This is a genomic window from Corynebacterium gottingense, assembly GCF_007559235.1.
Taxonomy (GTDB): Bacteria; Actinomycetota; Actinomycetes; order Mycobacteriales; family Mycobacteriaceae; genus Corynebacterium; species Corynebacterium gottingense.
Genome location: NZ_VMHH01000002.1, coordinates 113691 through 169924 on the forward strand (window position 1 = coordinate 113691; position 56234 = coordinate 169924).

The 56234-nt window shown below is 65.7% G+C and carries 55 protein-coding genes and 1 tRNA gene (2 of these 56 cut by a window edge); 22 read left to right on the plus strand and 34 right to left on the minus strand.

The features are described 5' to 3' along the window. On the plus strand, positions 1-78 hold the final stretch of the coding sequence (glgB, locus tag FPH17_RS03220) for a 1,4-alpha-glucan branching protein GlgB (RefSeq protein WP_154878675.1). 2127 nt of this gene lie to the left of the window's left edge; 78 of the gene's 2205 nt are visible here — the last part of the coding sequence; its start codon lies beyond the left edge, outside the window; its stop codon occupies positions 76-78. Here glgB and FPH17_RS03225 read toward each other — a convergent pair. The 19 genes from FPH17_RS03225 to rho form a co-directional block, all read right to left on the minus strand. Beyond that, a complete protein-coding gene (locus FPH17_RS03225; RefSeq protein ID WP_154878676.1) occupies positions 75-947 on the minus strand; it encodes a tetratricopeptide repeat protein in 873 nt (290 codons plus the stop codon). The genes glgB and FPH17_RS03225 overlap by 4 nt on opposite strands. Next, complete coding sequence (locus FPH17_RS03230) at positions 948-1274, minus strand: thiamine-binding protein (protein WP_154878677.1); 327 nt, start codon at positions 1272-1274, stop codon at positions 948-950. A gap of 39 nt (positions 1275-1313) precedes the next feature. After that, positions 1314-1601 carry an Rv1322 family protein gene (locus tag FPH17_RS03235; protein ID WP_095276028.1) on the minus strand — a complete coding sequence of 96 codons (288 nt, stop codon included), beginning with the start codon at positions 1599-1601 and terminating at the stop codon, positions 1314-1316. A 16-nt stretch (positions 1602-1617) separates the two neighbouring features. After that, the gene (gene nucS / locus FPH17_RS03240; protein ID WP_095276025.1) at positions 1618-2310 is read right to left on the minus strand and encodes an endonuclease NucS; all 693 of its coding nucleotides are present in this window, start codon (positions 2308-2310) and stop codon (positions 1618-1620) included. Between the two features lie 74 nt (positions 2311-2384). Then, positions 2385-2843 (minus strand): DUF2550 domain-containing protein, encoded by a 459-nt coding sequence (locus FPH17_RS03245; protein WP_154878678.1) that lies wholly within the window; start codon positions 2841-2843, stop codon positions 2385-2387. 219 nt (positions 2844-3062) lie between these two features. Next, complete coding sequence (locus tag FPH17_RS03250) at positions 3063-3434, minus strand: F0F1 ATP synthase subunit epsilon (RefSeq protein WP_095535051.1); 372 nt, start codon at positions 3432-3434, stop codon at positions 3063-3065. 9 nt (positions 3435-3443) lie between these two features. Continuing rightward, positions 3444-4952, minus strand: coding sequence for a F0F1 ATP synthase subunit beta (gene atpD, locus FPH17_RS03255; protein WP_238397074.1), 1509 nt, complete (start codon positions 4950-4952; stop codon positions 3444-3446). A gap of 3 nt (positions 4953-4955) precedes the next feature. Further along, positions 4956-5930, minus strand: coding sequence for a F0F1 ATP synthase subunit gamma (locus FPH17_RS03260; RefSeq protein WP_154878679.1), 975 nt, complete (start codon positions 5928-5930; stop codon positions 4956-4958). 56 nt (positions 5931-5986) lie between these two features. Next, positions 5987-7651: a F0F1 ATP synthase subunit alpha gene (atpA, locus tag FPH17_RS03265; protein ID WP_095276014.1), complete on the minus strand. Its 1665-nt coding sequence runs from the start codon at positions 7649-7651 to the stop codon at positions 5987-5989. Positions 7652-7661: 10 nt separating this feature from the next. Further along, positions 7662-8495 (minus strand): F0F1 ATP synthase subunit delta, encoded by an 834-nt coding sequence (locus FPH17_RS03270; protein ID WP_154878680.1) that lies wholly within the window; start codon positions 8493-8495, stop codon positions 7662-7664. Positions 8496-8500: 5 nt separating this feature from the next. After that, positions 8501-9073, minus strand: a complete 573-nt coding sequence (locus FPH17_RS03275; RefSeq protein ID WP_095276009.1) for a F0F1 ATP synthase subunit B — start codon at positions 9071-9073, stop codon at positions 8501-8503. A gap of 54 nt (positions 9074-9127) precedes the next feature. Then, on the minus strand, positions 9128-9373 hold the full coding sequence (locus tag FPH17_RS03280) for an ATP synthase F0 subunit C (RefSeq protein ID WP_095276007.1): 246 nt from the start codon (positions 9371-9373) through the stop codon (positions 9128-9130). A 101-nt stretch (positions 9374-9474) separates the two neighbouring features. Further along, positions 9475-10269, minus strand: a complete 795-nt coding sequence (gene atpB, locus FPH17_RS03285) for a F0F1 ATP synthase subunit A (protein ID WP_095276005.1) — start codon at positions 10267-10269, stop codon at positions 9475-9477. 386 nt (positions 10270-10655) lie between these two features. Next, the gene (locus FPH17_RS03290) at positions 10656-11153 is read right to left on the minus strand and encodes a Cg1360 family ATP-synthase-associated protein (protein ID WP_154878681.1); all 498 of its coding nucleotides are present in this window, start codon (positions 11151-11153) and stop codon (positions 10656-10658) included. 11 nt (positions 11154-11164) lie between these two features. Next, entirely contained in the window at positions 11165-12367 is a 1203-nt protein-coding gene (locus FPH17_RS03295; protein ID WP_154878682.1) for an MraY family glycosyltransferase, read from the minus strand. Further along, positions 12368-13027, minus strand: a complete 660-nt coding sequence (locus FPH17_RS03300; protein ID WP_095275998.1) for an L-threonylcarbamoyladenylate synthase — start codon at positions 13025-13027, stop codon at positions 12368-12370. Positions 13028-13051: 24 nt separating this feature from the next. Further along, positions 13052-13882, minus strand: a complete 831-nt coding sequence (prmC, locus tag FPH17_RS03305; protein ID WP_154878683.1) for a peptide chain release factor N(5)-glutamine methyltransferase — start codon at positions 13880-13882, stop codon at positions 13052-13054. Positions 13883-13892: 10 nt separating this feature from the next. After that, positions 13893-14966: a peptide chain release factor 1 gene (gene prfA, locus FPH17_RS03310; protein ID WP_154878684.1), complete on the minus strand. Its 1074-nt coding sequence runs from the start codon at positions 14964-14966 to the stop codon at positions 13893-13895. Further along, positions 14966-16804 (minus strand): transcription termination factor Rho, encoded by a 1839-nt coding sequence (gene rho / locus FPH17_RS03315; protein WP_154878685.1) that lies wholly within the window; start codon positions 16802-16804, stop codon positions 14966-14968. Before rho ends, prfA begins: the two co-directional genes overlap by 1 nt. 393 nt (positions 16805-17197) lie before the next feature. On the opposite strand from rho, the gene FPH17_RS03320 reads away from it, so the two are divergent. The 5 genes from FPH17_RS03320 to mobA are packed head-to-tail and all read left to right on the plus strand — an operon-like array spanning position 17198 to position 22382. Continuing rightward, on the plus strand, positions 17198-18970 hold the full coding sequence (locus tag FPH17_RS03320; RefSeq protein WP_154878686.1) for a long-chain fatty-acid--CoA ligase: 1773 nt from the start codon (positions 17198-17200) through the stop codon (positions 18968-18970). After that, entirely contained in the window at positions 18967-20007 is a 1041-nt protein-coding gene (moaA, locus tag FPH17_RS03325) for a GTP 3',8-cyclase MoaA (protein WP_154878687.1), read from the plus strand. The genes FPH17_RS03320 and moaA overlap by 4 nt, the downstream gene beginning before the upstream one ends. A gap of 3 nt (positions 20008-20010) precedes the next feature. After that, positions 20011-21273 (plus strand): molybdopterin molybdotransferase MoeA, encoded by a 1263-nt coding sequence (locus tag FPH17_RS03330; RefSeq protein WP_154878688.1) that lies wholly within the window; start codon positions 20011-20013, stop codon positions 21271-21273. Positions 21274-21281: 8 nt separating this feature from the next. Further along, positions 21282-21779: a cyclic pyranopterin monophosphate synthase MoaC gene (gene moaC / locus FPH17_RS03335; RefSeq protein ID WP_154878839.1), complete on the plus strand. Its 498-nt coding sequence runs from the start codon at positions 21282-21284 to the stop codon at positions 21777-21779. Between the two features lie 3 nt (positions 21780-21782). Further along, the gene (gene mobA / locus FPH17_RS03340) at positions 21783-22382 is read left to right on the plus strand and encodes a molybdenum cofactor guanylyltransferase (protein WP_280114035.1); all 600 of its coding nucleotides are present in this window, start codon (positions 21783-21785) and stop codon (positions 22380-22382) included. Here the strand turns inward: mobA and FPH17_RS03345 are convergent. Further along, positions 22346-23632 carry an HNH endonuclease signature motif containing protein gene (locus FPH17_RS03345; RefSeq protein WP_154878689.1) on the minus strand — a complete coding sequence of 429 codons (1287 nt, stop codon included), beginning with the start codon at positions 23630-23632 and terminating at the stop codon, positions 22346-22348. The two genes, mobA and FPH17_RS03345, sit on opposite strands and share 37 nt — an antisense overlap. 295 nt (positions 23633-23927) lie before the next feature. Here FPH17_RS03345 and modA point away from each other — a divergent pair, with 295 nt between their 5' ends. Both modA and FPH17_RS03355 read left to right on the plus strand, forming a co-directional pair. Beyond that, positions 23928-24671 (plus strand): molybdate ABC transporter substrate-binding protein, encoded by a 744-nt coding sequence (modA, locus tag FPH17_RS03350; RefSeq protein WP_244288049.1) that lies wholly within the window; start codon positions 23928-23930, stop codon positions 24669-24671. Beyond that, positions 24638-26461 (plus strand): ATP-binding cassette domain-containing protein, encoded by a 1824-nt coding sequence (locus FPH17_RS03355; RefSeq protein WP_244288050.1) that lies wholly within the window; start codon positions 24638-24640, stop codon positions 26459-26461. Before modA ends, FPH17_RS03355 begins: the two co-directional genes overlap by 34 nt. A 29-nt stretch (positions 26462-26490) precedes the next feature. Here FPH17_RS03355 and FPH17_RS03360 read toward each other — a convergent pair whose 3' ends face one another. Beyond that, positions 26491-26745: a MoaD/ThiS family protein gene (locus FPH17_RS03360; protein ID WP_095535066.1), complete on the minus strand. Its 255-nt coding sequence runs from the start codon at positions 26743-26745 to the stop codon at positions 26491-26493. Between the two features lie 40 nt (positions 26746-26785). Here FPH17_RS03360 and FPH17_RS03365 point away from each other — a divergent pair, with 40 nt between their 5' ends. Genes FPH17_RS03365 through FPH17_RS03380 form a run of 4 tightly spaced genes read left to right on the plus strand, consistent with a single transcriptional unit; the run spans position 26786 to position 29911 of the window. After that, positions 26786-27949: a molybdopterin molybdotransferase MoeA gene (locus FPH17_RS03365; protein WP_154878690.1), complete on the plus strand. Its 1164-nt coding sequence runs from the start codon at positions 26786-26788 to the stop codon at positions 27947-27949. 25 nt (positions 27950-27974) lie between these two features. After that, positions 27975-28448 carry a MogA/MoaB family molybdenum cofactor biosynthesis protein gene (locus FPH17_RS03370; RefSeq protein WP_095535067.1) on the plus strand — a complete coding sequence of 158 codons (474 nt, stop codon included), beginning with the start codon at positions 27975-27977 and terminating at the stop codon, positions 28446-28448. Beyond that, on the plus strand, positions 28438-28908 hold the full coding sequence (locus tag FPH17_RS03375) for a molybdenum cofactor biosynthesis protein MoaE (protein ID WP_154878691.1): 471 nt from the start codon (positions 28438-28440) through the stop codon (positions 28906-28908). Before FPH17_RS03370 ends, FPH17_RS03375 begins: the two co-directional genes overlap by 11 nt. After that, on the plus strand, positions 28901-29911 hold the full coding sequence (locus tag FPH17_RS03380) for a ThiF family adenylyltransferase (protein WP_154878692.1): 1011 nt from the start codon (positions 28901-28903) through the stop codon (positions 29909-29911). Before FPH17_RS03375 ends, FPH17_RS03380 begins: the two co-directional genes overlap by 8 nt. Positions 29912-29921: 10 nt before the next feature. On the opposite strand, the gene thrB is transcribed toward FPH17_RS03380, so the two are convergent. The 4 genes from thrB to argS all read right to left on the minus strand — a co-directional run bounded on the left by thrB (position 29922) and on the right by argS (position 35330). Further along, positions 29922-30851 (minus strand): homoserine kinase, encoded by a 930-nt coding sequence (gene thrB, locus FPH17_RS03385; protein ID WP_095275963.1) that lies wholly within the window; start codon positions 30849-30851, stop codon positions 29922-29924. 17 nt (positions 30852-30868) lie between these two features. Next, positions 30869-32221, minus strand: coding sequence for a homoserine dehydrogenase (locus FPH17_RS03390; RefSeq protein WP_154878693.1), 1353 nt, complete (start codon positions 32219-32221; stop codon positions 30869-30871). A gap of 85 nt (positions 32222-32306) precedes the next feature. Beyond that, on the minus strand, positions 32307-33662 hold the full coding sequence (gene lysA, locus FPH17_RS03395) for a diaminopimelate decarboxylase (protein WP_154878694.1): 1356 nt from the start codon (positions 33660-33662) through the stop codon (positions 32307-32309). A gap of 15 nt (positions 33663-33677) precedes the next feature. After that, on the minus strand, positions 33678-35330 hold the full coding sequence (gene argS, locus FPH17_RS03400) for an arginine--tRNA ligase (RefSeq protein WP_154878695.1): 1653 nt from the start codon (positions 35328-35330) through the stop codon (positions 33678-33680). Positions 35331-35618: 288 nt separating this feature from the next. Between argS and FPH17_RS03405 the strand changes: the two genes are divergently transcribed. From FPH17_RS03405 to FPH17_RS03425, 5 genes are all read left to right on the plus strand, one after another. Then, positions 35619-37295, plus strand: a complete 1677-nt coding sequence (locus FPH17_RS03405) for an L-lactate permease (protein WP_154878696.1) — start codon at positions 35619-35621, stop codon at positions 37293-37295. Between the two features lie 57 nt (positions 37296-37352). Continuing rightward, a complete protein-coding gene (locus tag FPH17_RS03410; RefSeq protein ID WP_095535074.1) occupies positions 37353-38138 on the plus strand; it encodes a (Fe-S)-binding protein in 786 nt (261 codons plus the stop codon). Continuing rightward, positions 38135-39703, plus strand: a complete 1569-nt coding sequence (locus tag FPH17_RS03415; protein WP_203085483.1) for a LutB/LldF family L-lactate oxidation iron-sulfur protein — start codon at positions 38135-38137, stop codon at positions 39701-39703. The genes FPH17_RS03410 and FPH17_RS03415 overlap by 4 nt, the downstream gene beginning before the upstream one ends. A 2-nt stretch (positions 39704-39705) precedes the next feature. Further along, positions 39706-40359 carry a LutC/YkgG family protein gene (locus FPH17_RS03420; RefSeq protein ID WP_154878697.1) on the plus strand — a complete coding sequence of 218 codons (654 nt, stop codon included), beginning with the start codon at positions 39706-39708 and terminating at the stop codon, positions 40357-40359. A gap of 317 nt (positions 40360-40676) precedes the next feature. Then, a tRNA-Arg gene (locus FPH17_RS03425) sits at positions 40677-40750 on the plus strand. Positions 40751-40979: 229 nt separating this feature from the next. On the opposite strand, the gene FPH17_RS03435 is transcribed toward FPH17_RS03425, so the two are convergent. Continuing rightward, a complete protein-coding gene (locus FPH17_RS03435) occupies positions 40980-41180 on the minus strand; it encodes a hypothetical protein (RefSeq protein ID WP_167496764.1) in 201 nt (66 codons plus the stop codon). Between the two features lie 472 nt (positions 41181-41652). Here FPH17_RS03435 and FPH17_RS03445 point away from each other — a divergent pair, with 472 nt between their 5' ends. Next, complete coding sequence (locus tag FPH17_RS03445) at positions 41653-42987, plus strand: hypothetical protein (protein WP_154878699.1); 1335 nt, start codon at positions 41653-41655, stop codon at positions 42985-42987. Positions 42988-43391: 404 nt separating this feature from the next. On the opposite strand, the gene FPH17_RS03450 is transcribed toward FPH17_RS03445, so the two are convergent. Then, on the minus strand, positions 43392-43994 hold the full coding sequence (locus tag FPH17_RS03450) for a cadmium resistance transporter (RefSeq protein ID WP_154878700.1): 603 nt from the start codon (positions 43992-43994) through the stop codon (positions 43392-43394). Continuing rightward, positions 43991-44350, minus strand: a complete 360-nt coding sequence (cmtR, locus tag FPH17_RS03455; RefSeq protein WP_154878701.1) for a Cd(II)/Pb(II)-sensing metalloregulatory transcriptional regulator CmtR — start codon at positions 44348-44350, stop codon at positions 43991-43993. The genes FPH17_RS03450 and cmtR overlap by 4 nt, the downstream gene beginning before the upstream one ends. Positions 44351-45617: 1267 nt before the next feature. Between cmtR and FPH17_RS12005 the strand changes: the two genes are divergently transcribed. The 3 genes from FPH17_RS12005 to FPH17_RS03465 are packed head-to-tail and all read left to right on the plus strand — an operon-like array spanning position 45618 to position 46867. Further along, complete coding sequence (locus tag FPH17_RS12005; RefSeq protein ID WP_203085481.1) at positions 45618-45893, plus strand: hypothetical protein; 276 nt, start codon at positions 45618-45620, stop codon at positions 45891-45893. A gap of 24 nt (positions 45894-45917) precedes the next feature. Then, positions 45918-46277 (plus strand): ABC transporter permease, encoded by a 360-nt coding sequence (locus FPH17_RS12195; RefSeq protein ID WP_414437250.1) that lies wholly within the window; start codon positions 45918-45920, stop codon positions 46275-46277. Next, positions 46274-46867, plus strand: coding sequence for a hypothetical protein (locus FPH17_RS03465; RefSeq protein WP_154878702.1), 594 nt, complete (start codon positions 46274-46276; stop codon positions 46865-46867). Before FPH17_RS12195 ends, FPH17_RS03465 begins: the two co-directional genes overlap by 4 nt. Before the next feature lie 83 nt (positions 46868-46950). Here the strand turns inward: FPH17_RS03465 and FPH17_RS03470 are convergent, their stop codons facing one another. The 6 genes from FPH17_RS03470 to FPH17_RS03495 form a co-directional block, all read right to left on the minus strand. After that, positions 46951-47169, minus strand: coding sequence for a PspC domain-containing protein (locus tag FPH17_RS03470; RefSeq protein WP_095275938.1), 219 nt, complete (start codon positions 47167-47169; stop codon positions 46951-46953). 106 nt (positions 47170-47275) lie between these two features. Continuing rightward, positions 47276-47800, minus strand: coding sequence for a MarR family winged helix-turn-helix transcriptional regulator (locus FPH17_RS03475; RefSeq protein WP_095535079.1), 525 nt, complete (start codon positions 47798-47800; stop codon positions 47276-47278). 79 nt (positions 47801-47879) lie between these two features. Continuing rightward, on the minus strand, positions 47880-50549 hold the full coding sequence (locus tag FPH17_RS03480) for an AAA family ATPase (RefSeq protein ID WP_154878703.1): 2670 nt from the start codon (positions 50547-50549) through the stop codon (positions 47880-47882). A 3-nt stretch (positions 50550-50552) separates the two neighbouring features. Further along, the gene (locus tag FPH17_RS03485) at positions 50553-51731 is read right to left on the minus strand and encodes a metallophosphoesterase family protein (RefSeq protein ID WP_154878704.1); all 1179 of its coding nucleotides are present in this window, start codon (positions 51729-51731) and stop codon (positions 50553-50555) included. An 84-nt stretch (positions 51732-51815) separates the two neighbouring features. Continuing rightward, the gene (locus tag FPH17_RS03490) at positions 51816-52637 is read right to left on the minus strand and encodes a hypothetical protein (RefSeq protein ID WP_154878705.1); all 822 of its coding nucleotides are present in this window, start codon (positions 52635-52637) and stop codon (positions 51816-51818) included. Beyond that, positions 52638-55751 carry a DEAD/DEAH box helicase gene (locus FPH17_RS03495; RefSeq protein ID WP_154878706.1) on the minus strand — a complete coding sequence of 1038 codons (3114 nt, stop codon included), beginning with the start codon at positions 55749-55751 and terminating at the stop codon, positions 52638-52640. It lies immediately after the preceding gene. A 155-nt stretch (positions 55752-55906) separates the two neighbouring features. Here FPH17_RS03495 and putP point away from each other — a divergent pair, with 155 nt between their 5' ends. Further along, positions 55907-56234, plus strand: the start of a protein-coding gene (gene putP, locus FPH17_RS03500) for a sodium/proline symporter PutP (protein WP_203085479.1). It continues 1235 nt past the right edge of the window; the window shows 328 of its 1563 coding nt (coding positions 1-328); the start codon lies at positions 55907-55909; the stop codon falls past the right edge of the window.

Consider the following 56234-nt stretch of genomic DNA (forward strand, 5'->3'; position numbering starts at 1 on the left):
GCCTGGGACCAGTTCGACCAGTCCCTCAACCTGCACATCCCGGCGATGAGCGTGCAGCTGTACACGCTGCGCGGCTAGAACAGGGCGCTGGCCAGGGCGGTCCGCGCGTTGATCACGCGCGGATCGCCCGGCTCGAACAAGGTGAAGAGCTCGAGAAGGCGCTCCTTCGCCTTCGGCTCGGCCTTGACGTAGCGCAGCAGACGCTCGAACGCCTTCTCCGGCGCGCCAGCGACAACCTCAGCGTCCGCGGCGACGAGCTGCTTCTCCACATCCTGCGGGTCCTGCTCCGCCTCCGCGATCGGGTCGGTGGTGCGGCGCTGGGGGTCGAGCCGCTGCAGGACCGCCACCGTCGCCTTCGCCTGCTTGACGGGCTGGTTGTCGGGCTCGTCGGCCAGGATGGCGTTATAAAGCGCTGTGGCCCCCTCGAAATCGCTCCTATTCAGCGCGGCGGTTGCCTGGGCCAATCGCGGGTCCTCCGGCTCGGGGGCATCCGTCTCCGGCTCGTCGTCCAGACCCTGCAGCTGCGGGCCGACGTTGTTCACCAGCGCGTCGACCCACTGCTTGAGCTGGTCGGCAGGCTGGTTGCCCTCAAAGTTGGTCACCGGCTGGCCGGCTGCCAACGCCACCACCGTCGGCAGGGCGCGCAGGCCGAACATCTGCGCCACCTGGGGCGTGGCGTCCGCGTCGACGTACGCGACGAGAAACTTGCGCTGCCCCGCCGCCAGCTGCTGCAGCGTTGCCTTGAGCGCCTCCGAGTCCTCGGACCGGGAGGTGCCGATCATCAGCACCACCGGCACCTGCACGGAGCGCTGGAAGGCGCGGGCCTCAATGTCCTTCTCGGTGACCGTGATAAACGGCTCGAATCCGCCCTCCTTGAGCTGCTGCTGCGCTTCCTTCTGCTCCACCAGCTTGTTCAGGTCAACTGCGCCAGGTCCGAAATCCGGCATTTAGTTCGCTCCTTCGTCATTGGCGTCATTGGAAAAGTGCTTCTCTAGCGACGCGATCTTTTGATGCATCATGTCGGTGTAGCCCGGCCTGATGTCCGCCTTGATCACCAACGATACCCGCGGGGACACCGCCTCCACCGCTTGCGTGGCACGCTTGATCACGTCCATGACCTCGTCCCACTCCCCCTCAATCGTGGTAAACATTGCGGTCGTCTCGTGCGGCAGGCCGGATTCGCGCACGACGCGCACGGCGCGCGACACGGCCTCCGACATCTCTGCAGTAGCGTTATTGGTCACCGTCGGGGCGACAGAAAATGCAGCAATCATGCGGACCAGCCTACCCGCGCCGATGGGCTGGGATGGACGCTACCGCTTCTCCCAGCAGTGCTTGTGCCAGTGGCGGCGATCGTCGCCACGCCCGCCCGTGTCGCGCGGCCAAGCCACCACGTGCGCCACGCCCGGCGGGATGTTTTGGTTGCACCGCGGGCACACGTAGAACTTGTTCGCCGCGGCGGCGCCGATCTGGCGTACAAGGTAGATCTCGCCGTTCGCCCAGCTGGGGCCCTCGACCTCCTGGGTCCCGATGAACGTGGACCCGTCCCGAGGCAGCACGTAGGAGGGGGTGACGTTGTGTCTCCGGTTCCGTCTCGGCATAGCTACCCCCCTGGCCCTAGAAAAGCCGCAGCTCGTCGGACTCGATGCCGCGGAGCTCGTCGTAGTCCAGGGTAAGGCAGCGGAAGCCGCGATCCTCGGCAAGCGTGCGCGCCTGCGGCTTGATCTCTTGCGCCGCGAACACGCCGCGCACCGGCTTAAGCACTTCATCGCGGTTGAGCAGCTCGACGTATCGGGTGAGCTGCTCGACACCGTCGATCCCGCCGCGCCGCTTGATCTCCACGGCCACGGTCTGCCCGTCTGCATCCCTGGCGAGGATGTCCACCGGACCGATCGCCGTGGGGTATTCGCGGCGCACCAGGCTGTAGCCCTCGCCGAGGGTGCCGATGTGCTCCGCCAGCAGCTCCTGCAGGTGCGCCTCGACGCCGTCCTTGACCAATCCCGGGTCCTCGCCCAGCTCGTAGGAGGAGTCCGACAGGATCTCTTCCACCGTGATGCGCAGCTGCTCCCCCTTCGGGTTCTCCACGATCCAGAGTTGCTCGCCGGTATCCTCGCCGTCGATGTCCACCACCGCTTCCTCCTTCAGAGTGCACGGCGGCGTCATCCAGTTCAGGGGCTTGTAGGCACGGTCGTCCGCGTGGACAGACACCGAGCCGTCGGATTTCAGCAAAATGAGGCGCAACGCGGATGGAAGGTGCGCCGCGAGGCGACCAACGTAGTCAACGGAGCAACGAGCTATGACGAGACGCATGCACCACAGGGTACCGGGCGCGCAGCGGGGAACAGAAACGGGTCGGGTGGGTACGCGGTGGCGTCGAGAAGCACTTAGGCGCGGCCCCGCTGCACGCGCTGTGCCAGCGAGCGAACGTCTACGCGCTGCTGGCGACGATCCGGCGCAGACTCCACCCAGGAAATGAGCGCCATCTCCACGTGGCGATCCGCCGCAAACTCGAGTTGCCCGCGCGGGCTGGTCATCTCCAGGACCGTCGACACCCCCGGCATAATCTCCTGCTCATCCGCAGTCAGGTCGCGCACCCCGTTGATGGTCAGGTCGCGGCGGTCCAGCGCGTAATCGTAGTTTGATGACAGCGACCGCAGCTTATAAAACTGCAGCTCTTCCCCCGTGTATCGCAGAATCCCGTGCCGCCAGCCGTGTAGCCCGTGGGCCGGCAGCTTGCGGATCAGCGCGCGCCCACCGGAATTCCGGAACATGGCAAACCGCCAGATAGCAATACCCGTGACCCCGATGACCACAAGCAGCACCACAGAGACGATGATCTCCATCGACACCTCCCTGCGAGATTCCGTTGTTGACAGGCCCCCGCATATCGTGGAAGCACGCTTAGGCGATAATCCTACTTTGCTGCGCAGACAATGCAAGCATCATCGGGGCGGCCGCTTAACGACGTCGCGCCCCCACCTACCTCACGGCAGGTGGGGGCGCGAAACGTGCAAGGAAGGGGCGTGCGTTGCCCTCCTCCTGGGCGCTGACGCAAACTCGGTCTAGCGCGAGCTGTTGCGGCGAACCGCGGCAAGCTCGGCCTCCGAGCGGGCCTTCACGAGCGAGTCGTCGGCGCGCAGGCCGGACTCTGCCTCGGTGGTGTCAACCTCGTCCGCGAGCATCGCGAAGTCAGCAAGGATGGTCACCTTGTCGCCCTGGACGGAGAGGAACCCGCCCTGCACAGCGGCGACGATGCGGTCGCCGCTGGTGGGACGGATGGTCACCACGCCGTTCTCCTTGAGTTGGCCAAGGAACGGCTCGTGACCGGGCAGCACGCCGATCTCACCTTCGATGGTCTGGGCGGTGACGATGCTGGCCTGACCCGACCAAAGCATGCGGTCCACCGACACCAATTGCGCGGTAAGTTCAGCCATGTCTGCCTCCTAGCCCTGCAGCTTCTGGTACGCGGCCTCGACATCGTCGAGACCACCGAGGTTGCTGAAGGCCTGCTCCGGGTAGGCGTCGAACTCGCCCTCGCAGAGCTTGTCGAAGGCCTCGATCGTCTCCTCGAGCGGGACGTAGGAGCCCTCGTCGCCCGTGAACTTCTTCGCCACGAAGAAGTTCTGGCCGAGGAAGCGCTGCAGCTTACGAGCACGCATAACGGTGATCTTGTCCTCTTCGGACAGCTCGTCCATACCGAGGATGGCGATGATGTCCTGCAGCTCCTTGTTCTTCTGCAGAATACCGATCACCTTCTGCGCGACAGCGTAGTGACGCTCGCCGACGATGCCCGGCTCCAGGATGCGGGAGGTCGAGGTCAGCGGGTCCACAGCCGGGTAAATACCCTTGGAGGCAATGGAACGCGACAGCTCGGTCGTCGCATCCAGGTGGGCGAAGGTTGTCGCCGGTGCCGGGTCGGTGTAGTCATCGGCCGGCACGTAGACCGCCTGCAGCGAGGTAATGGAGCGACCCTTGGTGGAGGTAATGCGCTCCTGCAGCACGCCCATCTCATCAGCCAGGGTGGGCTGGTAGCCCACGGCGGAAGGCATACGACCCAGCAGGGTCGAGACCTCGGAACCGGCCTGGGTGAAACGGAAGATGTTGTCGATGAAGAGCAGCACGTCCTGGTTCTGCACATCGCGGAAGTACTCCGCCATGGTCAGGCCGGACAGGGCCACACGCATACGAACCCCTGGCGGCTCATCCATCTGGCCGAAGACAAGGGCCGTATCCGGGAGCACGCCCATCTCTTCCATCTCGAGGAAGAGGTCGGTGCCCTCACGGGTACGCTCGCCGACGCCGGCGAAGACCGACGTACCAGAGAACTCGCGGGCGATACGGGTAATCATCTCCTGGATGAGGACCGTCTTGCCCACGCCTGCGCCGCCGAAGAGGCCGATCTTGCCGCCCTTCACGTACGGGGTAAGCAGGTCGATGACCTTAATACCGGTTTCCAGGATCTCGGTTTTGCCCTCGAGGTCCTTGAAGGCCGGCGGCTGGCGGTGGATGCCCCAGCGCTCGCCGCTCTCGCCGACGCTCGGGTCGTCCAGGCACTGGCCGAGTGCGTTGAACACGTGGCCCTTGACCTGGTCGCCGACCGGGACGGAGATCGGGTTGCCGGTGTCGAGCACCTTCGCGCCACGCACAAGGCCGTCCGTCGGGGCCATGGCGATGGTACGCAGCAGGTTGTCGCCCAGGAACTGGGCAACCTCGAGCACGATGGTGCGGGACATGCCCTCGAGCTCGATGTCGACCTCGAGTGCGTTGTACAGAGCGGGCAGCTCGCCGCGCGGGAACTCCACGTCGACGACTGCGCCGATTACGCGAACGACGCGTCCGTTGTCAGAACCCTGCGGGTTCTGCGCGGACTGTGCCTCGTGGGCTGCAGCCTTGGTCTCGGCCTCGCCCACCGGCTCATCGTTGCGCTCATCAAAAGATTGAGCAGTAGTCATGATTTAGTCACTTTCTCCACTACCGGACAGCGCGCCAGCGCCGCCGATAATCTCGGTGATTTCCTGGGTGATTTTTGCCTGACGGGCTTGGTTAGCCTCACGGGACAGATTGTTCGCCAGGTCAGTGGCGTTATCCGTCGCGTTCTTCATCGCCGTACGGCGAGAAGCGGATTCCGAAGCCGATGCTTCCAAGAAGATCGAGTAGAGCGACCTGGAAACATATGCCGGAAGCAACGAGGTCAGCAGCGTGTCCGGATCTGGCTCGAAGCTCATATCCGGGTTCACGGAGCCGTCCTGCTCCAGCATGCTCTTCTGCTCGTACTCGAATTCCTCGAGGACGGGCTCGATGGGCAGCAGCTGGTGCACGCGCGCTTCCTGCGAGAGCATAGACACGAATTCGGTGTAGACGACGTGCACTTGGTCGAAACCGCGCACGCCCTGACCCTCCGTGCCATTGATGCCTTCGCGCCACTTGGCGGTGTCCTCCGAACCAGCCATGAAACCGTCGATGATGTGGCGACGCACGTTGTGCGTATCCTCCCACGACGGCTTCTGGGACCAGCCGGTCCACGCGCCAGCGACGTCCATGTCACGGAACCGGAAGTGGGTAACTCCCTTGTTACCGGTGACGTAGCGAACCACCTCGTAGCCTGCGTCGCTGAGCATACGCTCTAGCTCAGCGGCCTTCTTCAGCACGTTGTGGTTGTAGCCGCCAGCCATACCGCGGTCAGAGGTGACCACGAGGATCGCCGCGACTCGCCCACCGTCACGCTCACGAAGCATGGGGTGGTCGAGGGAGCTCGCGGCGGCGAGGCGTTCCATGACGTCTTGCATCTCGTCCGCGTACGGCTTCGCCGCAGCGACGCGAGCCTGGGCCTTAGTGATCTGCGACGTAGCGATCAGCTCTTGGGCCTTGGTGATCTTCTTCGTTGAGTTGACGGACCGGATGCGGTCACGCAATTCGCGAAGTGTTGCCATGGTGCTGTTTCCTCCCTTCCTTTATGTAGGTCCTAAAGTCCTGCGCGCTGCAGAACCTAGGAGCGGCTGACGTTGAGCTTGTTCTTGGACACTTCGCCGGCGTCCAGGGCCTGCGCCTCCGGCTCGCGCACGACACGCTCGCCCGAGGAAGCCTGGAAGGTGCGAGCGAACTCTTCGTTGACGCGCTTGATGGCGTCCTTCGAAGCGTCGTCAAGCTGCTTGCCGCCCTCGATTTGGCTAAAGACCTCTGGTGCGGAGGACTGGATTGCCTCCTGCAGCTCGGACTCGTAACGGCGGACATCTTCGACGGGAACGACGTCGAAGAGGCCCTCGTTCGCTGCCCAGATGGACACGATCTGGTACTCCACCGGCTGCGGTGCGTTCTCGGACTGCTTCAGCAGCTCGACCAGACGCTGACCGCGCTCGAGCTGCTTCTTGGAAGCAGCGTCCAGGTCGGAAGCAAAGGCCGCGAACGCCTCAAGGTCGCGGTATGCGGCGAGGTCCAGACGCAGGTTACCTGCGACCTTCTTCATGCCCTTGGTCTGCGCAGCGCCACCGACACGGGAGACAGAAATACCCACGTCGATAGCCGGGCGCACGCCCTGGTTGAACAGGTCGGACTGGAGGAAGACCTGGCCGTCCGTAATGGAAATGACGTTGGTCGGAATGAACGCGCCGACGTCGTTTGCCTTGGTCTCGATGATCGGCAGTGCGGTCAGGGAGCCAGCGCCGAGCTCGTCGTTCAGCTTCGCTGCACGCTCCAGGAGACGGGAGTGTAGGTAGAAGACGTCGCCCGGGTATGCCTCGCGGCCCGGCGGGCGGCGCAGCAGCAGCGAGATCGCACGGTAGGCCTCGGCCTGCTTGGTCAGATCATCGTAGATGACCAGTACGTGCTTGCCCTGGTACATCCAGTGCTGGCCGAGCGCGGCACCAGAGAAAGGTGCCAGCCACTTGAAGCCTGCAGAGTCGGACGCCGGAGCCGCCACGATGGTGGTGTACTCGAGCGCGCCGTGATCCTCCAGGGTCTTGCGCACACCAGCGATGGTGGAACCCTTCTGGCCCACAGCCACGTAGATGCAGCGCACCTGCTTCGACGGGTCACCGGTCTCCCAGAAAGCCTTCTGGTTGAGGATGGTGTCGATGCAGACCGCGGTCTTACCGGTCTTGCGGTCACCAATGATGAGCTGACGCTGGCCGCGGCCGATCGGGGTCATGGCGTCGATCGCCTTCATGCCCGTCTGCAGCGGCTCCTCGACCGGCTGGCGGTCGAGAACGCCTGCGGCCTGGAGCTCCAGGGCACGCTCTTCTTTGGACTCAATCGGGCCAAGGCCGTCAATCGGCTGACCCAGGGGGTTGATTACTCGGCCAAGGAAGTCTTCCCCAACGGGGATAGACAGGACTTCGCCCGTCCGCTTGACTTCGTCGCCTTCGGTCAGGGACTCAAAGTTACCCAGCACCACGACACCGATGGAATCGGTCTCGAGGTTCTGTGCGACGCCAATGACGCCGTTCGGGAACTCGAGCAGCTCGTTCGTCATGCACCCTGGCAGCCCGGAAACCTGGGCAATACCATCTGCAGCCGAAGTCACCACGCCGACCTCCTCACGGGAGGCCTCCGCGGAGTAGCTCGAGGTGTAGTTCGCTATCGCGCTACGGATCTCATCGGAGGAGATCGTCAGCTCCGCCATGTTCTTCCTGCTCTCGGTAGTTTGTTCCAGCATTATCTTCGTTCTAAAGGGCCGCGTTGGCAGCGACGTCGGTGCGCAGGCGCGTGAGCTTGCCACGCGTCGAACCGTCAATCACTTCGTCACCAACGCGGATAACCACACCCCCGAGGAGGCTGGGGTCAACCTCGGAGTGGATGGCCATCTCGCGGCCGTAAATCTTCTCAAGCTTCTGCGCCAGGACGCCGCGCTGAGAGTCGGACAACTCCTCCGCGGTGGCGACACGTGCCACGGTCTTGCCACGCATGCCGGCCAACTCGGAGGACAGCCCCACCAAGTCATCTACCGGGTTGTGGCGCGGGCGACCGATGACCTGCAAAGCCAAAGCCTCGGTGAACATCGTCACCTTGCCGTAAATCACGTTTGCCAGCAGTCCTCGCTTCTTCTCGGAGGCCGCCGTACGGTCGGACAACAGCTGGGTCAGATCCTTTTCGCGCTCCAGCACGTTGGCGAGCTGGTACAGCTCAGTTTCAACCTGCTCGAGCTTGCCGTCTTTCTCGGCACCGCGCGCGATTGCGCGGCGGCCGATGTTGACCAGCCCGGTGCGGAACTCGCGGGGCGTGGACCACTCCTGCTCGGCTGCTGCCAGCAGGACCTCAAGCGTCGGATCTGCGACCTTGGCGCTAAACACGTCGCGCATAATGCCGGTGCGCTGGGAGCTCTCCACCGAGTTATCAGCAACGGCGATGCGCAGTGCGCGCTCGCCGTCGAGCTGGTTCACGATGAGGAAAAGCTCAGCACCGACGTTCATCGCCACGGCGACGGCATTGTCGGAATTCTGGATCAGCTGATCAAGCTTCTCCGAGACCTTTGCTTGTGCTTCGCGACTCGCTGCCTTCATCTCGCCTACTTTCTCGTCGAGACGTTGTCGAGCTCAGAGAGGAAGGAGTCGATCGTGTTCGAGCGGCGGGTGGAGTCCGACAGCTCGGTGCCAAGCAGGCGCTCGGCGAGGTTGATCGAGTTCTGGCCCAAATCGTTGCGCAGCTCTGCGACGACCTGCTCACGGGATGCCAGAAGCTGCTTCTCTCCAGCTTCCACAATGCGCTTGGACTCTGCCTCGGCGCGCTCGCGGGACTCCGCCTCGATCTCCTTACCCTTGGTGCGGGCAGCTTCGCGGATCGCGGCGGCCTCGGCGCGTGCCTCGGCAAGCTCAGCATTGTTCTTTTCCAGGGCAGCCGATGCTTCAGCCTGGGCAGCCTGAGCGCGCTCAATGCCACCCTTGATTTGGTCTTCGCGCTCCGCCAGCACTTCCCGGAACTTCGGAAGCACGTACTTCCAGAAGAGGAGGAAGATGATGATGAAGACGACAAGCGACCAAACCACGTCGTACGGGGCAGGCAGAAGCACGGAGGGCTCCGAAGTCATCGGAAGCTCCTCGGTCCCCTCTGCCGCCACGAGAAATTCGTTGACGTTAGTCATTGGTTGCTCCTGTTCTAGAAATGAAATCTGTTCGCTAGGTGGTGCGAGCTTTTCTTAGAACAGGAAGCCGGCAACGAGGCCGATGAGGGCAAGGGCCTCAACGAAGGCGATACCCAGGAACATGGTGGTACGCAGCTGACCAGCCATCTCGGGCTGGCGAGCCATGCCCTCGACGGTCTTGCCAACCAGCATGCCGATACCGATGCCGGGGCCGATGGTGGCGATGCCGTAGCCGATGGACTGGAGGCCGTCGAACGCGGTGACAGACTCGTTTGCCTGGGCGAGGATGATGTCGTTCATGTGAAAGTCGTTCCCTTTCTAGGTGCTCCCCCGCTCCTAGTGCGGGAGGGCGAGTGACAATGTGGAGGGGTTATTCAGTTTGACCGGTTGGTCGCGCTTTGTTAGTGCGCATCCGCATGCAGCGATAGTTCGATGTACACCGCCGTCAGCAGGGCAAAAATGTATGCCTGCAGGAAAATAACGATGAGCTCGTAGAGCGTGAACAGAATCGCAGCAATGATGGTCAGGCCACTGAATGCGGTCCACCCGTTGAGCTGCCAGAAGAAGAAGTTCGTAGCAGAGTACAGCAGGACCAAAATGATGTGGCCGGCCAGGAAGTTCGCCATCAGACGAATTGCCAGGGTGACCGGACGCAGGATGAAGGTTGAGAAGATCTCAATCGGCACCACGAGGAAGTGGAGGAAGAAAGGCAGTCCAGGAATGACGGTGGAGTGCTTGAAAAACGCCACACCGTAGCGCTGGACGCCCGCGTAGATCATCGCGATGTAGGCAACAACCGCCAGCACGGCCGGCATGCCGATACGTGCATTTGGTGAGATGTTGAGGAACGGAATGATCGTCGCGGCATTCATGAACAGCACGGTGAAGAAGATGGTGGCAATGACCGGCAGGAACCGGTTTCCGTCCTTCTTCCCCAACGTATCTTCTGCAATGTTGACGCGGACGAAGTCCACGCCCATCTCTGCGAAGTTTTGCAGCCCCTTAGGAACCAGCTTCGGCTTCCTAAAGGCAATAACAAAGAGGACCACAAGGATTGCCGCGACAAGAAGTCGGACAAGCATAATGCGGTCGAGCGCGAACCATCCATTGGCAAAATCTTCACCAATGAACTGGTCGTACGTGTGCCCCGGGAAAATTTCTGGACCAAGTTCGGGTGCGTGGAATGAACCCTTCATGGCCAAAGTTGTAACGCTCAGCGTTCTCTCCCGTTCTCGGGCCGCATCCTCAAAGAATGCGGTGCGATGGACGTCTTCATCAAGGCTGTCTCCCGCGGCGGACTCCGTCGCACATCTGCTTCCGCGGGGACAGGGGAGTCTCTTCAGGCAGCGAGACCCAGCGGCGCTGGGCAGTCCCCTGCCTCAAGTAAGCCCAGCGGATACTTTAACAGGTCATCACGAGTTTCCTGGACTTTGGGGGGACTCGAACACTATGCGCTTTCAACCCGGGAAGTTTGCGGCCAACTTTGGCTCAACAGCCTGCACATTTATCCCCCTGTAACGTCAGTCACACGCACGCAAAAAGGGGTGGACTTTTCCCTCTTTTGGCAAAGACGGGGGCCTGACTACCCCCGATTGCGCAACTCCAGGGGGGCAGGCTGGCTCAGGTACGACGTCCTCGTCGTAATAACGCCCCACGCCTCGGCGGCCAGCGCGACAACGAGCGCCGCGAGCGTCGTGACGCCGAACGCCGTCGAATCATAAAAGCTGAAGTTACGCAGCCAGACGAAGAGCAAAATCAAGACCACCATCTTGACCAGCCACCCGCCGAGGACGACCGCCATCGTGGTACTGGGCGAGGATTCGGAGGTCACCAGAACGGTGACAGCGGTGGCCAGGACGAACCCACCGCCAATCGCCACGCCCAAGAGCACGGCCCAGATCCCGGGGAGATCACGCGTGGCGCCCCATGCCATCAGGCTGATCAAGGTGAGCGCGACAAGCGCTCCCCCGGCAACCTTCAGGGCACGGATGATCGGCCGACGCTGGTCCGTGTACTCGGAGGCGTCGCGTACGTTGAGGTCGCGGGGCTGGGATTCCGGATTCGGGCTGGAAGTAGTCACGGTGGGTAAGTTTACCTACGCGCGTGCTCGACCTCCCCGCGCCCTCTCCCCTCGCCGGACCCCTGCGGGGCCACGACCGGTTTCGGCCCAATCTTTCCGGCCATCAACGGGACGAGTGTGAGCAGAAAGGCGCCGAGCAAGAGCACTGCGGTGAATACCACTGCCACCCGCACCGGCACGATGGAGAAGCTCACCGCGCCAAACGCCACAGCGGCGACCCAGAAGTACAGGACGAGCACGGTGCGTCGGTGCGTATGCCCCAAGCGCAGCAGCCTGTGGTGGATGTGTCCAGCGTCCGCAGCAAAGGGGCTTTGCCCCCTCGCGGTGCGTCGAATCACCGCCCAGACGAGATCCAACACCGGAAGCGCGATCGCAGCGGCGACCACGATGATCGGGCTGACCAACGCCACCAGGTCCGCGGTCCCGTACAGCGACATGTTGATTTTGCCCGACGCCGAGATCGACGCCGCAGCCAGCAACAATCCGATCAGCATCGCGCCCGAGTCGCCCATAAAGATGCGCGCCGGCTCAAAGTTGTGCGGAAGGAAACCCGCGCAGATACCCACGAGTGCCGCGCAGATGATCGCAGGCGGGTACGCGGACACGGCGCCGCCCTGCTCGTGCAGGACGGTGAGCGAAAACACCAGGATCGCTGCGCCGGCGATGACTCCGATCCCCGCGGCGAGCCCGTCGATGCCGTCGACGAAGTTCACGGCGTTGACCAGCAGCACCGTAAACACGGCAGCGATCACCATCCCCTGCATCTGGTCCAGAATCAGCGTGGTGCCCTCACCGAAGGGCACGTAGAACACGGTGAACGCGATGCCCATAAGGCACATAATGATGGCGGCCAAGAACTGCCCCAGCAGCTTCGTCATCGCGCCGAGCTCGTAGAGGTCGTCCACGATGCCGACGATGACTATCGCAAACGCGCCCGCCAGCACTGCCGTCATCTCCGGGGTGATCGGCGCAAACCCGCGGGTCAACGCGGGAAGCTGTTGCGCAAGGAACACGGCGCAAACGAAGCCGGTGAACATGGCGAGCCCGCCCACGGAGGGCGTCGGCTGCGTGTGCACGTCTCGTTTGCGGACCTCCGCGACACGCCCGGTGCGCACGAGCAGTGAGCGCACCGGGCCGGTGGCTAGGTACGTGATTGCGGCGGCTACGAGCAGAACGAGGCCGAGCTCGCGCAGCGGGACGCCAGCTCCCGTCATCTACTTCCTCCGCAAGCTCTCCGGGTCAAGGTTCAGGACTTCACCGAGCCGCTCGGCGCTGATCGCTGCCTCGCGCAAGATCTGCGGGTGGCGGCCCGAGATGTCGATGATCGTGGACGGCTCGCCCACCTGCGCGTCGCCGCCGTCGAGGTACACACCGATCGCGTCGCCAAACTGCTGCTTCGCGTTCGCTGCGTTAAGCGCCGGCGGATTGCCAGAGATGTTGGCGGACGACACCGCCATCGGCCCCGTCCGCTGCAGCAGCTCCAACGCAAGCGGCTGGTTGGGCATGCGCAGCAGCACGGTGCCGCGCGTATCGCCCAGGTTCCACGGCAGGCTCGGCGCCTCCGGGACGACGATGGAGAGCCCGCCCGGCCAAAACGCCTCGACCAGCGTCTTCGCCGTGTCGGAGAACTCCCGCACGAGCCCCTGAATGGTGGTCCAGGAACCGACGAGCACCGGCACCGGCATGTCCGGCCCGCGGCGCTTGGTGGCCAGGAGGCTCGCCACGGCGTCGTTATTAAAGGCGTCAGCGCCGATCCCGTAGACCGTGTCCGTGGGCAGCACGACGCAGCGACCCGCCTGCACCTGTTCGACCGCAGCGGTCAGCCCCGCCTCGCGCCCGCTCGGCTCGAGGCAGTTGTAGATCATGCTCCCCATATCGCTCCTTCGGTTCCGTTTCGGCTACAGCTTACTCGCGCACACAAACCGGTTCCGCCCGGCCAGGTCGCGCAGTACCGTCGGCGGACCGAAGCCGCCGCAAGCCTCAATCACGGAGCACGTGCTTGTCGACGTCACGTCGTCATGCTCCACGCCCAACCATCCCCCGGGGCGCAGCAGGCGCTGGGCCACCGGCACGAGCCCGCGGATCGCGTCCATGCCGTCGGCGCCGGAGAAGACGGCCTCGGGCGGGTCGCGATACACTTCCGGCTCGAGGTCCGGGGTCTCCGGGACGTACGGCGGGTTGGCCACCACGAGGTCCACCGCGCCGTCGAGGTCGCGGAGGAGCTGGGGGTCGGTCATGGAGGCGTCGACAAGCGTGATGCGCACCCCGTTCGAGGTGGCGTTGCGCGCCGCGTACTCACGCGCGGTGGTGGAGAGCTCGACGGCGTACACGCGTGCTTCGGGGATATGGCTGGCAACGTAGATGGCCAGCGCCCCCGAGCCGGTGCCCATGTCCACTACGGTGGGCGCCGGCATGCCGGCGAGGGTGCGCGCGGCCCAATCGGCCAGGACTTCCGTCTCCGGGCGCGGGATGAACACGCCCGGGCCGACGGCGAGGTCGAGCGGCCCGAAGGGAGCCGTGCCCGTGATGTGCTGGAGCGGCTCGCGCTGCGCACGACGCTTGACGACGCCATTGAAACGCTCCTCAAACGTCTCGTCCACCTCCGCAAACGTCACCGCCATCGGGCTCACGCCCAGCACGTGGGCGGCGAGCAGGCGGGCGTCGACGTCCGGGGTGGGGACGCCGGCGTCGGCGAGGATCGAGGTGGCGTCGAGAAGCTGCTCCCGCATTGCGGCGCGCCTACTCGGCTTCAAGTCGCTCCTGGCGCTCGTGGGTCTGCAGCGCGGAGATCAGGTCCTCCATGTTGCCGTCGAGGACCGAATCCAGGTTGTTCGCCTTGAAGTTGATGCGGTGATCCGAGATGCGGTTCTCCGGCCAATTGTAGGTGCGGATGCGCTCCGAGCGGTCCATCGTGCGGACCTGGGAGGCGCGGCCTTCGGCCTCGGCGGCCTCGGCCTTCTCACGCTCAAGCTGGTCCAGGCGAGCCTGCAGGACCTGCATCGCGCGGGCGCGGTTCTGAATCTGGGAGCGCTCGTTCTGGCAGGTCACCACGATGTTGGTGGGCAGGTGCGTGATGCGCACCGCGGAGTCCGTGGTGTTCACGCCCTGGCCGCCCTTACCGGAGGAGCGGTAGACGTCGACGCGGATGTCCTTCTCGTCGATGTGGACGGACTCCACCTCGTCGGCCTCCGGGAAGACATAGACGCCTGCCGCGGAGGTCTGGATGCGGCCCTGGGACTCGGTGACGGGCACGCGCTGCACGCGGTGGACGCCGCCCTCGAACTTCAGCTTGGACCAGGCGCCATCACGCGACGGGTTCTTCGCCTTGACGGACACCGTCATGTCCTTGATGCCACCGAGGTCGGTCTCCGCGGCGTCGAGGACGTCCCACTTCAGGCCGTTCTTCTCGCAGTATTTCTGGTACATGCGCGCCAGGTCGCCCGCGAACAGGGCGGCTTCTTCGCCGCCCGCACCGGCCTTGAGCTCCATGATGACGTCGTCGCCATCGTGCTCGTCGCGCGGGGCGAGGAGGTCTGCGAGCTCCTCCTCCAGGCGGACAATCTCGCCCTCGAGGCGCTCCGCCTCCTCCGCGAACTCCTTGTCTTCGTTGGCCATCTCGGCTGCGGCCTCGTGGTCGTCCTTGGCCTGCTGGAGCGCGTCGTTCGCTTTGATGATCGGCTGCAACTCGGCGTAGCGCTTGGACAGCTTGCGGAACAGGTTCTGGTCCGAGGTCACCTCCGGGTCACTCATCTGGGCCTGGATGCCCTGGTACTCGGAGACGTAGTCGTCTACAAGTGAGACTTCATTCGCCATTACTTGTACTCCTCTTCGTCCTTGTCCGCGACCATGGGAGCGGAGTTGGCCACGCCCATGAGGAACTCGCCGTTCGACTTCGTCTTCTTCAGCTGCTTAATCAGCATATCGATGGACTGCTGCGGATCCAGCGCCGAGAGGATGCGGCGCAGCTTGTGCATGATGCGCGTCTCCTCCGGGCTCATGAGCAGATCGTCCTTGCGCGTACCGGACGGGTTGACGTCCACCGCTGGGAACACGCGGCGCTCCGCGATCTTCCGGTCCAGCTTGAGCTCCGCGTTACCGGTGCCCTTGAACTCCTCGAAGATGACGGTGTCGCCGGCGGAACCGGTCTCCACCATGGCGGTCGCGATGATGGTCAGCGAGCCGCCCTCCTCGATGTTTCGGGCTGCACCCAGGAAGCGCTTCGGCGGGTACAGGGCGTTGGAGTCCACACCACCGGAAAGGATGCGGCCCGATGCCGGCGAGGAGTTGTTGTACGCGCGGCCCAGGCGGGTGATGGAGTCGAGCAGCACGACGACGTCCTGCCCCATCTCCACCAGACGCTTCGCGCGCTCGATCGCGAGCTCCGCGACGGCAGTGTGCTCTGACGGCGGGCGATCGAAGGTCGACGCGATGACCTCGCCCTTCACGCTGCGCTGCATGTCCGTGACCTCTTCCGGGCGCTCGTCGACGAGAACGACCATGAGGTAGCACTCCGGGTTGTTGGTGGCGATCGCATTGGCGATGTTCTGCAGGATCGTCGTCTTACCAGCCTTCGGCGGGGAGACGATCAGCGCGCGCTGCCCCTTACCAATCGGCATGACCAGGTCGATCACGCGGGTGGTGAGGATCTTCGGCTCGGTCTCCAGGCGGAGGCGCTTGTTCGGGTACAGCGGGGTGAGCTTGTGAAACTCGGCGCGCTGCTTCGCCTCCTCCGTGGTCATCCCGTTGACGGAGTCGACGCGGACGAGCTGGTTGTAGCGCTGGCGGTTGCGGCCGTTGCCGTGGGAGTGGCTTTGCCCGTTCTGGCGAACCTGGCCGATTACGGCGTCGCCCGCGCGCAGGCCGTTCTGGCGCACCAGCTTCTGGTTCACGTAAACGTCTGCGCTGTTCTTGCGGTAACCGGTGGTGCGGACGAACGCGGCGTTGTTGTCCACGATGTCCACGATGCCGGCAACTTCCTGCAGCTCCTCCGGGTCGAACTGCTGGTTGTTGTCGTTCTGGTTGTGCTGGTTGTCGCGGTTGTCCCGGTTTCGGTTCCGGTTGCGGCGGTTCCGGCGGCCGCGGCGTCCGCCGCCGCCCTGGTTGCCGTCGTCGTTGTTGTTGTTCCGGCCACCGCGATTGTTGTGCTTGCCGCCGCGGCCGTTGTTGTCGTTGTTGTTGTCGCGATTGTCGTGATCGTTGTTGTCACGCTTCTCATCGCGCTTGTCGTCGCGATTGTTGTTGTCGTCCTGGTCCTGGCGTGCGCGGTTGCGGCGCGCCCGACGCGCGGCCGAGCGCGATTCGTACTTCTGCCCCTCGCTCTCAGCCTGCTCGCCCTGCTGCGGCTGTTCCGCTTGCGCGTCCTGCGCTGCGTGCTCACCGTCCGCGGGACCAGCGGAGCGTCGAGAAGCGCGACGGTGATGCTCCTCGTGGGTGTGTTCCTCGTGGGTGTGTTCCTCGGCTGCTGCCTCGGCCGCCGCGGCGCGTGCCTTGCGCGGAACCTCCCCGGTCACAATCGCCTGGATCAGGTCGCCCTTCCGCAAACCGGAGACGCCCTTCAGGCCCTTTTCCGCCGCCATCTTGCGCAGCTCGGGGATCTTGAGTGCGGAAAGATCGGCGTTGCCGCCTGCTGCCGCGTTACCCGTGTCGGTCACGAATGTCCTTTCGTCGCTTGACCAGTTGTGGTGTCCCCCGCCAAGGAGCCGGCGGGCGCTCCGGAAGCGATCGCGTTTCCGTGCGCAATATGTGGGACGTTCATCGCCTAAACCGGCGTGTCAATCTCTATGCGGCACTTGCTCGCCGCGAGTGTTCCCCTCAAAGGCCTCGAGGTCGTGGTGGCCAAGGCATCACTGGCCTCGCACCATTCGTACGCCGCCTGCGTGCGCGACGCGACGAGTGCGGAGGGTTGGTGGGAACTACCTGGAACCCCGACTGCGCGTCAAGCGCCCAGGCACTATGTCGAACCCGCGAACAGTGTAGCGCATGACGCAACACGTGTACTTCCTACCCTTGTTTTCCGGCGAGTCGGACTGGCTAGACTAGACCGCATGCTTTCAACGATGCAGGAAGTGCCGTTCTCAGTCGCGCAGATTTTGCACTACGGGCAGCACACCCACGGGTCCACCAAGTGCACCACCTGGCGCGCGACCGGCGCAGAGGAATGCACATTTGCGGACATTGGCGCGCGCGCCGCGGCGTTCGCCAACGCACTGCACGATGACCTGGGGATCGACGGCGACCAGCGCGTGGCCACCTTCATGTACAACTGCGCCGAGCACCTCGAGGTGATGTTCGCCGTCGCTGCGAAGGGCGCGGTTTTCACGCCGCTGAACATCCAGCTCATGGAGGACCAGATCGCCTACATTGTCAACCACTCCGAGGCGAAGGTCGTGGTCGCCGACCCGCGCCTCGCGCCCAAACTCGGCCGCCTGCTCGCACACTGTCCGCTGGTAGAGACGGTCGTGTTCACCGGCCCCTACCCCATCGCGGAACCCTCGGAGGAGATTCCGGAGGGGGTTCGCACGGCGAGCTATGAGCAGCTTCTCGACGGCCGCAGCACCGTCTTCCCCTGGCCCACCCTCCCTGAAAACACGGCCGCCGCCCTGGTGTACTCCACCGCGACGACCGGGGCGCCGAAGGGCGTGGCGTACTCGCACCGCTCGCTGTGGCTCGAGGCGACGAGCCTGCGCGCCATGGACTCGCTCGCCGTGACCCACGGCGAATCTTTCCTCTGCTGCATCCCCATCTACCACGTGCTGAGCTGGGGTGTGCCCTTCGCCACGTTCCTCGCCGGCGCGCCCCTGGTCCTGCCCGACTCGGATATGTCCGCGCCGACGCTGGCCAAGCTCATCGCCACCACGCACCCGCGCGTCGCCCACGGCGTGCCGACACTCTGGATCCAGCTGATGGTCCACTACCTGCACAATCCCCCGGAGCGCATGAGCCTGCAGGAGCTCTACGTCGGCGGCTCCCCCGCCCCGCCGGCGCTGATCAAGATGTGGGAGGAGCGCTACGGCGTCGACGTCGTCCACGTGTGGGGCATGACCGAGACGTCAACGGTTGGCACGGTTGCGCGCCCGCCGTCGGGCGCGTCCGGCGAGGCCCGCTGGGCGTACCGCATCTCGCAGGGCCGGTTCTCGCCGTCGCTGGAGTACCGGGTGGTCAACGACGGCCAGATCATGGCCTCGACGGACCTGACCCAAGGCGAGATCCAGGTCCGCGGCAACCTCGTGGCCAAGGGCTACTACCACTCCCCGACCCAGGAGCCCGGAAAAATCGCCTCCGAGTTCCGCGGGGAGCAGATTACCGACGCCCGCAAGCACTTCACCGCCGACGGCTGGCTCCGCACCGGTGACGTTGGCACCGTGACCAACGACGGGTTCATGACGCTCTACGACCGCGCCCGCGACGTCATCCGCTCCGGCGGCGAGTGGATTTATTCCGCACAGGTGGAAAATCTCATCATGGAGTCCGACGTCGTCGTCGAGTGCGCCGTCATCGGCATCCCCGACAAGAAGTGGGGCGAGCGCCCGCTCGCGGTGACGAAGCTGCTCAAAGGCATCGAGGCGTCCCCCGCCACCGCCGAGCGACTGCGCGCCGGGCTGGAATCGGTGCTGCCGAAGTGGATGACGCCGGAATACTGGACGTTTGTGGATTCCATCGACAAAACCTCCGTGGGAAAGTTTGACAAGAAGGACCTGCGCAAGCACCTCGCCCGCGATGAGTTCGACATCATCGCGCTGCCCGGCCCCGGCAACCGGTCACACGGCAACCCGTCGACGGCGGAGGTGGAGGCTGCGCACGAAGAGGAGGGAGAGTGACAGGGAAAGTGGCACAGTCGCGCACACTTGATGACCGCTACGGACGCACCGCCCGCGACCTCCGTGTCAGCCTGACTGACCGCTGCAACTTGCGCTGCACGTACTGCATGCCGGCAGACGGTCTCGAGTGGATGCCCACCGAGCAGGCGCTCACGGACGAGGAAACCATCCGCCTCATCCGTCTCGCCGTCGAGTCGCTGGGCATCCGCCAGGTCCGCTTCACCGGTGGCGAGCCACTCCTGCGCAAGTCGCTCGAGGAGATTGTCGCGGCGACGAAGGGCATGTGTATCGACGCTACGTCCACCCCTCCCACCACCGCCCTCACCACCAACGCGCTCGGACTGGCGCGCCGCGCCTCCGCGCTCGCCGATGCCGGGCTGGACCGCATCAACGTGTCCCTGGACACCACGAGCCCGGACCTGTTCACGCGCCTGACGCGCCGCGACCGCATCCACGACGTCTTCGCAGGCATCGACGCCGCCCTCGCCGCCGGCCTCACCCCCGTCAAGGTCAACGCGGTGGTCATGCCGGGGGTGAACGAGGACGGGATCCTCGACCTCGTCGACTTCGCCCTGGACAAGGGGCTTCAGCTGCGCTTCATCGAACAGATGCCGCTGGGGCCGCGCGAAAACTGGCGACGCGGCGACATGGTGACGGCCACCGACATCCTCGCCCGGGTCGAGGAACGCTACGCGCTTACCCCCGCAGCAACGCCGCGCGGCTCGGCACCCGCCGCCCTGTGGAACATCACCGACGGCACCCGCGCGGGCACCCTCGGGGTCATCGCATCGGTGACGCACCCGTTCTGTGGCGCCTGCGACCGCACGCGCCTCACCACAGATGGCGCGGTCCGCTCCTGCCTATTCTCTTCAACCGCGGACGAGGTGTCGCTGCGCGACCTCATGCGCGCAGGAGCCTCGGACGACGAACTCGCCGACGCCTGGGCCCAGGCCATGTGGCTGAAAAAGCCAGGTCACGGCATTGATGACGAAGGTTTCCTCCAGCCCGAACGCCTCATGAGCGAGATCGGCGGCTAACCCATGCGCGCCCACCACCCCGGAGAAGGCCAGGGCCCACGGCCGAGCATTACCGAACACCTCGAGCGCGTGCTCTCGCTCGCCCACCCGCGCGTCGAACGCGACGTCCCGCTCGACGCCGCGGCCGGCCTCGTGCTCGCCTCCGACGTCTACGCAGCGCTCGCCGTTCCCCCGTTCGACAACTCCGCCGTCGACGGGTTCGCCGTCCACGCGTCAGACCTCCCCACCCCCGGCCCGTGGACGCTCCCGGTCGCGGGCGACGTCCCCGCCGGCTCGCCCGCACTCGCTTGCCCCGCGGGCCACGCTGTCCGGGTTATGACGGGCGCCCCCGTCGACGGAGCCGACTCCGACCTGATTGTCGTCCCGGTCGAGCAGAGCAACATCCCCCGCGGCCCGCACCCGCTCCCGCAGCACGTGACCATCAACAAGGCCGATACGTCGCGCCGCCACATCCGGCGCGCCGGCGAGAACGTCCTACCCGGCGCGCGGATAGCCAGCCGCGGCACGCTTTGCGACGCCCCCACCCTCGCCGCGTGCGTCTCCACCGGCATTCGCACCGTCGACGCCTTCGCGGCGCCTCGCATCGCCGTCGTGTCCACGGGGAGCGAACTCGTGCCCTGGCCCGGCGCGGTCAGCGGCCCGCAGATCCCCGACTCGAATCTGCCGATGCTCGCTGAGCTCGCCGCCGCAGCGACCGGGCACCGCGGGACCGTCCAGCGCTTCCATGCCAACGACGCCGCCACCGATGCCGCGGAACTCCTCGCCCGGGCCGCCGCGTCCTCTGACCTGGTCATCACTTCTGGCGGCGTCAGCGCCGGAGCGTTCGATGTGGTCCGCGCGGTGGCGGAGGACGAGGCGAGCGGGTCGATGTGGTTCGGCCACGTTGCGCAACGCCCCGGCAGCCCGCAGGGGGCCGGCACGTTCCGCGGCACCCCAATGGTGTGCTTGCCGGGCAACCCGGTTGCCGCATACGTGTCGTTTGTGCTGTACGCCGCGCCGTTGATTGCAGCCCACACCGGTCGCACCGACCGACTGCGTCTCGCCGAGCGTCCGCGGGTTGTGGCCGAGCGCGCACCCGCGTTCCCGTCAACGTCGAAGCCGGACACGACGTTCGCGGTTCCCGTCCGGCTGCGGTACGACGGCGACCGGGCGGTGGCGGAGCCGTATTCGGCGGCGACGAGCTCGAGTTTCGTCGCATCATTGGCGGGTGTGGACGGGCTCGCTGTCGTCGATAAGCACTCTGGCCCAATACACGTATATCTCTAAGGAGCATGATGGAATTCACCCACTTGAACAGCGCTGGCGAGGCCTACATGGTCGACGTCACGGAGAAGCGGCCGACCGTGCGCACGGCGACGGCGGAGGGCGAGGTCGCGTGCTCGCCCGAGGTGATGGCGGCGCTGGCAAACGGCACCGTGCCGAAGGGCGACGTGCTCGCGGTGGCGCGCGTCGCCGGGATCGCCGCTGCGAAGCGCGTGCCAGAGCTGCTGCCGCTGGCGCACACGATTGGCGTGCACGGCTGCGCGGTCGAGATCGCGCTGTGTGAGGACCACGTGTTCATCCAGGCCACGGTGCGCACTGCGGACCGCACCGGCGTGGAGATGGAGGCGCTCACAGCGGTGAATGTCGCCGCGCTGTCGATCGTGGACATGGTGAAGGGCGTGGACCGGTCCGCGTACATCCGCCGCTGCGGCATTACGGCGAAGTCGGGTGGGCGCTCCGGTGACTGGTCGCGCGAGCTGCCCACGCTGCGCGAGCAGCCGGAGGCGTAGCGCGTGTCGCTCGGCGTCATCGTCCTCGCTGGCGGCAGGTCCACGCGCATGGGCGCGGAGAAGGCGCAGATCAAACTCGACGGCCAGCGGCTCGTCGACCACGTCATTGCGACGCTTCCCCACGGTGCAGAGGTCGTGGTGGTGTCCCCATTCCCGCTGGGACTGCACGGCGTCAGCCAGGTCGCGGAGGATCCGCCCTTCGGCGGCCCCGTCGCGGGGATTGCCGCGGGTCTGGGCGCGCTCGAGACCGACCTCGTCGGAGTGCTCGCCGTGGACGCTCCCCGGTCCGGCGCGCTGCTGCCTCGCTTGGTGCGCACCCTCATCGACGAGGAGACCGACGTCGCTGCGGTCGAAGCCGAAGACGGCTACTTGCAGCCGTTGTGCGCCGTTTGGCACCGCACAGCGCTGCTCCGGGCACTCGAGCGCGCGGGTGCAAGCGGCGTCGCCGCAAAGCGGCTTTTCGACGCCCCCACGCAGGTGACGCGCGTACCCGGCGACGGCCGCGAGCAGGACTACGACACCCCAGAGGAACTGGGCGCCCTTGGGGTGGTCGAATTCGGCCCCACTCATGCGTCCAACCAATCGTCGAAGCATTCGCCGTAATCTGGCAGTTCCGCGATGACGCGGGCATCGTCGTCGCGCAGCGGGGTGCGTCGGTCCCGCGAGACCCAACGCGCGCCGTCGGGACCGACGAAGTGGATGTCGTCGCCCTGCCGCAGAATTCGTAGTTCCCCGTCGGAGACCATAGAATGGCACGAACTGCACAGCGGGAGGAGGTTGTCCAGGTCGGTCAGCCCGCCATTGGCCCAGTCGTCGATGTGGTGCGCCTCGATGAAATGGTCATGCGTGCATCCGGGCATAGCGCATTGGCTTCCCCACATCGCGGAGAGCGCCTGCATCTGGGTTTTGCTCGCCAATCTGCGCTTTCTCCCGTAATTGATTATCAGCCCGTGGGTGTCCGCGAGCACGCCGCGCGCCTCTGCGTTCGCCGCGATGTTTGCCAGCCTGAACGCCGGCACCGAAGTGTTGTTGGGCAAATATCCCCGCCCCTGGGTGTCCATCATGATGGTCACCTGCGCCGCCGGGGCGAGCTTGGTCGACCTGGCCATCCCCGAGCGGACCAGCTGCACCATCCCCATCAGCGACGCGAGCAGCAGCCGCTGCGGAGGCAGCCCCGTCCCCGATTTCAGCAGGTCGGCCTGCGCGGCGTCCGGGAGGTCGGCGACCTTGTCCAGCGCCGCGTCCAGCTTGGCGTGGTCCAGCATGCCGTCCGTGTCCAGGTAGTCGCGCATGTCGCTCATCCCGGCGTGGTACGCCAGCGCCCCTGCTTTCAGCGCCGCTTTGAACTGCGCTCCGTCGACAGCGCTCATCGTGCCCCAGATTCGGGTCTTCTCCCCATCCTCCCTCAGCTGCAGTCCATTGGCGGAGTGCGTGGATCCGCCCGAATCGTTCTCCACACTGCCCGCCAGCGCCTGCTTGAGTCCGTGGTAACCCAGCTCAACCGCCTGCTCAACAAGCACCGCCTCGTTGTCCGGCGTGATGTACTTCAGGACAAGCCTGACCGTCGAATAATCAAGCTCCCCACCAGCAAACGCCTCACGAAGCAGCTCGTACGGGCGCAGCTTGCGGGCAACATCAGCGTATTCGTAGGCGCGGGACTTCTTCATCCTGCAATAACGGATGAGCCACGCCGCGGTGCTGCGGCACCCGGTTTCGCCGGCGTAGTCCGCCTCATCAAACTGCCCTATCGCATCCAGCACCGCAGCGTGGCTCTGGCTCAGCGCGTGGCTCGCTTTCACTATCTCCGCCGAGAGCGCTTTGAGGCTCTTCGGCCGCTCCAAGGTGGTGGTCATTGTCCCGTCTCCAAATCATCGATCTCATGTTTGTGCGAACAGTAACACCCCCACCGAACACGGAGTCCAAGGTATTCGAACATAGCAGGTAAAAGCACATACTCTGACCAAACATTCTCTCCTTAAAACCCGCCACATTTGCGCACACACATGCATTCGTTTTTCCGCCTGTGCGGAAAAACGGCCCTCCAAAATTTCCGCCTGTGCGGAAAATCGGCCTATCGCACCGCGCCGTTGCGCCCACCTCTGCGTGGTAGATTCTCTCCGTACAATTCGCCGCCACAAAGGAGCCGCCGTGCGCGCCGTTCACGCCGCCATTGCCGCGACCGCGCTCGCATCCCTGCTCGCCTCGTGCGCAAGCGACCCCGTTCCCGGCGGCAGCGAGGCGGTGGTCGTCCTCGGCGCGGCGTCGACAAGAGTCCTCAACGACGAGATGCGCACGCTTATCGACGCCCCACTCACCTTCAACAACGCAGGCTCCTCCACCCTCGTGCAGCAGCTGCGCGACGGCGCACCCGGAGACGTGCTCATCACCGCCGACCAGAAAAACATGGACGACGCGGTGCGCGCGGGCGTGGCGCGCGACCCCGAGGTCGTGGCGACGAATTCGATGGTGCTCGTAGTTCCGAAGGGAAACCCGGCGGGCGTGCGCAGCGTCGATGACTTGGAGCGCGGCGACGTGAACTTCGTCATGTGCGACGCCCAAGTCCCCTGTGGCACCGTGTCGCAGCAGCTTCTCAGCGCCAACTCGCTCAACGTTCACCCCGTCTCGCTGGAGCACAACGTGGCAGACACGCTGGGCAAAGTGGTCTCGGGCGAAGCCGACGCCGCGTTCGTGTACCGCACCGACGCGGCCGCGGCGGGCAGCGACGTGGACACCGTCGACATCCCGCACGCCGCCGAGTTCCCGAATTCCCTGGTCGCGGGCGTCGTCACGAGCTCCGAGCACCCGGGCGAGGCCGGCGAACTGGTGCACCGACTCCACAGCCCGCAGGCGCGCGAGATGTGGGAGCAGTCCGGCTTCACACCGGCGGCATGATGCGCGCTCGGCCGAACCCTCCCCCGCCAGCTGTTTCGGCGCTGGCGGCGGTCACGCTCGCGCTCATCGTCCTGCCCGTGTTTGCGCTCGGAGCGCACGTGCCGTGGGCCGACCTCGACGCCGTGCTCCGGACACCGGAAACGCACGAGCTGCTGCGGGTAACGGTTGCGTCGGCCACGCTTGCCACGGTCATCGCGGTCGCGCTCGGCACGCCGCTGGCGCTGTGGCTCCAACGGGTCCGCCGCGGGTCGTGGCTGGCGCGGCTCCTCGTCCTCCTGCCGCTGGCAATGCCGCCGGTGGTCGCGGGCCTTGCACTCTCGGCACTCATCGGTAGGCGGGGCCTCGCCGCCCCGCTCCTCGACGCGCTGCACTGGCAGTTCGCCTTCGCCTTCCCCGGCGTTGTCGCCGCTCACGTGTACGTTGCCCTGCCGTTCGTGGTTATCACGCTCGATTCCGCACTGCGACAGCTGGGTCAGGGGGTGGCCGCGTCCGCGGCGGCGGTCGGGATCCCGCCGGGACGGATCGTTCGCCGGATTATCCTGCCCGCCATCGCCCCGGCTCTCGTCACCGCCGCTGGGCTCGCGTTCGCCCGCTCGCTGGGGGAGTTCGGCACCACCCTCACCTTTGCCGGCTCCATGCCTGGCACCACACGAACCATGCCGCTGGGGATCTACCTGGCACGCGAGGTCGACCAGTCACTCGCATACGGGCTTTCCGCCATCCTGGTGGGGTTCGCGGTCCTCGCGCTTGTGACAACCGCCCTGCCAGCCGCGCTCGCGCAGTGGCGCGGCCGACGCCGGCCCCCGGAACAACCGCGGGAGACCGGCGCGATCGACGCCGCGACTCTCAGCCAGCTGACCCGCCCCGACGCGCGCGGCAGGGAAGTCCTTGCCGGGGCCACCCGCTTCCCCGCCAACGCCACAACGGCGCTCATCGGGCCGAATGGCGCGGGGAAGACGACGCTGGCCAGGGACGCTGCAAAGCAACGGGGCGTCGTGCTGCTCACACAAGACCCCGCACTGCCGCCGACCGCGACGCCGCGCACCGCGCTCGCTATGGTCACCCGCAGCGCCGAGCAGCTGCTGCGCGCGGCCGGGCTCGCATCGCTGGCAGACGTCCCCGTCCCCGCGCTGTCCGGCGGGCAGGCCGCCCAGGTCGCGCTGGTCCGCGCGCTCGCCGCCCGCCCCCGCGTGCTCATCCTCGATGAGCCGCTCGCCGCCATCGACACCGCCACCACCGCCCAGTGGCGCCGCCTGCTGCAGGCCACGGCCCGCGAACGCACCACGCTCGTGGTCACGCACGACGCCATCGACGTCGCAACGCTTGCGGACCACGTCGCCGTCATGCGCAGCGGCCGCGTAGTCAGCCTGCGCCCCGCCGCCGACGAGCTCGCCGCCCCCGCCACCGCATTTTCCGCCCGCCTACTGGGCATGAACCTGCTCGCGGACCTCAGCCTGCTCGAGGGGCCACCGCTTACCGACGCCACCGTGCCCCGCCCCCTCCGCGCCTCCTTCCCCCCGGACGCGCTCTCTTTGATTCGCGCCCCACAGCCTGCGGGCTCCCACCTGCTCCGCGGGCGGGTCAGCGCGATCGACCTCCTGCCGGGAGGCAGCGCCGCCGTTGAGCTGGCCGTGGGCGGGGACGCCGAGCACACCGAGTACACCGAGCACTACGTTTCGCTGCTCGTGGACCGCGACGCGGTGCTGCGCCAGGATCTCGCGCTCGGAACGCAGGTGACCTGCACGTTAGATGCCCGGAAGGTCAGGCTCATCCCGGCGGAACACGGGTGAAGTTTTTCCGCACGTGCGGAAAAACTTCACTACCCACCCGCGAACGGTGGAAGCACGTCGACGCGCGACGCGCCGGCCAGCAGCGTGGAAGGATCCGACCGGGTGCCGTCGACGAGGAACGTGCAGCGCGCCACGATGTCCGCGAGCGTCTGGCCGGAATCGGTGGTGCCGGTGTGGCGCGACGTGGCGTCGATAAGCAACTGCTCGAGCGTTGAGAACTCGCCGACGTCCTCGCACGGCGTGCCGGTGGCCGCGCGGGCGGCGGCGAAGTAGTGGATCTGCATGCTCACACGATACCTGCGGGCTGCGCCGTACGATGGCCCCATGAGCCGAACCCCCGAAGCACACGCCGCCGCGATCGCGGAGGCGCTCGGTGAACGCCGCACCGAGCTGACCACGCCGCTTGACGCTGCCGCGCGCGGGGCGTTGCTTGCCGGCGCCGTGGTGGCGCCGCGCGAGCAACCGCCTTTTACAAACTCGCAGATGGATGGGTACGCGGTGAATGAGGTGGGCGCTCGCGAGGCGGTAGTCGGCCCCACCGTTGCTGCGGGCGCGGACCCGGACGCCGCGTACCCGGTAGGGCTCGGCGCGCTGGCGGCGCCGGTGATGACGGGGGCGAAGCTGCCGCGCGGGACGCGGGCGGTCGTGCCTGTGGAGGCGTGCGCCCCGGGCGAGTTCGTCGGCGAGGGCAAACGCGTGCGCCTGCCGGCCACGGAGGAAGGCGCCTTCGTGCGGCGGGCGGGCTCCGACATCGCGGCGGGCGAGGAGCTCGCTCCGGCGGGCGCGCCGGTTACCCCGGCGCTCGTCGGCGCGCTGGCAAGCCAGGGCATCGGCGAGGTCGAGGTCGTGCGGGCGGCGCGGATTGTCATCGTCACCGGGGGCGCCGAAGTCACCGCAAGTCCTGTCGGCCCCGCGACGATCCCCGACGCAAACGGGCCGATGCTGCGGGCGTTGGCGGCGCGGTACGGCATCGGGGTCGCAGCGCACGTGCGCACCAGCGATGATCCGGACGAGCTGGAGGCGCAGGTGCGGGAGGCAATCGCGGAGCACGCGCCGGACGCGGTGGTCACCTCCGGCGGGATCAGCCACGGCAAATTCGAGGTGGTCCGCCAGGTCTTCCGCCAGGGCTGGTACGGGCACGTGGCACAGCAACCGGGAGGTCCGCAAGGACTCAGTCGCTTCGCCGAGACGCCCGTGATCAGCCTGCCCGGCAACCCGATCTCCACGCTGGTCAGCTTCCGCACCTACGTCGCGCCGCTGCTCGGGCGCGCGCCCGAGCCGATTCTGGCGCCGCTTGCTTGCGACGTCGCGGGGTTGGAGAGCAAGGAGCAGTTCTTGCGTGGCGCGGTCGAGCACGGGGCGCTTCGGCCGATCGGCGGCCCCGCATCGCACCTCCTCGCGCAGGGGGCGCAGGCGACGCACCTCATCCGGATTCCCGCGGGTGCCACCCTGCGGGCCGGCGAGCTCGCCGCCGCGTACCCGCTGTAGTGCCCGGCGGTACGATGGGGACGCTATGAGAAACGCAGAGGTCATCGTCGCATCCACGCGGGCGTCGCAAGGCATCTACCAGGATAAATCCGGGCCGATCGCGGTGGAATTCCTGCGCAGAATAGGCCTGCGCACCCCGGACGCCACCGTGGTCGCGGACGCCGACATCGACGCCGCTGTGCGCGACGCCATCGCCCGCCGGCCCAGCGTCGTCCTCACCTCCGGCGGTACCGGCGTCAGCCCCGACGACCGCACGATCGAGGCCGTCGCCGCGCTTGTGGACCGCGAGCTCCCGGGGATCGCGCACGCCTTCTACCAGCAAGGTCTCGCCTCCACCCCGACCGCGATCCTCTCGCGCACCGTCGCCGGTATCACCCAGCGCGGCACCTTCATCATGGCCCTGCCCGGGTCGCGCGGCGGCGTGCAGGACGGGTGCGCGGTGCTCGCCCCGATCCTGCCCCACCTCCTCGACCAGCTGGAAGGCAACCATGCACACTAGCCGCCCCGACCCCGACTACGTCGCCGCGCAGACCGGCCAGGTCATCGGCGCCGTCATCACGGACCAACCGCTCGAACTGCTCGCGCAGCAGGCCACCACCGACACACTCACCGACGCGATGGGCGCGCTCGTCCGCTTCGACGGGATTGTCCGCGACCACGACGGCGGCCAGCGCGTGCGCACCCTCGCCTACGAGGCCCACCCCAGCGCCATTGATGAGCTGCGGCGCGTCGCCGCGGAGGTCGCGGCCGCCCACCCGATCCGCCTCTTTACCGCACACCGCACGGGCGAGGTGCCCATCGGCCAGCTCGCCTTCCTCGTCCTCGCCGCAAGTGCGCACCGCGGCGCTGCCTTCGACGCGTGCGAGGCAACCGCCGACCGCGTCAAGTCCGAGGTGCCGATCTGGAAACGGCAGGTCATGGCCAGCGGCGAAACTCAGTGGGTGGGCATCGATGGATAGCCGCTACCTGCGCCAAACCGCGCTCATCGGCGAGGCCTCCCAGCAGAAACTCCGCGGCGCGCGCATCGCCGTCGTCGGCGCGGGCGGCCTCGGCTCCCCCGCCCTCCTCTACCTCGCCGGCGCGGGCGTCGGGAGCATCGTGCTTATCGACGACGACGCGGTCGCCCTCTCCAACCTGCACCGCCAAGTCATCCACACCACCGACAGCGTCGGCGACGCCAAAGTGCTCTCCGCCATGGACGCGCTCGAGGCCCTCAACCCCGACACGGAGGTCGACCCAGTCCGCACGCGCCTGACGTGGGACAACGCCGTGGCGCGGCTCGCCGGCGCGGACATGGTCCTCGACGGCTCCGACAACTTTGACACCCGCCACGTCATCTCCCACGCGGCGGCACGTCTGGGCATCCCGCACATCTGGGGCTCCATCCTCGGTGTCGAGGCGCAGCTCTCCGTCTTCTGGGCCGGCCACGGCCCCGTCTACGAGGACCTCTTCCCCGCCCCGCCACCTCCCGGCTCGGTCCCGTCGTGCTCGCAGGCGGGCGTGCTCGGACCGCTCGTCGGCGTCGTCGGCTCAGCGATGGCGATGGAGGCGCTCAAGCTCGCCACCGGTATGGGCACGCCGCTCGTGGGCACGCTCGGCTACTTCGACGGCCTCGCCGGCACCTGGGAATACGTCCCGCTCAACGCGGACCCAGCCGTGACCGAGCGCGTCCGCGAGCTTGACCCACCGCACGGGCCCGCGGAAGTAGGCAGCATACCGCCGGGGGCAGTGCTTATCGACGTCCGCGAGCCCGCCGAATACGCCACCCACCACATCCGGGGCGCGATCAACGTGCCGCTGGGCAAGGTCCTCGACGGCTACACCCCGCCGGAGTTAGAAGGCGGCGGGGTGCTCATCTGTGCCTCGGGCGCCCGCTCCGCGCGGGCGGTCGCCGCGCTCGAGGCTCGCGGCGTGCGCGGGGTGGCGAGCCTACGCGGCGGGATGGACGGCCTGCGGCGCTAGGTGCTCGCCCCTAGTCGCTCGTCAGCTCGGCCTTCACTGGGCCGGCGACCTCGAGATCCAGCACGCGCAGGCCGGCGGCGCGGGCCTCGTCCAGGATCGCCTCGTCGACGGGCTCAGTGCACAGCACCATCGCGGTCGGGCCGGCGCCGGAGAGGTACGCGGCATAGCCGCGGTTGCGCAGGCGGTTGACCCACTCCGCCGTCACCGGGAGTACGTCGGACCGGTAGGGCTGGTGCAGGCGGTCGCGGGTGCCCTCCCAGAGCAGCTCCGGGTGGTTCTGGATGGCCACCGTCATCACCGCGGTGCGCGACACGTTGAAGCGCGCGTCGGTGTGCGTGACGTGGCTGGGCAGCACCTTGCGCACCGCGTTGGTGGAGGCGTGGAAGTCCGGCACCAGCGCGTACGCCCGGATCCGCGGGTCGACGTCTACGCCCACCGCCCGGTACTCGGGCAGGGAACGCCCGTCCACCGGGATTTCCGTCCAGGACACGACTGCCGCGCCGAGTACGGACGCGCCGGCGTTGTCGGGGTGCCCCTCGAATTCGCTGGACAGCTGGACGATCTCGTCGGTGCTCAGCGGACCGCCCGCGAGCGTGTTCGCGGCGACAACGCCCGCCACCGCGGCGGCCGCGGAGGACCCGAGGCCGCGCGACTGCGGGATGTTGTTGTTGCAGGTCACTTTCAGTCCCGGCGCCTCGACGTCAGCCGCCTTGAGCCCGGAGCGGATCGCCTTGACCACCAGGTGGGAGTTGTCGCGCGGCAGCTCGTCGGCGCCCTCGCCAAAGATCTGTACGTCCAGCCCGGACGCGGTGACCTCGACCTCCACCGTGTCGTAGATGCTCACTGCGATGCCCAGGGTGTCAAACCCCGGGCCCAGGTTTGCGGAGGAACCTGGGACGGTCACGGTGGCCTTGAGGCCTACTTGCAGGTCGGTGGGCATTGCGTTCCTTTCCTGCCTTAGGAGTCGAGACGGATGACGGAGTTAACCGCCTGGACGGCGTCGTGCTCAGAGAGCCGCTGCACAATCGCGCGCAGGTCCTTCTCCAGCGCCTTGTGGGTGACCACAATCAGGTGGGCTTCGTTCCCGGACTCTTCCTGGCGCACCGCGGAGAGCGAAACGCCGTCGTCGGCAAAGTGCCGAGCGAGGTCGGCCAGCACGCCGACGCGGTCGGAGACCGTCATGTTGATGTGGTAGCGCGTGGGGACCTCGTCGAAGGCCACGACGTCGTAGTCGGCGTAGGGGTTCTCCGCGGGGGCGCGGCCGCCGTGCACCTTGTTGCGGGCGGCGCCGACCAGGTCGCCGAGCACCGCCGACGCGGTAGGAGCACCGCCGGCGCCGTTGCCGTAGAACATGAGGCGGCCGGCCGCCTCCGCCTCCACGAAGATGGCGTTGTAGGACTTATCCACCGTGGCCAGCGGGTGCTCGTTGGGCACCAGGGTCGGGTGGACGCGGGCGTTGACGGCGGTGGTGTTGCCTGCATCGTCGTACAGCCGCTCGCAGATGGCCAGCAGCTTGATCGTCTGGTTCGACTTCTTCGCCGCCGCGATGTCATCCGCAGTGATCTTGGAGATCCCCTCGCAGTACACATCATCAAAGGTCACGCGGGTGTGGAAGCCCATGGACGCAAGGATCGCGGCTTTCGACGCCGCGTCGTGGCCCTCCACATCCGCGGTCGGGTCGGCCTCGGCGTAGCCCAGGCGGGTCGCCTCCGCCAGCGCGTCCTCGTAGCTCGCGCCAGTCGACGCCATCGCGTCCAGGATGAAGTTGGTGGTGCCGTTGACGATGCCGGAGATCCGCTCCACCTTGTCGCCAGCCAGCGAGCGGCGCAGCATGCCAACCACGGGGATGGCCGCGGCGACGGCCGCCTCGTAGTAGAGGTCCACGCCGGCCTCGTTAGCGGCGTCCGCCAGCTCGGAGCCGTGCGCCGCCACCAGCGCCTTGTTAGCGGTCACGACGGACTTCCCCGCGTGCAGCGCCTTGAGCACCAGCTCGCGCGGGTAATCGATGCCGCCGATCAGCTCCACGACGACGTCGACGTCGTCGCGCGTGACCAGCTCGGAGGCATCGTCGGTGAGGTACACGTCCTGGACTTCCGGCGCGTCCTTGTGCTTGTCCAGGTTGGACACGGCGACGCCACGGACCTCGAGCGGACCGCCGACGCGCTGCTCCAGGCTGTCAGAAAACTCCTTGAGCAGGTGCAGCACCTCGGTGCCCACGGTGCCCTTGCCCAGCACGGCCACGCCCACGGCGTGCCCAATCCCCTTGCCCGGGTAGTTGCCGTTGTGGCCTTCGGCGCTTGCGACGGTCATGCGTGTTCCCTCTCCTCAAGTAACGGGTCTGCGTACCCGGCACAGTGTACCGCTTGGTCTACTTTTTCGGGGCCGGGTACCGGGGTTAATATTCGCGGGCCAAAATGTCCTCGACCGTTTCGCGCCTGACCATGGGTTTTACCTGCCCCGCGCGCACGGCAACCACGGCCGGGCGCCCGAAGGAGTTGTAGTTCGAGCTCATGGAGTAGCAATACGCGCCCGTCGCCGCGATGGCGATGAGGTCGTCGGACGCAATGTCGTCGGGCCACGCGGCGTTTTCCACCAGGATGTCGCCAGACTCGCAATGCGAGCCGACCAGGCGCGTCGGCACCGGGGTGCCTTCGGTGAAGCGGTTGGCCACGCGGGCGTCGTAAAGCGATGCGTAGAGCGCTGGCCTGATGTTATCGCTCATGCCGCCGTCGACCGCGATGTAGCGGCGCGTTGCGGTGTACGAGGTGTGGACGTCCTTGACGATGCCGGCGCGGTACACCGTTACCGTGGACGGGCCCGCGATGGCGCGGCCGGGCTCGACCACCACCGTGGGGGCCTCGATGCCCAGGTCGTCGGCAACGTGCTGGACCTCGCGCAGGAGGTCCTTCGCCACCGCCACGACGTCCAGCGGCTCTTCGCCGTTCATGTACGCAATGCCGTAGCCGCCGCCCAGGTCGAGGAACTTGAGCGCGACGCCCTGTTCCTTCCAGATCTGGGCGTAGAGGCCAAGGACGCGCTGGGCGGCGAGCTTGAAGCCCTCCGCGTCGAAGACCTGGGAGCCTACGTGGCAGTGCAGGCCGGTGAGCTCCAGGTGCGGCGAGCGGATCGCGGCGACCGCGGCCTCATACGCCGAGCCGGAGGCGAGCGACAGGCCGAACTTCTGGTCCTCGTGGCTGGTGGCGATAAACTCGTGCGTGTGCGCGTCCACGCCCGGCTTGGCGCGGACGAAGACGTCCTGCACCTTGCCACACTCTTCCGCCAGCGCCGCGAGTTCGGTGAGCTCCTGTCGGGAGTCGATCACCACGTGGCCCACGCCGGCGTCCAGGCACAGGCGCAGGAAGCTGGCGGACTTGTTGTTGCCGTGGACCGTGATCCGCTCCGGCGGGAAATCGGCGGCCAGCGCGATGCGCAGCTCGTTCTCGCTCGCTACGTCAAGGGCCAGGCCTTCTTCGTCGACCCAGCGGGCGATGTGGCGGGTCAAAAACGCCTTCGACGCGTAGTGCACGTTGCGGGCGGAGCCGAACGCCTCTGCCATGTCGCGGCACCGCGAACGGAAATCGTCCTCGTCCACCACCATGACGGGCGTGCCGTACTCCGCGGCGATCTCGGGCAGTGGCACACCCGCGATGGTGATCACGCCATCCTCCTGGCGCGCCGCGTTGCGGGGCCAGACGTGCGCGGGGAGCTCGTTAAACTGCTGCGCAGACGGGGTTTCTACAGCGTTATCCATGGTGCGCCAGTCCCCCTACATCCGCTCCGGGGCGGACACGCCGACCATGCGCAGCGCGTTTGCCAGCACCTGGCGGGTGGCCAGAGACAGCGCGAAGCGCGCGCCGTGGATCGGGGCGGTGTCCTCGCCGGACTTCGGCAGGACCTGGCAGGAGTCGTAGAACTTGTGGAAGGAGCTCGCCAACTCCTCGGCGTAGCGGGCAATGCGGTGCGGCTCGCGCAGCTCGGCGGCGGCCTTAACCACTGCCGGGAACTCGCCGAGCGTGCGGATCAGGTCGCCCTCCTTCTCGTGCGTGAGCAGCGCGAAGTCCGCGCCCTCGGCGCTCACGCCGGCGTCCTGCGCGTTGCGTGCCAGCGAGCACAGGCGCGCGTGGCCGTACTGCACGTAGTAGACCGGGTTGTCGCTGGACTGCTTCGTCCACAGGTCCAGGTCGATGTCCAAGCTGGAGTCGACGGAAGAGCGGACCAACGAGTAGCGCGCGCCGTCCACACCGATGGCGTCCACAAGGTCATCCAGCGTGATGATCGTGCCCGCGCGCTTGGACATCTTCACCGGTTTGCCGTCGCGCACCAGGTTCACCATCTGGCCGATGAGCACCTCGACGGCCTCCGGGTTGTAGCCCAGCGCCTGCGCTGCGGCCCGCAGTCGCGCGATGTAGCCGTGGTGGTCCGCGCCGAGCATGTAGATGGCCAGGTCGTGGCCGCGATCAAACTTGTCCGCCACGTAGGCAATATCGCCCGCAATGTAGGCGGCGTTGCCGTCGGACTTCAGCACCACGCGGTCTTTGTCGTCGCCGAAGTCGCTCGAGCGCAGCCACCAGGCCCCCTCGGCCTCGTAGAGGTTGCCGTTGTCCTTCAGCGTCTGGATCGCCTTGTCCACCGCGCCCGACTCGAACAGTGAATTCTCGTGGAAGAACACGTCGAAGTCCACTCCGAACTCGTGCAGCGACTCCTTGATCTGTGCAAACATCATCTCCACGCCAGCCGCGCGGAAGTTTTCCTGCACCTGCGCGTCATCGCCGTCGAGCGCATCGGCATGCTTATCGACGACAGCGCCCGCAATCTCCTTGATGTAGTCCCCGCCGTAACCGTCCTCGGGGGTCGGCTCCCCCTTCGCCGCGGCCACGAGTGAGCGGGCAAAACGGTCGATCTGCCCGCCGTGGTCGTTGAAGTAGTACTCGCGGGTCACCTCAGCGCCGGAGGCCTCCAGTACGCGCCCCAGCGAGTCGCCGACGGCAGCCCAGCGGGTGCCGCCCAGGTGGATCGGGCCGGTCGGGTTTGCGGAGACGAACTCGAGGTTGATCTTCTCGCCTGCGTACAGGGTCGAGCCGCCGAAGCCCTCTCCCGCGTCCAGGATCTGGCCAACCAGCTGCCCCTGCGCGGCGGATGCCAGGCGCAGGTTGAGGAAACCGGGGCCCGCGACCTCGGCGGTGTCCACTGCATCGTCCGACGACAGCGCCTCGGCCAGCCAGGTGGCGAGCTCGCGCGGGTTGGTCCCCGCCTTCTTGGCCACCTGCAGCGCGATGTTGGTGGCGTAGTCGCCGTGCTCCGGGTTGCGCGGGCGCTCCACGGTGACGTTGTCCGGCACCACGGATGCGTCGAGGTCGTGCTGCTTGAGCACGGAAACGGTCGTCGTCCTGATGAGCTGAGAAAGGTCTGCTGGCGTCATGGGGTGCAAGTCTAATTCACCCCTACCGCATTCTCTCCATGGCCCGCGTGCGCACCACGTTTCCCGGTTCGCATGGTGGTACCTCCTCCCCCGTCTGGCCGCCTTTTATACCCCCGTCTCCGGCGTCGCCCCAGCTCAAAATAGTTTCGCGTTAAATGTACTTTTCTCAAAATTCTCCTGCGAATACGTTTACTCGCGTGTCATAATTCCGTGAGAATGTCGGCGCACACACAGGGGACCGCCCCGCGTGGCATTTCATACATTTCCTTCCAACCAAGGAGCGCAAACATGGACCAGTTCCAGGTCTTCACCGACGCAGTCGGGGGCAGCGTCGGCCTTTCCGCATTGGTGTCGGCGATCCCGCTGCTCACCTTCTTCATCATGCTGCTGGGTGTGAAAGCCAGCGCGCACCTCTCCGGCCTCGTCGCCCTCGTCGCCGCCCTGCTGGTCGCCATCTTTGGCTTCAACATGCCCGCGGGAATGGCCATCTCCTCCGCCTTCCGCGGCGGCCTGTTCGGCCTGCTCCCCATCGTCTTTGTCATCATGGCGGCGATCTGGTTCTACCAAATCACGGTCGCCTCGGGCCGCTTCGAAGATTTGCGCCTCGTGTTTGACAAGATGGGCCACGGTGACGTGCGCATCCAGGCCATGCTCATCGCGTTCTGCTTCGGCGGACTGCTCGAGGCCCTCGCAGGCTTCGGCGCCCCCGTCGCCATTACCGCGACCATGATTCTCGCCCTGGGCATCAAGCCGCTGCGCGCGGCAACGATCGTGCTGATTGCCAACACCGCACCGGTTGCGTTCGGCGCCGTCGCCATCCCGATTACCACCGCCGGCGAGGTCGGTGGCCGCACCCTCGAGCAGACCGAGAACATCGCCGCCATCGTTGGCCACCAGACCCCGTTCCTGGCGTTCTTCGTCCCCTTCATCATCGCAGGCATTATCGACGGCATGCGCGGCGTCCGCGAGACCGCACCCGCAGCCCTGGTCATCGGCCTCTCCTTCGGTATCGCGCAGTGGTTCACCTCGAACTTCTTCGCCTACCAGCTCACTGACGTCGTCGCCTGCATCGTCGCGCTCGGCGCAGCCTTCCTGCTGCTCCGCTTCTGGCAGCCGAAGGGCATCGCCGAGATGCGCGAACGCCTTGAGCTCCCGCGCTCGGAGAACCCCGACGAGGTCGAGCTGCCCGGCAATCGCATCTGGATGGCACTCATGCCCTACGCCGTCGTCGTGGTCATCTTCGGCCTGGCCAACCTGGGCTCCACCATCCCCGAGCGGCTGAGCTCCTTCAAGGTCACCTTCCCCTGGCCGGGCCTGCCGCAGGGCTCGCTTCTCGACGCCAACGGCGCCGACGTCAAGGCCGACTACTCCTTTGCCTACCTCAACAACCCGGGCACGCTGCTGGTCATCTCCGGCCTCATCGTCGCCCTGGCCTACATCATGTTCAACGAGAACGGCCGCTACTCGCTGACCTGGGGCCAGGTGGGCAAGGAGCTGACGGACACCATGTACCGCATGCGCTGGTCCGCCGCCACCATCGTGCTCGTTCTTGCACTCGCCTACGTGATGAACTACTCCGGCCAGACGGTGACCATCGGCGAGTTCTTTGCCAACCTGGGTGGGTTCTTCGCCTTTGCTGCCCCCATATTGGGTTGGGTGGGTGTCGCCGTCACCGGTTCCGACACTTCCGCCAACGCACTCTTTGCCAAACTGCAAGTCACAGCGGCTGATCAGCTGAATCTCAACCCGGATCTCATGCTCGCCGCCAACACCACCGGTGGTGTTGTGGGTAAAATGGTGTCGCCGCAGTCGCTCGCAATCGCTGCAACAGCGGTAGATATGGAGGGCAAGGAATCGGAGATCTTCAAGAAGGTTGTCGGCTACTCGTTTATCTTCTTGCTCGCGGTCTGCGTGATGGTCTTCCTGCAGACCAATATTCTCAGCTTCCTGGCACCTGCCGTATAATGCACCCGCCCGGCTGTCGGATGAACCGGCAGTAGCAATTTTTCTAAGGAGTCCACTTTGCGAGTAGCACTGTTTTCTACTTGTATCGGCGACGCTCTGTTCCCGGACGCACACAAGGCAACCGCCCTTGTGCTGTCCCGTCTGGGCTACGAGGTCGTCTTCCCAGAAGGTCAAACGTGTTGCGGCCAGATGCACGTCAACACCGGATACCAGAAGGAAGCCGTCCCGATCGTCGAGTCTTACGTCGACGCATTCGCCGACCCGTCCATTGACTACGTCGTCGCACCTTCCGGCTCCTGCGCTGGCGCTGTCCGCGAGCAGCACGTCTTCCTGGCCGACCGCTACGGCAGCTCTGCGCTGATTGACGGCGCGAAGAAGGCCTCCAAGAAGACCTACGAGCTCTCCGAGTTCCTCATCGACGTCGCAGGGACCGAGGACGTCGGAGCGTTCTTCCCCCACCGCGTCACCTACCACGAGTCCTGCCACTCCCGCCGCTTCCTGGAAGTTGGCGATCGTCCTTACAAGCTGCTGCGCGCAGTCGAGGGCCTCGAGCTGGTGGAGCTGCCCAACCGCGAGGAGTGCTGCGGCTTTGGCGGCACCTTCGCGGTGAAGATGTCTGAGGTGTCCGCCGCGATGGTCTCTGACAAGACCCGCCACATCAAGGAGACCCAGGCCGAGTTCGTCACCGCCGGTGACTCCTCCTGCCTCATGAACATCGCCGGCTCCATGAGCCGCCAGCACTCGGGCGTCCGCGCCCTGCACATGGCCGAGATCCTCGCCTCCACGAAGGAGCACCCGTGGACTCCCAAGTCGGCCGCTTACTCGAAGGAGACCATGCTGTGAAAGTTGCACTTGGCAAACCCCAGATGCCGCCCCACGCGGCTGGCCCCAACCACCTGCGTGGCACCGAGAAGTTCCAGAAGGCTGCGCACCACGAGCTGGACAACGTCACCAAGCGCCGCAACCTGAACTACGCCACCACCGCGATTCGCGTGAAGCGCCAGGAGGTTGTCGACGAGCTGGATGACTGGCAGGAGCTGCGCACCGCAGGTTCCACCATCAAGCAGGACGTCGGCGCGCGCCTGCCGGAGCTGCTCGAGGAGTTCGAGCGCAACGTGACCGCCCGCGGCGGCCACATCCACTGGGCGCGCGACGCCGCCGAGGCCAACGACATCATCGAGGGTCTCATCCGCGAAACCGGCGAGACCGACGTGGTCAAGATCAAGTCCATGGCCACCCAGGAGATCGCCCTCAACGAGGAGCTGGAAAAGCGCGGCATCACCGCGCAGGAGACCGACCTTGCGGAGCTGATCGTGCAGCTCGGCGAGGACTTCCCCTCCCACATCCTGGTGCCGGCGATTCACCGTAACCGCGCTGAGATCCGAAACATCTTCGTCGATAAGATGCCCAACACGGACGAGTCCCTCACTTCGGACCCGGCCGAACTGGCAGAGGCTGCCCGCCAGTACCTGCGCGAGCAGTTCATGAAGGCGAAGGTCGCCATCTCCGGCGTGAACTTTGGCGTTGCCGAGACCGGCACCGTCTCCATCGTGGAGTCCGAGGGCAACGGCCGCATGTGCCTGACCATGCCGGAGACCCTGATCTCCGTCATGGGCATTGAGAAGCTCGTGCCAAAGTTCCAGGACCTGGAGGTCTTCCTGCAGCTCCTGCCGCGCTCCTCCACCGGTGAGCGCATGAACCCGTACACCTCGCTCTGGTCCGGCGTGACCGAGGGCGACGGCCCGCAGAACTTCCACATCGTGCTGCTGGACAATGGCCGCACCGCGGCGTTGTCCAACGAGATCGGCCGCGAGGCCCTCAAGTGCATCCGCTGCTCGGCCTGCCTGAACGTCTGCCCGGTCTACGAGCGCGCTGGCGGCCACTCCTACGGCTCCACCTACCCGGGGCCGATCGGTGCCATCCTCACCCCGCAGCTGACCGGCATGGAGGACCTGGATGATCCGAACTCTTCCCTGCCGTACGCGTCGTCCCTGTGTGGCCGCTGCAACGAGGTCTGCCCGGTGAAGATCCCGATCACGGACATCCTGCTGGAGATGCGCCACCAGAAGGTGGAGCAGCACCGTCCGTTCATGGAGTCCAAGGCCTTCGGCCTCATCGGCACCATGTGGGGCAACCCGAAGCTGTGGGACAAGGCAGTGCGCATGGTCGCGCTCGGCCGCATCCTCGGCGGCTTCAAGGGCGAGATCTCGTCCATGCCGGCGCCGCTGTCCGGATGGACGGAGTACCGCGACGTGGCCGTGCCGCCGAAGAAGTCCTTCCGCCAGTGGTGGGAGACGGACGAGGCGCGCGACCTGCTCGCCGCCGAGCGCAAGCGCGGCGTCCCGGGGCGCGACTCCGAGTCGCAGGCCACCAACTTTGTCGACCCGAACACCGGAGAGGATAAGTAAGCATGGCACCGAACGTTTCCTCCCGTAACGAGGACGCAAAGAAGGAGATTCTCAAGCGCGTCCGCGATGCGCAGCAGCTCTCCGAGGCCCCGTCCCACGTCGAGGCAGTGCGCGAGTACCGCACCACCTCCGATCACACCCCGGAGCAGCTCCGTGAGATCCTCATCGACCGCCTGCTGGACTACAAGGCCAGCGTCGTTGAGACGTCTGAGGCGGACCTCGCGTCCAACATTGCCAAGATCCTCGCCGAGCGCGGCGCGAAGGACATCGTCTACGCCCCGGGCCTGGACGCCTCCCTGTTCGCTGAGTTCGACGGCGAAGCCCGCGCGGACGACCCCGCGTCCGACCCGCGCCAGCTTGGCGACATCGGCGCCGCAGTGACCGACTCCCAGGTCACCTCCGCGCAGACGGGTTCCATCGTGCTCGAGTCCGGCGACCTCTGCGGCCGCCGCGCGCTCTCGCTCGTGCCCGACCGCCACGTGGTCATCGTCCGCCCGGACTCGCTGGTCTACGGCGTCCCGGAGATGATGAGCCGCATTAACCCGGAGAAGCCGGCCACCATGATTTCCGGTGGCTCCGCAACCTCCGACATCGAGTTGGTCCGCGTCGAGGGCGTGCACGGCCCCCGCGACCTGATCGTGATGGTCGTTCACTAGAACGCCAGGACCGCTGAGGCTTCGCCCTCCAGCGGTCTCCACACACACAGAACGGCCGGTACCTTTCGGTACCGGCCGTTCTGCTGTCATTGTTTCCCGTGTCACGCCTCCTCAAAGGCGCACAATCATCATGCGACACCACCCCCGCAAATCCGTGAAAACTCCCTGGCCCATTCCATAGACGTGCTTAGGAAATTCCGGACTCCGTCGCATTCGCTTGTCGACGCCACCGACCAGGCCGATTACTCCCCCGCCCACTCCAAGTGCTACCCTTTACCGTATTGCTTTTCCACGCACGTATGCGCTGGTGAAGCACTGTCTCCGTAGCTCAGTGGATGAGAGCATCGGTTTCCGGTACCGAAGGTCGCAGGTTCGAATCCTGTCGGGGACACGCTGTGAAGTGGGGCTTTCACGAAACTAATTCAATCTTTTCACGAAACCTCCTGCCGGCCGAAGGAAAACGGCCGCGAACACAAAAGTGACCCGCTCCGTTCGTTCGGAGGGGTCATTTTTCTTTGTCTGAACGCCGTTTTGGGCCTAATTTCGGCACTCAGCCACGACCTCTAGGCCACGGGCTTCGTCCTCGTTGTTTTGAGGACCAGCCGGTGGCCTTGGTCGGGCTATGCCGCAAGCGGTGGCGCATTGGGGAAAGCGTCGGTGCCAGTCTCGTCGCGCCCTCGGGTCTTGCGCCCGTCCGGAGGGGTCGTGGGAGGCGTGGGCTTCTTCGGGAAGCGCCAGCGCGACTCTGCCGAGAGCAGACCAATGTTGGCTGCGACGGCGGACATGACAGCCGAAATGGCCTGTGCTGCCCAGCCACGCATAAGTCGCATAGTGGGGTCGCCGTGTCCCTGGTGGCGGGAAGACTTCACACGGTCGTTGCGCGACTCAATGGTGTTTCGGCGGTGGTACTGCTTCAAAGGGAATCATTACGACGCATATCAAGAACAACTGGGCTGACAGCATCAGAATCTGGGGCAATGCAGCCACCCACGAGATCCAGTCGGTCAAAGAATCGACCGCGGATAAGGCCATAAAGTTCACCGAGCAGGTTCTCCTGCTGTCGTTTGAATACCCGGGCGCGGCCAAAGCGGAGAACGAGAGCGAAACCGACGAGGCAGGTGAAAGTTCTTCCCACAGGCCAGTCCCACGCACGTCTGGTAACCCGCCCCGCTAACCGCTGCGCAACCTGTTCCGACCGGCGACAATAAACCCATGCCAGCCGCGAAAGAACTCACCCCGCGCCAACGCACCGTCCTGCAATGGGTCGTCGACGGGTGCCCTACCGACCCTGAGGTGCCTTCGACGTACAAAACCACCGCCCGCACGCTCGAAGGCCACGAACTCGTCAAGGTCAAAGGCCACGGCAAGACCTGGCAAGCAACAGTCACCGAGCGCGGCAAGCGGGTGTTAGCAGGGAAAGAACCGCTCCGGAGACCGAAACGAAAGCGCGGTACGGCATCCGAGACGGTGGTCGCCTCGCCGACCTATGCCCGGCCAGAGTCACCACCTGCGAGCGAAGTAGCACTCGACGCGCGCGTGACCGACCTGCTCGAAGACTTGGTCGCCTCTCAGCGCGGGTGGGTCGTCAGGCGCGTAGAAAACCGCGACGTGGCGAAAACCGACTGGGACCCCGTAGAAAAGTGGGTCAAAGGACCGCGGAAAGACCTTGTTCCGAAAGGCAAGGAGTTCAAGCTCGAATGGCGCTCCGACTCATGGCACTTCGACTCTCCCGTGACGGTGACCGCTGCGTTGCTCGACACGGACGAGTGGGTGTCACCAGACCCAGGACCTGTCCTGCGGGGAGAAGTTGAAGTCCGCAAATTCCACCCGGCTATCAACCGGCTTCTGCGAACCTCTAAGTGGTACAGCGCAGAGACGAAGCAGCGCGCGAAGTTGCTTTTGCACGTCGTTGTCACCGAGGCACAAGCCCGCGGGTGGAGCGTGACGGCCCACAACACCGAGGATCACAACGGCAAGAAAGTACTGGAGAAAGTCACACTCGACACCGACCACCGCTCGTATGAGGTGTGGGTCAGCGAGCGTGAAAACAGCGTCGAGCGGCCGCCGACGAAAAAGGAAGTCAAAGCCTACGAAGACTCGCTGCGCTGGTCGTACAACAAGGGCAAAGAAATGCCGAAGTACTACGTCAAAGAAGGCACAGGCCTGGTGTCTCTCACTGTCGGTTTCACCAGACGCAACGACACCCCTGCGAAGCCGACGCGGCTAAATTCGGTGCTCGGAGACTTCTTTGCCGACGTCCACCTTAGGGAGCAGTGGTACGCAGTGGTGGAAGAGCGAGACCGAATTGAGGCTGAGCGCCGGCAGCGCCGACTCGAAAAGGCAACGGAGCTCGCCCGTGCTCACCACAGGGAGGGTGAGCGTCACAAAGTGCTTCTCCAGCGCGTGGAGGCCTGGAAAGAGCGGCAGGCAATTGAGAAGTACCTCGAAGCGCTCGAAGGCGTTCCAGAAGCCGAAGAATGGCTCAATTGGTGCAAGGAAAGGCTGTCCAAGACTTGCGCTCTAGGTGAGACCGACTTGCCTATGGCCGTCCCGTTTGACGAGCACGAGAACCGAGGACTTATTGCGGTGTTCGAGCAGCGGTTGCCGGAGGACGAAAGTCAGTGGTGACGCTGGTCTGTCGCGAGGGCTGGGTTCCGTGGCAGGAGTCGTGGCGGGGTGTGTAAGGAAGCGGCGGAAAACGTGTAAGCGGCGGAGCTAAAGGTTGGGGAGTTTACTGAATGTCCCAGAAGAAAACATGAAGTCTCGAGACATCGTTCCTACGGTGTCCCGAGATTTTCGTTTTGGGGTTTCCCGGGGGTGGGTGAGTTCGTTGTGCGTCTTGTTGTAGTAGATGGACAGTAGTGGCGCGTGCACTCAGAGACTGTGGGTTCGTTCAACTGGTGGCGCGATTTTTGCAGCGCTCCATGGCGATGTTGTTGCTGCGATCACGCAGGACTGGCTGCGGGTAGTTGTTGAGGTCTGAACCGAGAGGGGTGCGCCCGGTCAGGGCCGTTTGGAGCACTGCCGCTGCGTCAGAGCCCGAAGGCTCCGCCACTGACGAGGATCACGACGCCGAGGCCGATGAGAACGACGGGAAAGAGGATGTCCTCCCAGCGTTCGAGCACTTCCGCGATCGGCGGGCGGGTGGCGACGAACTTTGCCAGGGCCACCAGGACCGCAACGAGCGCGAGGAAGATAACGCAGTAGGCGACCACTGCGAGAGGTTCCACGCTAAGGAATACAGGGGTGTAGACACCGATGTTGTCGCCGCCATTGGCAAACGTGACGCCTGCGACTGTCCAAACGCCGACCTTCTTGCCGGCAACCTTGGCCTCGTCGTCATCGTCGTCATCGTCTCCGCGCCAGGCCTCCCATGCGGCCCAGAGGCCGAGGCCCAGGGGGATGAGACCGAAGTACGGGATTGCGGTCGAGGGCAAGAATGCTCCGGCGCCCATGGTCACCAGAACCGCGGCACCGAGGATGCCCGCGAATCCGAGGTACTGGCCGGCCATAATGCGCGCGGTTGTGCCGCGCTGGCCTGCCCCTCGCGCGAAGAAGAGAGAGAGCACGATGATGTCGTCGATGTTGGTAGCTGCGAACAGGCCTATCGCCTGCAAGACCGAGGTGAGGATCATGCGTCCTCTCCAGCTGCGTAGCACCCGGGAAGCGAGCAGGCGGGATCGATGCACGGGGCATCTACGTCTACTGCCAAGGTAGCCTCGACCAATGTAGTCAGCGCCTGCGCCAGGTGCGGATCGGCGATCTCGTATCGCGTCCGACGCCCCTCGGGCTCGGAGACGACAATCCCACAATCGCGCAAGCATGCCAGGTGGTTGGACACGTTCGAGCGTGTCAGGCCCAGATCTCGGGACAGTTCCGCCGGGTAAGCGGGATGGTCGAGCAGGGTCAAGATGATCCGGGATCGAGTGGGGTCGGCCAGTGCACGACCCAGGCGGTTCATCACGTCGAGGCGCGAAGCAATAGTCAGCATGCACTGAACTATACAGCAAGCACTGAACTGATCAAGGTCCGGGTAGTGGTGCAGCTGTGTGCGCTGCTCAAGAGACAGTGGAAGTAGCAGAGATGGCAGAGATGCCGGCAAAGTTGCGAAAACAGCGTCGCCAGCTCGAGATTCGAGTTGCGCACGAGCCTGGCGTAGTTCGCGAGATCGGTTTTCAGGCCCCAAGCAATGACCCGAACAGGACAAAACCCGATGGCCTCATCGTCTTGAACCGGGAAGGCTCAAACAAACTTATCTATATCATCCGCAGCCTCGACTCGGTTCCCGTTTGCAGCGGGGACACCTCGGGGTTCGACGACGGTTCGCGCCGCCAAGGAGAGCCTTACCGGATGGATTGCCGAGAGGGACAACGAGGGAGACAATACTGGTGACGGTGCATACTTGGTTGAACCACGCTCGTTTCTGGTGATCGGCCCATGTGCGATTTGTTCACGGTGGAGCGTGAATCTTGCCGAGAGGCAGGAAGAAGCGGAAGCGGAATTTTCTGACTTCCCGTTCTAAGGAGCGCTCCTGCTCACGTCATATAATTGACTTCTGTCGTGTAACCGGAGTCGGAACCCGGTGTAACCGGGGTGTAGCCAAGAACCCACTACAACTGGTCGGGGAGTTTACTGAAAGTTCCGAAGTCTCGAGACATCGTTCCGGTGATGTCTCGGAGCTTTTTCGTTTTATTGCCGTTATCGCCGGGGCCCTGCGTAGACGTTTGGCCCCTTCAATATCGCAGATACCGATAGTAAGACCCCGATTTCACCGTTCCTGGGCGTTGTCGGGGTCTTAGTATCGGTATCTGGCGAAACGGGGCGCATCGGCTTCATTGGCGGTAGTGATCCTGGAATCCATCACCCCTCCGGCATGTTCATCGTGCGAGGGTCAGCGGGTTAGTCCCTACCCCAGCGCACCTCTGAGCACCCGCTCCATGACCCAACCGAAGTTGCATACAGACATGCCTGCGTGCGGACCAGCACGAAGGAGGTAGCGCGACACGAGCACGCCGAGCAACACCGTTGAGAGGTCGATGACGGCCTCATACGCGCTTGCGGTAGTGGGGCGGGGGTGCCGCGCCTTGATTTTTCCGCCTCAGCGAGAATCTCCCGCTCGCTGTATCCGGTGACAGGGTCGGGTGTCCTTGCCGTTGAAGACGATGCGGTGAGTAGCGAGCACCAGCTCTTTGTGGACGAGGGACGCGTCGAGCACGCAACCCGCGACGAAGTCACGGAACGCACCGGAGCGGATTTTGATGTTGGTCTTCGTGGTGCCTTCGCTGCTGTACTGGATTCTCATTGATACGCGAACGTTCGGGCGGATCGCGCACGCTATCTTTGCGCTGTTCCCTATCCTGGTGATGCTCCTCGTCGCGTCGATCACGACGCTGCGGAAGCGCCGCTCAGGCACACTCGAGCGCACACCCACCATGCCCGTATCGCGCGGCTCATTCATCGCCGGTTACGCGTTGGCGTTCGCGCTGCGCTCATTCGTGCAGACACTGATTACGGTCGGAGTGTGCGTGGCATAGCTCGGCGTTGAGGTCGACGGCTCACTGTGTGGCTTCTTCGCCATTGCGCTTCTCGACGCCCTGGTGGGCACCGCCGCAGGCCTCACCGCCTCCGCGTTCGCCCGCACAGAGTTCCAGGTTGTCCAGTTCGTTCCGGCCGCGGTCGTGCCCCAGTTCCTGCTGTGCGGACTCACCGTCCCACGCGCGGACATGCCGGGAATCCTCGAGGCGGTCTCGCTGGTGTTCTGCGCGGTGCTGATCGGCGTGGCGTCGCTGAACCTGCGCCGCCGGCAAACAGACGGATGCTCCGCGTGCCCACGGAGGTGGCGCACCCGACCACACGTCAACGCTGGCTGCCAGAGTCCTGCAACCTTACTCAAATCTCGGTTACACTCACCAACATGAAACGCGGACTCGCCAGCACGCTCCTGCTCGCTTCCGGCCTTGCCATTAGCGCATGTGGCGCCCCTAATGCAGCTCAGGATTCACCCGAAACCGTGACGGTGAAGCAAACCGTCACCGAGTACGAGGATCCGACGCCCGCCCAGGCTGCGCCACCTGCCGAGGAGGCGGCCCCGGAAGCCCAGCCGGAGCAGCCCGCGCCCGAGGCTGCGCCGGCACCTCCGGCGGGGAATCACAACATCAATGTCGGCCAGGTCGGCGGCGATTGCGGAACAACCGATTCCGGAATTCCAATCAAGGCAGGCTCGGCAACCTCGTGCGAATTCGCCGCCGCGATGTTCGATGCCGCACTGCAAGCCACATTCTCTGTTACCCACGTGGCGTCCTCAGAGGTTACCCAGGTGCCGCATGCAGCTGTCACGGTCGCAAGCCCCGTCACCAAGGAGACGTACAACCTTGACTGCCGCCTGGGCAGCGACTGGGCAACGGTGACCTGCGAAAAACCCGAAGACCGGACCGTGAGCGCTTGGTTCACCCCCGAACTCCCAGACCGGATGAGCAACTACGTCGACATTGTCGAGAACTACGGATAGCGCCCCCGGGAGACCGGCGGGGGTCCGGGGCGGCCGTACCGGATCGTATACGTCGAGGCCGCGGGGACGCCGATAAGCTGCCGCTAGAACTCAGCCGGCATGATGATCCAGGCGGCGAGGTAGGCCAGGAACATCGGGAAGATGCCAAACAGAAGCAGGATGACGGCCAGCACACGGATGACGGTGGCGTCCATGTCGAAGTAGTCGGCGAATCCGCCGCACACGCCACCGATCATCTTGTTGGTCATGGAGCGGGTCAGGCGCTTCGGGGCCTGGTTGGGGTTGTAGCTCTGGTAGGTCATGATCGGTCCTTTCTCTCAAATCCTTGTCGGTACACCACCCATTAAACGTGCCTGGGAGGCGGCCGACAACGGGGTTTCCCCGGAGATACACCCCGATCTTTGACCCCTAGGGGGTGTTGTACGGGCGAGCGCGCTCCGTCATCGGCTGCGCACCGCGGTAGTCGGCGTAGCCTGGGACGTTGGTGACGTCCATGATTCCTTGGAAGAACTGCTTCAGCGCGCCAACGGTGCTGGGGTCCATGTGGTCAAACACCACTCGGCGGACACTTTCCACATGCTCGGGGGCGGCAGACTCGAGGCGGCTCATGCCCTCCGATGTCAGGCACACAAGCACTCCCCTGGCATCTCCGGGGCTCTTCTCCTTGGTCACCAAACCACGCTTTGCCATCCGCGTGACCTGGTGGGAGGTCCTGGAGCGGTCCCACTCCAGCTCGCTGCATAGGTCCCGCAAACGGAGCGCCTGGTTTTCCGCCTCCGAGAGTGTGACCAGCACCGAAAACTCGGACGAGGAAAGGTCGGACTCCGCCTGCAACGTGTCGTCCAGCACGCGGGAGACCTTTCGCGACGCAGCGAGCATGAGGCGCCAGAGTTCCTGCTCTTCGTCGTTCAGCCAGCGGGCATCGTGTTTCATACTCTGCACCATAGCGGATGTGACTGCCCTAACAAAATAAGTGAATTCAGTTCGGGCGCTCCAGCTCCTCTCCTTTCCGCTAGTCCGCGTCCCCGTCCGCGAATGCGCTCCCAGCCTGTTTGAGCTCGTCGATGTGGACGGTCCGCGCAGTGGCGACGCGGTCGAAACGCTGCGGGAAGCACGTGAGCACCAGCACCTGCGCGGTCCTCCCCACTTGAGAAAACAGCGTGTTCATCAGGGCCAGGCGCTCCGGGTCGGTCGCACCGAGCGCATCGTCCACCACGACCGGCACCGGCGCGGAATCCCCCTCGGCGGACACGAGGTCCGCAATGGCAAACCGTGTCAGCAGCGCCAGCTGTTCCTTCGCGCCGCCAGACAGGGAGCTCAGCGGCACGGTCTGCTCGCCGATGGAGCGGTCCGTAATCTGCAGGTCGTCGCCGAAGTTGAACGCAACGTCCTTGCCGTAGATGATGCTGGCCCGCTTGCGCACCGCGTCGCTGAAAGGCTTAGTGTACTTGGCGCGCGCCGCGTCGCGGTGCGCGTGCAGTGTCTCCCGCAACAGGCGGATCGCGTCCGCGCGACGGGTCGCCTTGGCAAGCGCGGTCTCCGCCTTCTCCAACACGGCTTCGGCCTTGTCCGCCTTCTCCGCAGCACCCGCCGCCTGTTCGATCCGGCCGCGCAGCTCGGTGATGCGAATCGTGGCCTCGTGCTTCCGCTTCTGCATATTGGCAACCCTGGACTGCTCGCCCTCAAGCAACGTCTGGGCGAGCTCCACGTCCGCTTCGGCCGCGGCGGCGGTGAGTTCGTCGGCGTCCTGCTTTGCCGATTGCAGCGCCGCGGTCGCAGCCACGAGCGCCTCGTCGAGCGTCTGCTGCGTCTGTGCGGTTTCTGCCGCCTGGAACTCCTTGTTGGCGTTGGCTGTCTCGTTCGCCTTCGCATCGACGCGGGCTTCAAGTACCGCGAGTTCCTTCGCTGCCTTTTGTTCCGCGTAGGGCTTCAGCGCTGCCTCGGCGTGGTCCGCTTCCTGCTCGGCCTTTGCCAGCGCGGCGCTGGCCTCCTTCACGGCCGCCTCCGCGTCGGACTCGCTGATCTCACTCCTCGCGCTGTCTGCCGCGTCGGCCAGTTCTTCCAGTACCGTCACGAGGCGGTCGCGCTCCGCGACGAGGGATTCGCGGTCCGTGCCCGCAAGCACGTCCTCGCGCCGCCGGCGCGCGGCCTCCACCTTGGACTCGTGCGCCTTGTAGGCGTCGCGCGCGTCGCGCATCGCGTCGACGGACTCGCACCCGGCATTTTCCAGCAGGCCGGCGAGCGCCTCCTCCGCGTCCCGTACCGCCTCTCGGGGGTCCTTCGCCCCCTGGGCTGCGCGGTAGGTGAGGTCGTATCCGCCGATGGCCAGCTGCGTGCCGTCGAAAAGCTGCACCTCGGTGCCCTCGTCTACGCGCACCTCCCGCCCATCAACGTCGATGGTGCCCTGCTTGCCCGCGATGGCAAGCTTTGCCGACGCCGCGTCGCGGAGCTTCCGCTGCAGCGCCACCTCGGTTTCTGCCGCCTCCGCGGCGCGCACCGCCTTCTCTGTGATCTCCTTGCTCGGCGCCTGCTCCAGCAGTTCCTTGTAGGCCTGCTCCGCCTCGTCAACGCGCGCGAGGTGCGCCTTGAGCGTCTCGAGGCGGTGCGTCGCGCGGGCGACGTCGCGGCGCTGCTCCGCCTCCTTCACCGCGGCCCGGGCGCCGACGAGCGCTTCGCGGGCCGACGCGGAGGTGGTGCGAAGCTGCTCCAGCTTGGCGGCTTCCTCCTCGCTCGCGGTTCGTGCCGGCTCGAGGGATCGTTCCAGCTCGGCGTAGTCCGTACGCAGAGTGTCGACGCGCTCGGCCAACGCGGCACGCCCGGCCAGGTCCTTCTCCGCGCGCTGCACCTCAATTGCCGCCTGCGTGTACTTCTTCTGCGCGTCCGCCACCTTTTCGGCGAGTTCCTTCGCCTTGGTCGCGTCCTCTTCGCGCTCGGCCAGGTCGGCCTGCGCCCCCGGGAGCTCCGCGTCGACCTGGGCGATCTCTTCCTCGCGGCGCGACACCTCGTCCACAAACGCGCTGAGGCGCTCCACTTCGGCGACGCACGCATCGCGCGCTTCCGCAGCGGCCTCCACGTCCTTTTCCAGCTGCTTCACCGCCTTCTTCGGCTTCGGCGGCGTGCTGTTGGACCAGTACCTGGCGTACTCCTCCTCCACGGCCTGCATGAGCTGCGTGTCCTCAGTGGCGGAGTCGCCCTGCTCGTCGCTGCCGTCGAGCGCCCTGGTGATCGAGGGCACGCCTGCGGCCTCCACGGCTGGGTCCAGGTCTCCCTGGCGGAGGAAGAGCGTGTCCATGAGCGAGCGGTCCAGGTGCTCGTCCAGGATTCGGAACAGCTCGTCGTCGGCCTTCCTGCCGGAGAAGTTTTCCCGGCGCGGCGCGCGGACGGTCAGCTCCGCCTTCTTCGACTTCACCCAGCGCTTGTGCACCACAAAGGACACCTCGCCCATGGTGGCGTCGAGCCAGACCTCGGGCCCCACGTCCTTGCCTACGGGCGCGTACTTTTCCACCTTGTTGCCGCTGGCGGTATAGCGCTCGCGCAGCACCAGGTCGAGCGCGTCCAGGATGGTCGACTTGCCCGCCTCGTTCGGCCCGTGGACGATCACCACGCCCGTGTCGGGCAGGTTCTCCAGCTTCAGGTGGTCGATGGCGCGGAAGTTCTTGATTGTCAGGGAGTGGATTCGCATTGGCTACTTCGCCTCCTGGGAGAATCGGAACAGCAGGTTGACGGCGTCGCGCGCGGTCGGATCGCCCTGCGCGGCCTCGCCGACGAGCTGGTGCATCGCCTGGCTGGCGTAGCCGGTCAGCGGGAGGTTGTCTAGCTCCTCCTCCCCCGGCTCGAGGTGCAAGTCCATGAGCCGGTCCCGCTCGTACAACGCGGCGAACACCGGCTCGAGCGCTGCCAGTTCGCGCTCCAACGTGCGGGTCGCTTCGAGCCCCAACGTTCCGGTGAGCGCGTACTTAATCACCGTGCGGTCCTTGTCGGGGTACGCCCGCAGCTGGTCGATGACCTCGGCGACGTCTTCGGCGTCGGTCACCTCCCAGCCGAGCGCGTCGAACGTCCAAATCCCGGTGCGTACCTTGTCCACGGACACCTCGGAGGCACCGCAGTCCTTGGTCACCGTGACCACCAGGGCGTTGCCGGAGTCGGATTCGCCGCCAGCCACAGCGCCCGAGAAGCCCGCGGGGCCCGCAGTGCCCGAGCGCTCCGCGTAGTCTGTGGTTTCCGGGGCTCCCGAGAACCACACCTTGCCCGAGGAGCCCAGCGAGGCCGTCGAGTGCGAGTCACCCAGGGCGACGTAATCGATCACTCCGCGCAAGAGGGCATCTTCGAGGGGGTCGAGGTGGATCAAGGCTTCGTCATCAACCGTGCCAAAGCCCTCCACCTGGCCATGGCCGACGAGGATGCGGACCCGGTCCGAAGGCTCGAGGGCGCGGACCGCCTGCGCGCACAGGTCGTCCGAGGGGTATTTGGTCAGCAGCGGCGCGCCGACGATGTCGACCCCGTCCACCGCCTCGATCGGCTCCGAGGATGAGAGGACGGTGACGTTCTCGATGTCCTCCGTGCGGCTAAAAATTGAATCCGCAACGAGCGGATCGTGGTTGCCTGGGAGTAAGAAGACCGGGACCGGCAGGCGGCGCAGTGCCTCGAGCGCGCGGCCAAGTGTGCGTTCCTCCAGCGAATTGTGTTCGAAGACGTCGCCGGCAATCACAATAAAGTCCGCGCCGCGGTCGCGCGCCAGGTTACCCAGCGCGTCGATGGAGCGCTCCCGGGATTCGTCAAAACGAGCCTGGGCCTCGGGGCTTAAGAACTTTCGGGTCATGCCGATCTGCAAATCGGAGCTATGGATAAATGTTGCGTGCGTCATGCTTTACACAACTACCAGGCCGACCGGACACCCGCCCTACCAACATAGAATATATATTCCAAAATGCTATGCTGAGCAGGCAGTTTAATCGGTGGTGAGGTCGTCATACAGCTCGGTGATGTCAGAGACCGCGCGCAGCTGATCGATGTTGGTAAAAGACACCGTCTGCATCGCCCGGTGCAGCAGCCCCGTGTCCGAATCATCAATCATCGGGGCTACCTTCGGGTGCGGCAGCGGCGGCAGGTCCCGCCCGGCCCAGAAGTACTTGGAACCCGGCTCGGTGTTCTCCCGCGCGATGGACGTCGCCTCCTCGCGCACCGACTGCTCCACCGAAGCCATGCTCAGGTCGCGCAGCGTGAACACCAGCGACGGCGTGGTGTGCACGCGCGACGCCGCCACCTGGGCCAGCGCCACCGCGTGCTTGCACACGGACGCGCTGTCCGGGCACGTGCAGGAGAAATACACCTCGTTTGGGCTGGAGAAAAGCATCACGTCGAGCACTGTGTCCGGGAAGTCACCCTGCATCGCGCGCTCGAGCGCGCCCGGGTTGCGCGCCAGCTCGCCGACCGCGACGCGCACCTCGCGCGGCGCGCGGAACGGCAGCATCATCGAGACCTCGAACGGGTAGTTTTGGCTGCCCACCACGGAGGCGTTGATCCGCGCGTTGTTGAACTCCAGGTTCACCACGTGGCCCTTGGAGGCGTAGTCGCGCCCGCGGTTCGCCCGGCCCAGGTCCGTCTTGCGGAGCGCCGCGTTGACCACGCGCTGTGCGGGCGCCGACATGGTAGATAAAGCGCGCGCGGACAGCACCTTCTCGCCCGTCTCCTCCGCGGACGAGACGCGCCGGCGCTCGCCAAAGTTGGCGTAGATGACGTTGTCCTCGCTCGGACGCTTCTTCCCTGCCACTTACTCGGTCCTCCCTCGGAAGCTGATCAGGCGGGCCAGATCCTCGGTGTCTAGCTCCGTGATCCAGCCTTCGCCCTCGCCGACCACCGCGCCGGCCAGGTGCATCTTGCCGTCTAGGACGTCCTGAATGGACTCCTCCATCGTGCCCTTAGTGATCATTTTGTACACCGTCACGTCCCGGCGCTGCCCGATGCGGAACGCACGGTCCGTCGCCTGGTTCTCCACCGCCGGGTTCCACCACCGGTCCATGTGAATCACCACGGAGGCGGCGGTGAGGTTCAGCCCGGTACCGCCGGCCTTCAGGCTGAGCAGCATCGCCCGCGGCCCGTCGTCGCGCTGGAACTGCTCCACCATCGCGTCGCGGGCGCTCTTGCCTACCCCGCCGTGCAGGAACGGCACCTTCTCGCCCAGCTGGTCCGACAGGTACGGCTGCAGCAAGTCGCCGAACGCCTTGTACTGGGTGAAGATCAGGACGCGCTCGTCGCGCTCCACCGCTTGGTGCAGGAGCTCCATGAGCTTGTTTACCTTGCCCGAGCGGTGTGCGCCCCGGATGGTCACCGGCGAGCCGTCGCCCAGAAAGTGGGCCGGGTGGTTGCAGATCTGTTTGATACGCGTGATCGTGGCCAGCACCAGCCCGCGGCGCGCCATCCCTTTACGCTGCTCAAGCTGCTGCTTCATCTCGTTCACCAACGCCGTGTACAGGGCCGCTTGCTCTTGCGTCATCTCCACGGCGACGACGTGCTCGCTCTTTTCCGGCAGGTCGTCAATAATCGCGGCGTCCGTTTTCACGCGCCGGAGGATAAACGGCGCCGTGAGCCGCTGCAGCCGCTCACCCATCTCATCGGCCAGGCATTCGTCGCGCCGCGACTCGATCGCCTTAGCAAAATGGTTGCGGAAAAACGCCTGCGAGCCCAGCATTCCCGGGTTCACAAAGTCCAGCAGACTGCGCAGCTCGGACAGCTTATTTTCAATCGGGGTACCCGTCAGCGCAATGCGGTGTCGCGCAGGGATCGCCCGCACGCTTTTCGACGCCTGCGTCCCCGAATTCTTAATCGCCTGGGCCTCATCGCACACCACGTGATCCCACTGCACCCGGGCCAAATCCGTGAAGTCTCGCCCGACCACGCCGTAGGAGGTAATCACCAGATCCGCCTCGTCTGCCTTGGAAAACAGCGCATCGCCCTTGGAACGGTTCGCGCCGTGGTGGACCACCACCTTCATCCCCGGGACGAAGCGAGCGGCCTCGCGCGCCCAATTGCCCACGACCGAGGTCGGTGCAACCACCAGCGTCGGCCCGGAGCGGCGGCCCGCCGCCTCCTCGACCGCGAGCAGAGCGAGGAGCTGCAGCGTCTTGCCCAGCCCCATGTCGTCGGCAAGCACTGCCCCGAGGTTGTTGCGCGACATGTAGTAGAGCCAGTCCACGCCGCGGCGCTGGTAATCGCGCAGCTCCGCGTGCACTGCCTCGGGGATGTCCACGCGCTCCGGGGCGGGCCGGTCCTGGCCGCCGACGAGCGAGGTAAACCACGTCGAGCCGGAGAACTCCACGGGCGATTCCGTCGCGGTCTCGAGCGCGAGTTGGCGCAGCTCGGCGGCGGACACCTGCCCCTTGGTCTCGTCGTCGGCGAGCTCCTCGTAGCGCGCGCGGGCCTCGTCCGCCAGCTTGCGCAGCTCCGCGGCGTCGTCCGAACCGGCGGCCTCAGCCAGCTTGGCGCGCGTCTCAGCGGCTTCCGCCTCCAGGCGCGCCTTGTCGGCTGAGCTTCGCTGCAGCCGCTTCATGTACTGCTTGGTGCGCGACAGGTCCTTACCGTCTGCAAGCACCCACTCGCCGCGCAGCTTAACCAGGCCAGACTTGGAGCGAACCAGCTTTTCCATCTCCTCGTCGGTCAGCTCCATATCGCCGAGGGAGACGCGCCAATCGTAGGAGACGAGCGTGTCAAAGCCCATCATGGTCACGGTGGAGGAATCGTACGGGTTCTCCGGGCGGGTCACGTGCAGCTTCGCCGAGGTCTCCGCCGTGGACCATGCCTTGGGCAGCATAACGGCAAACCCGGCCTGGCGCAGCTTCGACGCCTCTGTCTCCACGAACCGGACAATTTCTTCCGTGGTGAGGAAGCTGTCCCAATCTCCCCTTCCCAAGTCCCGGATCGTGGACCCCTTGCGCGGGTGCCGGCGGTAGTCCACCAACTCCGTGACATCGATCGCCGCCTCGATGGACTCGCGCAGCGTCTGCGCGGTCTGGGCATCGAAGTCGGACAGACGCGCGGGCCGCGGGGCGTCCGTCCCGGCGCGCACCTGCACGCGCACGGGCCACTGCAGGTCCTCCGCATCCTCCGCGGCGTCGGCGTCCTCCGGCTCGTCCTCAGGGGCCTCCACGAGGAACACCAGCTGCAGGTTGACCGCGGTAATGGACCCGCCCCACTCGTTGATCTGCTGCACCAGCGACGCGTTTCCGCGGCGCAGCGGGGTGCCAAAGACCAGCGATGCCACGAAGTCGTGCCACGGGTAGGGCCGGACTCTCGACGGCACGCCAACCGCCTGCAGCCGCGCTGTGGCGATCCAGTGCGTCAGGATTTGCGCGAGATCTTCGCTCAGGTTGGGGTTGTTCAGCGACAGCACGCCGGGGGCGGCGGCGATCATCTCCGCCAACCAGCCGCGTTCCTGCACCCCGGTGCCCAGCTGCCACTGCGCATACCAGTTCCCGTCGCGCCGGGGCACGTGGATGGTCACCCGGCCCGCGCGCACGAATTGGTTCAGCCCCAGGTACGCGCGGACCAGCCAGCGCAGATCCGGGGCGATCGTCTCGCGCTGCGCCTCGGTGCTGAGCATGGAGCTTTCGTCCAGATGCGCCAGCGCAGCGAGGAACTCGATTGCGGTGCTCGGGGAAAACGTCGCCGTCGGGGCGCGCAGAATCGCCTCTTTGCCCTTCGGCGTTTGCAGCTGCAGCCGCTGGCGGCCGCGAAAGTGGTTCTTGCTCAGCAACGACTGCACGTGCGACGGGAACGTCCCGTCGCGGACGGCGTCGATCGTGACAACTCTGTGGCCAGAGACCTGCTCAATCCAAATATTGAGCCCGGACTCCGGCAGCCAAAGTCCGTGGAGCAGGTATTCAGGCATACCCACCCTTATACCACTCCGGGGAATATGCCGGGCTCGCAGGTTCGCTCGCAGGCGCGGACGACCACGCGTTTCTTCCAATCCCCCACACAGCACTTGTGTGCTGCGTTACGCTTTTTCCAACTCATTACCTAGTTACCCCCAAGGAGATGCACGTGACTGAGAGTTTCTGGCTCGTCATGGCCATTGTGATCTACTTCGGTGTCATGGTAGCAATCGGGTTCTACTCGTGGCTCCAGACGCAGAAGTACGACGATTATGTCCTCGGCGACCGCGGACTCAACCCTTTCGTTGCCGGACTTTCCGCAGGCGCGTCAGATATGTCCGGCTGGCTGCTCATGGGCCTGCCCGGCGCGCTCTTTGTCTCCGGCATGAGCGAGCTCTGGATTGTCATCGGCCTGTTCCTGGGTTCGTGGGCCAACTGGAAGTGGGTCGCGCCGCGCCTGCGCGCGTACTCCGAGGTGTCCAACAACTCGATCACGC

Excerpts from the sequence above, each read along its gene's own strand:
- FPH17_RS03280 (WP_095276007.1), bottom strand. The coding sequence starts at position 9,373 with ATGAACGACATCATCCTCGCCCAGGCAAACGAGTCTGTCACCGCGTTC.
- FPH17_RS03245 (WP_154878678.1), bottom strand. The coding sequence starts at position 2,843 with ATGGAGATCATCGTCTCTGTGGTGCTGCTTGTGGTCATCGGGGTCACG.
- nucS (WP_095276025.1), bottom strand. The coding sequence starts at position 2,310 with ATGCGTCTCGTCATAGCTCGTTGCTCCGTTGACTACGTTGGTCGCCTC.
- FPH17_RS03475 (WP_095535079.1), bottom strand. The coding sequence starts at position 47,800 with ATGAAACACGATGCCCGCTGGCTGAACGACGAAGAGCAGGAACTCTGG.
- FPH17_RS03225 (WP_154878676.1), bottom strand. The coding sequence starts at position 947 with ATGCCGGATTTCGGACCTGGCGCAGTTGACCTGAACAAGCTGGTGGAG.
- FPH17_RS03275 (WP_095276009.1), bottom strand. The coding sequence starts at position 9,073 with ATGACTAACGTCAACGAATTTCTCGTGGCGGCAGAGGGGACCGAGGAG.
- prfA (WP_154878684.1), bottom strand. The coding sequence starts at position 14,966 with ATGGCGAATGAAGTCTCACTTGTAGACGACTACGTCTCCGAGTACCAG.
- FPH17_RS03485 (WP_154878704.1), bottom strand. The coding sequence starts at position 51,731 with ATGACGCACGCAACATTTATCCATAGCTCCGATTTGCAGATCGGCATG.
- atpB (WP_095276005.1), bottom strand. The coding sequence starts at position 10,269 with ATGAAGGGTTCATTCCACGCACCCGAACTTGGTCCAGAAATTTTCCCG.
- FPH17_RS03380 (WP_154878692.1), top strand. The coding sequence starts at position 28,901 with ATGGATAGCCGCTACCTGCGCCAAACCGCGCTCATCGGCGAGGCCTCC.
- prmC (WP_154878683.1), bottom strand. The coding sequence starts at position 13,882 with ATGCGGGAGCAGCTTCTCGACGCCACCTCGATCCTCGCCGACGCCGGC.
- FPH17_RS12005 (WP_203085481.1), top strand. The coding sequence starts at position 45,618 with ATGTTGGTCTTCGTGGTGCCTTCGCTGCTGTACTGGATTCTCATTGAT.
- FPH17_RS03230 (WP_154878677.1), bottom strand. The coding sequence starts at position 1,274 with ATGATTGCTGCATTTTCTGTCGCCCCGACGGTGACCAATAACGCTACT.
- argS (WP_154878695.1), bottom strand. The coding sequence starts at position 35,330 with ATGACGCCAGCAGACCTTTCTCAGCTCATCAGGACGACGACCGTTTCC.
- FPH17_RS03375 (WP_154878691.1), top strand. The coding sequence starts at position 28,438 with ATGCACACTAGCCGCCCCGACCCCGACTACGTCGCCGCGCAGACCGGC.
- FPH17_RS03495 (WP_154878706.1), bottom strand. The coding sequence starts at position 55,751 with ATGCCTGAATACCTGCTCCACGGACTTTGGCTGCCGGAGTCCGGGCTC.
- FPH17_RS03365 (WP_154878690.1), top strand. The coding sequence starts at position 26,786 with ATGAGCCGAACCCCCGAAGCACACGCCGCCGCGATCGCGGAGGCGCTC.
- FPH17_RS03405 (WP_154878696.1), top strand. The coding sequence starts at position 35,619 with ATGGACCAGTTCCAGGTCTTCACCGACGCAGTCGGGGGCAGCGTCGGC.
- FPH17_RS03390 (WP_154878693.1), bottom strand. The coding sequence starts at position 32,221 with ATGACCGTCGCAAGCGCCGAAGGCCACAACGGCAACTACCCGGGCAAG.
- FPH17_RS03235 (WP_095276028.1), bottom strand. The coding sequence starts at position 1,601 with ATGCCGAGACGGAACCGGAGACACAACGTCACCCCCTCCTACGTGCTG.
- FPH17_RS03250 (WP_095535051.1), bottom strand. The coding sequence starts at position 3,434 with ATGGCTGAACTTACCGCGCAATTGGTGTCGGTGGACCGCATGCTTTGG.
- FPH17_RS03450 (WP_154878700.1), bottom strand. The coding sequence starts at position 43,994 with ATGATCCTCACCTCGGTCTTGCAGGCGATAGGCCTGTTCGCAGCTACC.
- FPH17_RS03480 (WP_154878703.1), bottom strand. The coding sequence starts at position 50,549 with ATGCGAATCCACTCCCTGACAATCAAGAACTTCCGCGCCATCGACCAC.
- FPH17_RS03470 (WP_095275938.1), bottom strand. The coding sequence starts at position 47,169 with ATGACCTACCAGAGCTACAACCCCAACCAGGCCCCGAAGCGCCTGACC.
- FPH17_RS03300 (WP_095275998.1), bottom strand. The coding sequence starts at position 13,027 with ATGGGGAGCATGATCTACAACTGCCTCGAGCCGAGCGGGCGCGAGGCG.
- FPH17_RS03370 (WP_095535067.1), top strand. The coding sequence starts at position 27,975 with ATGAGAAACGCAGAGGTCATCGTCGCATCCACGCGGGCGTCGCAAGGC.
- FPH17_RS03260 (WP_154878679.1), bottom strand. The coding sequence starts at position 5,930 with ATGGCAACACTTCGCGAATTGCGTGACCGCATCCGGTCCGTCAACTCA.
- FPH17_RS03420 (WP_154878697.1), top strand. The coding sequence starts at position 39,706 with ATGGCACCGAACGTTTCCTCCCGTAACGAGGACGCAAAGAAGGAGATT.
- FPH17_RS03435 (WP_167496764.1), bottom strand. The coding sequence starts at position 41,180 with ATGCGTGGCTGGGCAGCACAGGCCATTTCGGCTGTCATGTCCGCCGTC.
- FPH17_RS03330 (WP_154878688.1), top strand. The coding sequence starts at position 20,011 with ATGCGCGCCCACCACCCCGGAGAAGGCCAGGGCCCACGGCCGAGCATT.
- FPH17_RS03465 (WP_154878702.1), top strand. The coding sequence starts at position 46,274 with ATGAAACGCGGACTCGCCAGCACGCTCCTGCTCGCTTCCGGCCTTGCC.
- FPH17_RS03345 (WP_154878689.1), bottom strand. The coding sequence starts at position 23,632 with ATGACCACCACCTTGGAGCGGCCGAAGAGCCTCAAAGCGCTCTCGGCG.
- cmtR (WP_154878701.1), bottom strand. The coding sequence starts at position 44,350 with ATGCTGACTATTGCTTCGCGCCTCGACGTGATGAACCGCCTGGGTCGT.
- atpA (WP_095276014.1), bottom strand. The coding sequence starts at position 7,651 with ATGCTGGAACAAACTACCGAGAGCAGGAAGAACATGGCGGAGCTGACG.
- moaC (WP_154878839.1), top strand. The coding sequence starts at position 21,282 with ATGGAATTCACCCACTTGAACAGCGCTGGCGAGGCCTACATGGTCGAC.
- atpD (WP_238397074.1), bottom strand. The coding sequence starts at position 4,952 with ATGACTACTGCTCAATCTTTTGATGAGCGCAACGATGAGCCGGTGGGC.
- FPH17_RS03360 (WP_095535066.1), bottom strand. The coding sequence starts at position 26,745 with ATGCAGATCCACTACTTCGCCGCCGCCCGCGCGGCCACCGGCACGCCG.
- lysA (WP_154878694.1), bottom strand. The coding sequence starts at position 33,662 with ATGGATAACGCTGTAGAAACCCCGTCTGCGCAGCAGTTTAACGAGCTC.
- FPH17_RS03320 (WP_154878686.1), top strand. The coding sequence starts at position 17,198 with ATGCTTTCAACGATGCAGGAAGTGCCGTTCTCAGTCGCGCAGATTTTG.
- FPH17_RS03295 (WP_154878682.1), bottom strand. The coding sequence starts at position 12,367 with ATGACGGGAGCTGGCGTCCCGCTGCGCGAGCTCGGCCTCGTTCTGCTC.
- thrB (WP_095275963.1), bottom strand. The coding sequence starts at position 30,851 with ATGCCCACCGACCTGCAAGTAGGCCTCAAGGCCACCGTGACCGTCCCA.
- FPH17_RS03270 (WP_154878680.1), bottom strand. The coding sequence starts at position 8,495 with ATGAAGGCAGCGAGTCGCGAAGCACAAGCAAAGGTCTCGGAGAAGCTT.